The organism is Bdellovibrio sp. NC01 (genome assembly GCF_006874625.1).
GTDB lineage: Bacteria > Bdellovibrionota > Bdellovibrionia > Bdellovibrionales > Bdellovibrionaceae > Bdellovibrio.
Genome location: NZ_CP030034.1, coordinates 3792798 through 3850468, shown reverse-complemented (window position 1 = coordinate 3850468; position 57671 = coordinate 3792798). Strand labels below are relative to the sequence as shown.

The window sequence follows — 57671 nt, the reverse complement described above, 5'->3', positions numbered from 1 at the left end:
TTTGCAGGAGCACGACGTTTAGGAGCTTCTTTTTCTTCGCCTTTAGCTTCTTTAGCAACGTCTGATTGTTTATCAGTCATTGTGCGAAGTTTTTGTTCCCAAGTTTTAGCGCCTTCAATGTAAGCGTCTGCAACTAGGTTAGCGAACAATTTGATAGAACGGATAGCATCGTCGTTACCTGGAATTGGGAAATCGATAGACTCTGGATCAGAGTTTGTATCAGCGATACCAACAACAGTCATACCCAAGCGTTTTGCTTCAGCAACTGCGATGTGTTCTTTTGGAAGGTCTACTACGAACATAACAGAAGGCATTTCTTTCATGTCGCGGATACCGTTCAAGAACTCAGACAAACGAAGGTATTCTTTTTCGATTTTTGCGCGTTCTTTTTTAGTAAGGTAGTTGAATTCGCCTTTTTCTTTCATTTGATCAACTTTGCGAAGACGATCGATAGATGATTTGATCGTTTCGAAGTTAGTCATCATGCCACCCAACCAACGTTTAGTAACATAGTACTGACCGCATTTTGCAGCAGCTTCTTGAACAGGCTCGATAGCTTGTTTTTTAGTACCTACGAAGATCATACGGCCGCCGTTAGCAGCGATTTCTTTTACGTAGTCAGCAGCTTTGTTAGCGCGAACAACAGTCTTTTGAAGGTCGATAATATGGATACCGCCTCTAGCTGTGTAAACGTAAGGTTTCATTTTTGGGTTCCAACGCTGTGTTTGATGTCCGAAGTGGACGCCAGCGTCTAGCATTTCTTTCATGGTAACTTGTGCCATGGTAGTACTTCCTTTCTGGTTATTCCTCCTCTTGTGCAGAGCCAGCTTCTTTTTTTCGCCGGAAGACTCCCTTTTTCAGTACTTGGGAGACCAGTTAGTGCTCAAGAGTGTGTTATTGTTGGACTCACGGGATATCATAGCCCCCACCGCAGAGCAAGAACTCTTTGGAACGTCTCGTCCTGACTGGATTTCATTACATCAGGCCCTATAATATTAAATATTGTTTATATATTCCGCGTCATGCACGATACTGGTTCATATAAACAAAAATTACCTCTATTTGGGACGTAGTCGGAAGGGTAAATATGCTTCGTGTTTCGGCAGATGTCCTGCCTGAGGTTCGCGCGATCTTTGATCGGCTGTCTCAGGAAATAGGCAGAAGAGTAGATAGAGCCTTTGGAATTCTCATGGGAATTCAATGGTTTGGCGCTATTCTTGTGGCCTGGTTGGTGAGCCCCAGAACTTGGATTGAAAGTTCGGGTTCTAGTATTTCCTCCTTATTATTGTCGTTTGTGTTGGGCGGATTGTTCGCGGTTCCGTCCATTGCTGCGATTTTCTTAGCTCCCGGCGAGCGGGTCACTCGTTACATCATCGCGACCTCGCAGGTTCTGTTTTCGGTCTTATTGATTCATTTAAGTGGCGGTCGCATCGAAACCCATTTTCATATTTTTGTATCGCTGGCCTTTTTGGCTTTCTATATGGATATGGGAGTTCTGTGGTACGCGGGCACGCTGGTGATTATCGATCACATGCTACGTGGGCAGTTTTACCCGTTGTCGGTGTATGGTCAGTTGGGAGCTTACGGCTGGCGTTGGCTTGAGCACGGCGGCTGGGTGCTGTTTGAAAACTTCATCTTGTGCATGGGTATTTTTCGCATCCGCCAAGAGTTGTGGGGAATGGCTTCATCGAAACACGATCTGATACTTGCCAAAGAAGAAGCACAACGAGCCTCAGTCATGAAATCGCACTTCTTGTCGAACATGAGCCATGAAATCAGAACGCCTTTAAACAGCATCATCGGTTTTGCAGACTTACTTTCCGAATCCAATCTTGAAGGCGAGCATCGCGAATTCGCTTCCACCATTCATCGTTGTTCTGAATCTTTGCTTGTTCTGATCAATGACATCTTGGATTTTTCAAAAATTGAAAACGGTCTTTTGCAAATCGATCGTCACAAATTCGATGTTCATCAACTTCACAAAGACATCCATCATATGTTCAACATGAGCTGCCGCGAAAAAGGTTTGGCTTTGCAAATCAAAGTCGGCGAAAACGTGCCCAACGAAGCGGTGGGGGATTCACATCGTTTGAAACAAATTTTGGTGAATCTTGTTGGCAATGCCATCAAGTTTACAGAACGCGGAAGTGTCTCTGTGTCTGTGGAAAAAGATGCGGATAACGAGCGTTCGTACAAATGGCGCGTGACTGACACCGGAATTGGTATTGCTCCGGAAAATCAGAAGAAATTATTTAAATCATTTTCGCAAGAACATGCATCAACGTCGCGCAAATATGGCGGCACGGGTTTGGGTCTTGTGATTTCGAAAAACTTGATTGAGCTGATGGGCGGGAATATCGCTGTCGACAGTAAAGAGGGCGAAGGAACAACGTTTTCCTTCACCCTTAAACTTGATGAATTATAAAGAAGCTTCTTCGAATGAAGGAGCTGCAGTTTCTTCTGCAGAAACTGTTTCTGGGATTTCAACGTCTTCGACTTTGAAGCCTAAAGATGCCACTGTCATTTCTGCTTGAAGCAAAGCACCCACTAGGTTTTTTTGCTCGTTCACAGTTGATGAAGCGATCCACAAGTTTTCAAGGCTTGGGATAGTCATGTTAGCACTCAATTTGATGTCGCCATTGCCTGCGATGATTGGTGAAACGAAGATACGTTCCAACTTCACATCATCCAAAGCTTCTGGATAAGCGCGTTTGATTTGACGTTTGATTTTCTTCAAAGTCAGACCCACAACTTCGCTGTCATCCATAACTTCTGACTCAATAAATGTGATCCATTGTGAAGCTTGAAGAGTTTGTCCTTCAACTTCTACAGCCGGCATAAATTGACCAGCGCATGGACCGATTTCGTCTTGAGTTGTGCCATTTAATACGTGCATCGCTGTCGATTCAGTCACTGCTTTTGAGTGACAGATATCCAAACACAAAGCTGTCCAGTAAGTATTTTTACCAAGCTTCGAACGCGCACGAACTGAAATAGCATCTTCAGGAAGAAGGAGTGCAAGGTCCTTCACTGTGCCCGCAAAGATGAAGTTGTGAGCGTGAAGAGTTTTAGAGCCATTGATTGTGATCGAAGTCACTTTGTCGCCTTCTTGATGAAACTTCGTTACGTAAGAACGAGGCAAGAAGTCGCCAGTGAATTTTTGCATCAACATTTGAATCCATTGGTGTGGCTCTACCGCAAGGTCGATACGTTTTGAAGAAGTGAAGTAGTTCAACTCTTCATAGAACGCTGGTGGATTTTCACCAAAGCCCAAGAAAGTTTTAAAGCCACCTGCTTCGTAAGTGATAGGTGCTTCTTCAGAAACATCAGCAACGATTTTCGTCGCTAAGAGATTTTCCATGAATTTCATCGCTTTTTCAGAAAGAACAGAATCAGGTACGAAGCGAAGACCGTTGTTGATAGGACCGGTTGGGAAATTGATTTGCTTATTCACGCCGCCGGCGAAATCAGCACCGTCAAGCAAAGCGATATTGCTTGTTTCACGGCTAAGTGCCGCCGCAATGCTAAGTCCTGTAAGTCCGCTTCCAATAATTGCATAGTCGTAGATATGTTGAGCCATGCAAATACAATCCCGAAAAGGTCGAGTCTTTGCAAGCCTCAAACATGGGAAAACTTAGCTAACGCATTTAATCATAAGACGGAGAATCGCTCGCACTGCGGGTTTGAGCCACGGTTGCTTATCGAGTAAGCAAGCAATCGCAGGGGAGTGCTTATAATAAAGGGCGATAAAGCGACGTCCCCAAGAGGTGTTTCTTAGAGTGAAATCTCTGAATACGCGCAACTCTTGAACTTCGAGTGACTGCGGACCGAAAGCAGACGTTGCGATAAAACAACGTGGTCTTTCTTTGTCAGACATCTTCAAGAATTGTTTTACGATATTTGGATTTCTTGCCGTTTTCGCAAATGACTCTGCTTTTTTAATGATGTCTGGATAAATTGGCGTGAACTGAATGAACATGGCCAATTGTTTTGCAGCATTAAGCATACGATCTTGATATTTTTCATTCGTATCGTAAATGCGTAGCAAGTCCCAGTAAACCGAGGCGACCACAGTCAGTTCTGTGGTACGAGCTGATTCTTTGAAAGCTTCAGGACGAAGTTTTTCACCCTTCTTCACTTCAAAAACGATATCCAAGATTTTCAGATATTTTTCGTAAGAAATTGCGGCATCGGAATAAAGTTTAGAGCCCATCGACATGCGCGCTTTTTTAATAAGCTGCACGCGACTTTTCCAAAGTTGCAAACGATGTTGTTCACGTGCGCGTTCTTGCGCCATCAACACACCACCGCTGCTTGTGGCAACGGTTCTGCGCAAATCAGAAATACAACCCGCACAAACTTGCGGTGGCAAATTTGTTTCTCCTGCTGCCTGAAGTTTTGAAACCAAGTCAGGATCAAGAGGGTGCAGTTCTGTAACTTGTATTCCGCAGCGCGGGCATTGGATCATTTAAACCTCAAGAGTAGATTCTAACTGAGGCTTAGTTGTTAAAGCAAATTCATTGGATCAATGTCGACCAATATTTTTACTCCCGAAGGAACCCACTCCTGATCTCCAAGGAGCTGCCTCGCAAATGGATTCACAATACTGTTCTGATTTGTCTTCAACAAAAGATGATATCTAAACTGGCCACGCAACTTCGCTAGAGGGGCCTCAGCAGGTCCTAAGACTTCCATAGACGCATATTGCGGGAATTTTTCCTTCAAACTCTGCGCTCTTCTTGCCAAAAGTCGTGCGGTTTCTTCAACTTTCCCAAGATGAGTCCCTTGAATTCTCATACCCACAAGTTTACCTACCGGTGGATAGTTGAGGGCTCCTCGGATCATGAGTTCATTATTTGCGAATCCTTCATAGTCATGATTGCGTGCGAAAGTGATACTCTCATGTTCCGTATTGAAAGTTTGAATGATGACGTAGCCCGGACTTTCGCCTTCTTTTACGTGACGTCCACTGCGTCCACTCATCTGTGTGATCAGTTGGAAACTTCTTTCGGTTGCACGGAAATCAGGGAGATTGAAGCCGACATCAGCCAAAACTAAACCGACAAGTTTGAGTTTTGGAAAATCCAAACCCTTCGCAATCATCTGTGTTCCAACGAGAATATCAATCTCGCCTGTTTCCATATTGCTGATCAGTTCTTCAAGATCGGCGCGACTTTGAATTTCATCGCGGTCCGCACGTGCGATTTTTTTACCTGGAAAAAGACGAGTCAGATCGTTTTCAAGAAGCTCGGTTCCTAAACCGATCGCTTCCATTTCGCCTTCTTTGCAGTCAGGACATTTCGTTTTGAACTGTTCGTGATAGTCACAGTAGTGACAGATTAAATGCGAACCTGCATGTAATGTGAGTGAAATATCGCAGTTCGGGCATTCGCGCGTGTGACCACAAGCAGGACACACCACCATCTGCGCAACACCACGACGATTCAAGAATAAAGCGGCTTGATCGCCTTGATCTAACACCTCATGCATTTTTTCAAAAAGCTCGGGACTTAACCAGAATGGCAGGTGCGAATATTTTTGCACCATCATTTTCTGCTTATCATCGTCGGCCTTTTGCTGACGTAAATCGATTACTTCAATCGTAGGCAATGCACGTCCAGCCACACGATTTTTCAACGTGTGCAGGTGATATTTTCCTTCTTGTGCATTCTTCCAAGTTTCTAAGCTCGGAGTGGCAGAGCCAAGAACGACAGGACAATTCATCATTTTACCAAGCATCACAGCGGCGTCGCGGCCGTTGTATTTTAATTTTTCATCTTGCTTGAAACTTGGTTCGTGTTCTTCGTCGACGATGATTAAACCTAAATCCTCAATCGGGCAGAACAAAGCTGAACGTGCGCCAATCAAAATAGATTTTTTGCCATCGACAATGTCCCACCATTGATTCGTGCGTTCACGATCTGTCAATTGCGAGTGAGTGGCTGCGATTTTATCGCCAAAACGACGCGCGAATCGTTGCACTAATTGTGGTGTCAAAGAGATTTCGGGAACTAGAACTAATCCGCGTTTGCCTTCTTTTAAAACTTTATCCAGCAAGCGCAAATAAACTTCGGTCTTACCAGAGCCCGTCACACCAAAAAGCAAATGCGTAGAAAAGCCTTCGTGTTTCGAAATGTCTTCAAAACATTTTTGTTGTTCGGGTGTCAGATCTAACTGCGTGTCGGCTTCAAGTTGCGGAATAACCGGCGCACGTTTGCTTGCACGCGTTTTTTCCTGCTTTTTCAAAGGAGGAAACGCCGATTGCACCACTTGACCAACGGGGTGAAGATAATACGACGCCAGCCACTCAAGCCATTTTACAAATGGCTCGGGCAGGGGGCGATATTCTTCATCAATCGAATCAATACTTTTGATTTGAAATTCAGGAAGTGTCTCGGTCGGGCCTAAAGCTAAGCCCTTTACTTTTCTTTTTCCTAGAGGCGCATTAACTAACTGGCCTCGCTGTAATGGTTCAGAGAAGCTGTAAGTGAGAGCCTCTGGAAGGGGAGCATCGACTGCAACCTTCCACAGCTTTTCACTCATCTGTACCTCGAGTAGAACTCAATAACTGCGTCTTTAGCAGGAAGTTTTTCAATGCCAGACAAGTTCAAATTGCTGTCGATTGAAGACGGTTGGAATAAGTTTGCAGCCGTATTGGGGCGAGCTGAAACACTGATTAGACGAATATTCACAGTGTTGTTGCCCCAGCGAACCGTGCGTGCACGAGGATAATACAAACCTTTTGCGAATTGATTGTAGTTATCCGCCGTCATTTCAACTTGGCTTGGCAAACGAACTTTGCGAACCACGAATTGATCTTGCTCGATCCAGATTCCAGGGTTGTTTGCATCTTGACCCACTGGAGTCGCGATACCCAAAGCATAATTTGGTACGCCACCTGTGCGTGAATAGCGAACCCATGATTCTGGTTCGTATTTAATTTCTGCAGCCGTTTTCGGCATTGGTTTTTTATTGAACGCTGTCGTTGGAATCATTTTATAGTGAGCAAGGCTTGTCGCAAAAACTTCAGGGCTTCTGAAGTTCAAAAACTTTTCAAGGAAGTCGTCAGAAATACGATCTGCTTTTTTAGAATTGCCGATCATGCTGTGACGTTGACCACCAGCGTACACAAATTGAATTTTGAAAGTGTTCTGAAGATCTTTACCGCCAGTCACAGTCAAACGCATTGTGCGATCACTATCGATCAACCAAGTTTCTTTCAAGTGAAGTGTGTCTTCACCATTTGCAAATTGCACTTCTTGTTCAATTGCATAAATACCAGAGCCCGCATTTTCAGACGTTTTTTGCAGGATCGTTCTTGTCGGCATGATGTAAGCGGATGCGACTACGGGTAAAAGTCCCAAAGCTGCAATTGCCATCCACATTTTTTTCATACGGGCCTCTTATTCTGTCAAAGTTCTAGAAAGTCTTAACTAGGTCGTGAAGGTAACTCTTTAATTCTTTACTTAATTCAGGATTCTTCAAGGCTAGTTCGATGTTTGCCTGCAAATATCCAAGCTTGTCACCCGCATCGTAACGATCCGAAGTGAATGTCATGGCATTTAGACCGCGTTGTTCACACAAAATCTTCATGCTGTCAGTCAGTTGGATCTCACCGTTCAAAGTCGGTTTCGCGTTTTGCAGGATATCCATGATCGCATTGTCGAAGACATAACGACCTGGCAGGGCCCAACGGCTTTTCGTTTGTTCTGGTTTAGGTTTTTCAATCAACGAATTCACTTTGAAGAAGCCAGAGTTATTTTCTTCGACTTCCGCGATACCGTATTTTGAAACGTCTTTATCGCCAACTTTCATCACCGAAATAGTTGAAACGCCAGTTTGTTCGAACGATTTTACCAAACGTTCAGTGACGTTCGGTTCGCCGTTTGCTTCCATCGTAATTTCGTCACCCAAAAGAACTGCAAAGGGCTCTTTACCGATGATCGGAAGACCGCACAGAACTGCATGTCCTAAACCCAAAGCTTGTTTTTGGCGAATACTGATGATGTTGGCTTTGTCGCGAATTCTTGTTACGCGTTCCAATAGCTTTTCTTTGCCATCTTTCGCAAGTTTGTCTTCAAGTTCGTAAGAAGTATCGAAAAAGTCTTCAATCGCGTGTTTGCCACGGCCAGCGATAAGGACGATGTCCTCGATTCCTGCTTTAACGGCCTCTTCCACCACGTAAAGAATGATTGGCGCGTCTACGATAGTCAGCATTTCCTTGGGAACCGTTTTAGTTGCCGGAAGAAATCTTGTACCTAAACCCGCTGCTGGAATGATGGCTTTTTTTACTTTTTGCATCCCTTATTTTTCTCAAACGTTTCATTCTAAGACAAGCCATAATGAGCGTTGTCTTAACTTGAGAAATCACTTGTGTTTTATCAACTAAACTCCGATGAGTCTGATAGTCTATAGTTCGGGGGAATTGTCCATGAAAGTACGTTTGAATAAAGCGACGTGGCGTGCGTTTGGAGGCATCATCGCTTCTGGCGTTCTTGTCGTGTCGTTTCAAAACTGCGGTAAGGCGGGTTTTGACTCATCACTAGATGATGAGATCAGCTCTGCAGCGGTCGATGCGGCGCTTTCAGCTAAATACGGTTCCGCAACCGGAGCCAAAGTAGCTGCTATTCCATTCGCCTTCGACGCGACGGTCGATACGATCACTTACAACTCATGTGCTGAATCTTCACTGACAGGTCAGGAAGCGTTTTTCTCGTTAAAAGCAGGCGCTTACTCGACGGGCGGCATTAAGTTGAATGATGCGTTCTTCACTTACGTGGATAATCCAGACAATTTCAAGCCAAACTATCCAGCAACTACAATCAGCAAAGAGCAATACGCGAATTTCTTAGCGGACTCGCCAGCGAATAAAGACGCTGTTGCGAACTTGGCAATTCGTTCGAAAACAAATTTATTGAATGTGTACTCGTCTTCAACTTCAGTAACTTTGGGTACGGATGTTGTTGGTTTAGCTAGTACTTTGACTGATTCGTTGATCATGACAAGTTTGAACACGGCGAAAGCTGCTCCGTATATCAGCTATTTCCCATTCTCTCCAGATGCGCGAGTTGTTGAAGCGACGATGAAATTCAATACGGATCAAGGTATCGCGCAAGGCTTTAGAAACGTTCTTGCGAATGACGGCGCTCTTGTTCTTTCTTATTTAAACAGTTCTTCAGATCCAAATGTGATTCGTGGTCCAAGCTCAACGTCACCGATGAAAACGGCTTACGGTCGCGCATATAAACTTGGTTTTGGTCAACCAGCGAATCGTTCTGCGGAAGCTTCGCGTATTTTGCCAGCGAATCAATTGCAAGGTATTACAGAGACGGATCTTTCAACAGGCTCAGTTTCAGGAAGTTGGAACTGTACTCGCCAGTATTTAGTTGTGCGTGCGCAAGATGCTGCGACTTATTGTCCAGCGGTGAACTATGCGACTTTAACTGGCAGTTACCTGGCTGAACTTGAAGTTGTTCGTCGCCAAATTCGCGCGGATCTATGGGATGTAAATCCAATCTTGAAGTGCGTGGTGCCTAAAGGTGGCGTGTCTTGTTATAACGAAGATCTTGTGAATGGTGCCGCTTCAGGCGTGAACTATTATACGACTTCAAATAATCCAGGCAGCACTGCTGGTACGCCAGAAGCTGTTTATGGTGAGTGTTTTAACTCGCTTCTTTCAGCGGGTGCCTATATGACGTCAACGATTCCAACGAAACGTTGCGGTAACTATATCAGCATTTGCACGCGTAACTAGTTTTTAGCTACGCGAGCTTCAAGCTGCTCTTCCATGTGATACGGATAAGCTTTGATGTAATTTAAAGGGTCGACCATTCGGCCCTTTGTTTTTACTGCGAAATGCAAATGCGCGCGAGTGCAGTAACCTGTACAACCAACCTCTGCGATCTTTTCACCGGCATTTACTTTCAGACCCTGACGAATCTTTTTATCAATCTTATAAAGATGATCGTAAGCTGTTTCCATTCCGTTCGAGTGAAGCAGAACGATGTAATTTCCTGCCGCGTGGTTATTGCCGTAACGAACTACAACACCTTTACGAGCAGCTAACACCGGTTCACCTTTTGGCAATTCAAAATCAACTCCCAAGTGAGGTTGTCTGCGACCCGTGATCGGATGCAGGCGATTCGGTTGGAAGGTGCTTGCGATTTTTAAGTAATTCACTGGTGCATACAAAGGTCTTTTTTCTAGCAAATCATCACTATTAAAGAAGACGCCACCGTCTGGATTTTTCACGAAACGTTTGCGCACGTCACGGCCGTCAATTTCCAACGACGTTTGCATAATTTCGCCGTACTTAATGAAGTGACCGCTTTCATATTTCTTTTGCACCGTGAACCAATAGTTTGCGCCACGTTTTAGATCCCGAGCCGATCTGATATCAAACGCATAGGCATCAGTGAAACGACTTGCGACGAAGTTGCTGTCGATTTTCGCAAGGATGCTTCCCAAAATAGAGCCGTGAATGCGACCGTCAATTCGTTCAAGAGTGATTTTGTAGTTTGGAATGTAGGGGAATGCGCTGACTTTGCCGCCTTTTTTCAAAATACGGAAAGCTGCTGCTGTTTGCGAGTCGAAAACACGCAATTCAGTTTCACCTGCATCACGGCGCACTAAATATTTTGTATCGAGAGTCAGGAAAAGTTGGCGTAGGCCTGCATGCGAACTCAAAACTACTTCGCGCTCGCGACCCGTGAAACCATTTTTCGCTAGAATTCCGATCAATGTATCGCCAGAACGAATAGGTTTTGCAGCAAAGTTGTTGTTTGCCGCCTGGACCGATTGGTAGGATGTCAGTGCTAAAAGAAATGCACACAGCTGTCGTACAACGAGGTGAATCATCATGCTCCGTCCTTTGAGCTTAATTAAACTTCCTGTTTTTTTACTTGTTTATCTTAGCCTGAACGTGGCTTCGGCCCAAGTTTATAACTCCTCCATCTCTGCCGCGAGCGGTGGAACTGGCCGTGGGTCTATAGAGCCTGGCGATGCCCTTTTGTTAAATTCCGCGACTTTGCCACATCTCAAAGGTCGTTTTCTTTTCACTTCTTTTGCGAAGGACGAATTTGCAGCGAGCTTAAGCGATAACACCACTGAAAGTGTTGTGCCTGCGGGGCTGTCTTACGTACAAAAAAAATCGACAAGCAGTTTTGGTGATTTGAAACAGCAAGACATCGCGGTGACGTTAGCTGACTTCGTGGTTGAAAAATTCTCGATGGGTTTAACGGGCCACTACACTGAACAAAAAATCCCGAACGCATCGTATTCGCAAACCAACGTGGATTTGGGCTTCCTGTACACGCCGTTTTCAAATCTGGGGATTGGGCTTGTGGGGTACAACCTTTTGGGCGAGCAGGACAATATCCCGAAAGAGTTTCGTGAAAAAACCTCTGTGGGGGCGGGATTTAACTTTATCTACCAAAATTCCATCCGTTTCCGTGTCGATGCGACTTCAGAGTCCTTTTATGGGGTCGGATTGGAGACTTATTTGAATAAATTTATCATCACGCGCTTCGGTTATTCGAACGATACCGACGATTCTAGGCAGCTTTTGACCGCCGGAGTTGGTTTTAATGGCCCTAGATTCCAAATAAACTACGCCTATCAGGGAAATACTGAAAAGTCTGGAGATTATAGGCATTCGGTTGACTTGGTGATTCCGTTTTGATAACTAACTCGTTCTGTCAATAATAAGAGGTGAACAATGGCTTCTAAAACAAAAAAAACTGAGTACATTCGCGAAAAGAAAAAATCTACTAGCGGTAAAAAACGTAAAGCTGCTCTTCGCACAAAAGGCTCTACAAAATCTGCTAAAGCTCTTTTCAAAGACTAGTTCTTTAGTAAATTTAAGTATTTAGATAATAAAAAAGCCTTTGGTCAAATGGCCAAAGGCTTTTCCTTTTTGTCTTTTTCGAATTCTTAGCGAGCTTATTCCAGCTCGTCGATGCCCTGGTCGATGCCCTAACGGAGTCTTTTGCTCTTTTCGAGCATCAACTACTTATATTTAAAAAAAGAAAACCCACCACCTCTTCGAATTTTATCGAAAAGGTAGCAGGCTAAGATAGATCCCACTAGGTGGATCGCCAAGACGCTAAGAAGAGTGATGACTTCTGATTCTGGCAAGCAGAACTAGCACGCCATTCCGCTGTTGTATTCAAGTTCGCAATCCATGATTTGCGCATCCATATCCAATGTCGTTTTAGAATCTAGCTGCATGTAGCCTTTAAACACGCCCTGGAATTTCGCTTTACCATTTGAATCGCTGCACTCGTCATTGGCCTTTTGCAAATCCCATTTCACTGGGTTGCCATCCATATCGAAAGCTTGAACAGTTTGCGGAATCGCTTTCACCGTGAAGTTGCTGTATTGCGGATCACGTACACCCGCAGTGACATAGATAATGCCCATCGGTGAATCGTGGATTGTTTCACCAAACGTGTTCTCTTCATCTTCAGGGCGGAAATTGTATGTCTTGCCTTGGTAAGTGACATCCATCAACGGTGCCATCCAACCAGTGCTGTTGAAGCGGTGAAGTCTAAATGCTGTGACGCCATTTTTCGCAGTACAAGTCAGAGTGTTTGTGCCCGGGTGAGCGAAAGCTGCTGGAGCCAGAAAAAGAGTTGTTACTAACATCGAAAAGAATGCTGAAAGTTTCATATAAATCTCCGTGGGTTTGGTTATTAACTTGAAGCTTTTCTATGCGACGCAATTCGTTATGTAAATTAGATGTATTATATGATATCTATCTAAAAATTAGATGTAAGGACGAGGGCAGATATGGAACTTAATTATCTACGCGTATTCTTTGAGGTTGCGAAAGACGGTCGTTTCACCGACGCCGCGAAGCGCTTGAATATCAGCCAATCCGCACTCAGCCGCTCTGTGGCCCTTCTTGAAGAAAACACAGGGGTGAAGCTGTTTAATCGTTCTAAACAGGGCGTGCAGTTAACTCCCACGGGTCAGGAAGTCTTCCGTCAGTGCGAGCAGCTTTTTCAGACTGTGCGCAAAATCAATGAAATTTGTAATGGCGAGCAAGAGGTCTGCGAAGGTCCTCTGCGACTGGCGACGACCGATCACATTATGAATTATTTAATTCTGCAGCAGTTGCAGAGCTTCCGAAAAGATTTTCCCTTAGTTGTACCTGTGATTTCGATTGGTACGCCGGATGAAATTATTAATTCTGTTTTAGCTGATGAGTATGAATTTGGTTTGTTGTTTGCGAAAGTATTAACTCCGCAAATTAATTACGAAGCTCTTCATGAAGAGCCGATGGCCTTAGTTGTTCAGCCTGAAGTTTGGCAAGAATGCAAAGGCGTAAACCAAGCCGCAACGATTAAGAAGGTCTTGAGTAAAGTTGGATATATCTCTTCCGTAGGGGCGATCGGGCAGAAGCGTGCTTCGCGTGTTTTATTAGAACTCTTCGGTGAAATGCCACGCGTGGGGATCGAAGTCAGTGGGCAAGAAGAACAAAAACGCATCTGCCTGTCGGGTGGCGGTATCGCTTATCTATCACGCTTCATGGTGGATAAAGAAATCAAGAGCGGCCAACTGCACGAGATCAATGTTGAAGAGCCGCATGTATTTAAATTGTGGTTAGCTACGAAGAAGGGAAAAACACTGAGCATGCCTGCAAGAAGATTCTTGGATCGATTGCGTGCTCAGTGGAATTAGAAAGTGAATTTAGTTTTGGCTAACGCTTGTTCTTAAACGGCCGCCATCTTGTTGAACGCCGCCTTTAAGGTCCCAACGGAATGGAAGCTCAACCCAACCTTCTTGCCCTGGGTAGAAGCGCCATCTTTTCAACGCTTCCAAAGTTTTTGAATCCAAGTTTTGGTAACCTGTCGATTTCATCTGACGGAATTTTGTGACATGACCGTCTTTCGTTACCCACGCAACGAATGCAACTTCACCTTGGTCACCACGACGACGTTCTTCGCGATCGTATTGTGGACGAGGGTTGCCAGGCATTTGACGAAGTTGATCAAGGCTACGAACACCTTTTGGATTTCCCGCAACTTGCGTACCGACATCAGAAGAACCGTTATTGCCAGCACCCGCACCAGTTCCGCGGCCATGACCATTACCTGAACCACCTAAGCCAGATTTAGCTTTCGCTGCATTAGCGGCTGCAAGACGAGCGGCGTTTTCACGAGCCTCTTGATCAGCGGCTGCTCGTGCTGCCGCCGCAGCAGAAGCACGCTCAGATGCAATTGCTGAAGCGATGGCTTTCGCATTGTTCTTTCTCATGTCCTGTTGAAGAGCTGCGAAGCGAGCGGCATCTTCTTTATTTTTGTCTTCAATTGATTTCAATTCATCATCTTGTTCGGCTGCAAGTGCATTGGCCATTGCATCCATATCAGCTTTTTCTTGCGCAATCGCTTTTTTGTGAGAGCGATCGATATTTGCAAAGTCCTCATTGAAATCTTCATTCATATCTGAACGAACAGGATTTTTTGCCAACTCGCCTTCATCCAAAGATGGAGCATCGATATCGTCAATCGACATCGGCACAGCTTTAATTTGAGTTTTTGGAGCGATACTACGTGCAGAGGCTTTTGCGCCTGCGATTTTAGCTTTTGGAGATTTTGCGACAGCCGCTTTTGCCGCTTTCGCCATTTTTGGATGTTTCGCGGTCTTCGCGGCAACAAGAACGTCACCCGGGCCACCGGCTTCAGCTGCAGCTACGGCTGGTTTCGCTGGTGCTGCGGGAGCTGGTTTTTCCTCTACGACAGGAGTACCACCTTGAGTCGGTGGAACCTTCGCACCACGAGCTTGCAAACGGGGAGCAGGAGTGTCTTCGATTTCAATAGTGATTGTTTCTGTTTTAGCTTGTTCAACTAAAGGAACGCTCATCACGGCAATACCAAGAATAGCTGCTGCGTGCAGAGCCATCGACATTGTCATGAACTTTGAAGTTTTGCTTTGTTCAGGTTCACTGTGAGCCATCGCCCAGGCTTGATAATCCAAAGCGTTTGAACTTTTTGAAGACTGCACTGCAGGGGCCGCCACGGGAGCTGCTTGTGTTTGAGATTTCTCTGCTTCAATGAAATTCATTGAAGGCATCTCAAACAAACTTAATTGGTTTTGGTCGTGATCATTATCACTTTTTACGTCGAAACCCATAGATACTCCTCTGGCAACAAGGGAAGCATTATCAATTCCCGGGCCATAGCGAGCCCTGACCTGCTTTGAGCTTGCAGGTCAGGCGTGGGTAATAAATTCAGGGGTGTATCGGCGCTGGTCAGCCTATTCTGGAAGGAGTCCTTCAGGCATTGAACCGTTGGCAATTGCCGTTGCGATCTTCAAATTCTCTGGCGAACCGACGATTTTAATAACTTCACTCATAGGGAGTGGTTCAGGCTGAGTGATTTTTTGCTTTTTGAACTCAAGGATCTTTTGGTGATTGGCTTCAAGAGTCGCTTTATCCAAACTGCCTTGTGCGGTTGCGCCCAAGATCGCATCAATTGCCTGTGGCGGCACTTCAGGTTCATTGCAATACAGAAGAAGTTCGGCACCCGCTTGCAGCGCGCGCACTGGGATTTCTTCGACGCCAAAGTGACTTGCCATCGCTTTCATTCCCAAATCGTCTGTAATCACCAGACCGCGATAACGACACTCTTCACGAATAATTTTTTTGATGAAGATTTCTGACAGAGTCACTGGCCAATCGGGATCGATTTTTGGGAACTTGATATGCGAAGTCATCACCATATCAACACGTGATTTAAAAGTTTTCTTAAACGGGATAAGTTCCAAACTTTCAAGTCTGTCGATATCTAGATTTTCAACAGGCAAATCGTAATGGCTATCAACGATCGTGTTGCCATGACCGGGGAAATGTTTTGCACAAGTGATGATGTCAGATTTGATGTAACCACGAACAAGTGCGGAAGCATGGCGAGCTACTTTTTCTGGATCGTCGCTGATACTGCGATCACCGATAACTGTATTTGCTGTGTTTGTGAAAACATCCACGCACGGTGCGAAGTCCAAATTAATTCCCACGGCTTTTAATTCTTGGCCCATGCGATTCGCAAAATGGAAAGAAGCTGTCGGAGCATCAAGATCGCCAAGTTTGCGCAGTGGTGGCCACACTGTGAATGGAGGTTTCAAGCGATGAACGCGACCGCCCTCCATATCAATTCCGATAAATAGTGGAGCTTTGTCTTCTTGTTTGTGACGAAGCGATTGGATCTCTTCACAAAGATCATGAACTTGTTTTGGATCGGCAACGTTTCTTCCGAAAAGGCAGATACCACCAATGTTATTTTCAACAATAAATTTCTTTTCGTCGGCAGTGAGTGCATGTCCTGAAATACCAATAAACATGTGCTGGCCGATGATTGATTTCATGCTCATGAGAGAATCCTTTACTGTCCGCTTTTATCTGGCTGAGCTTTGATGTTAATGCCTTCACCTTGAGGAACACCCATTTGTTTTCCTGGTGTTGGCGTCGTGCTTTTTGTTTTCAAATTTTGTGCGACGATATTTTGAGTTCCCGCAGGCACTCCGCCGAACAAAGTTTTTAAGATCGTACTGCTAAAAGGTAGATTTGCCGTTGCATCGCTGGGAGTTCCGACAAGTTCTGTGGAGATTCCTTGAGCCATTGCGTTTGTGCCAAGAACTTCCCCACGTTCATTCACGTAGCTTAGGAATTTAAGATCTTTGAAGGTGTTTAAGATCTTGAATGCCTTAAAGCCGTTGAAGTTTTCTTCTTTACCAACAAGGGCTTGGCCTTTGTAAATAGCGGCATCTTCTTCAGCAATTGCTTGGTATTCGTATTTTGTTTCTGATCTTAAGCCTTCTTTACTTTTCAACATCAAGTACACCAAGAATGTTGATAAGAATGTGCCTTTAGGAATTTTCTTTTCGATGCGCTGGATTTTACCGTTCGTTTTCATGAGGGCATTAAGATTGCCACCTTTGAATTTCGCGTCGATGGTTTTGACTTCCTTACCTGCTAAACTCGTGTACTCGTAAGAAATGGGCGCAAGTTCGCTATCGGCGACGGCTTTAAGACTTTCTGTTGTCTCTGTCGCGCCTTTGCCGGTTTTTAAAATATATGTTGAAAGGAATTGCTTCTTTTTAGAGTCAAATTCGTAGCGGCTGATCACATAGCCAATATGTTGGTCACCCGAAATAATTTTCGAATAACCTTCAAAGAGGACGTCCGCGTGAGAACTCAGCGGCAATAATACGAGAGCTAGAAAGACTGCGATGAACTTACGGACCATTGTCGAGTTCCTTCCTTAGAACTATGGCTAAAAGTCTGTCATCTCACTATAGAACAAGTCAAAGTTTTCGAGGTCGAGTTATTGCCTCTAAGCCCTCGATAAGAGACAATGTTTAAACGCAAATGTTAAAGAACCACAACAGTACTTTTTTATTCAAGCTTCGAGATCGCAAAGGCCAAGTCGCCTTGTTCGTTGCTTTGATTTTTCAGGTGCTGTTTTTGTTTTTTGCGATGGTCATCAACGTCGGCTTGCTAGTTCACCACAAAATCAATCTCCAAAACTCCGTCGACCTTGCCGCATATTATGGTGCCGCGAAACAAGCAGAGGATCTAAACGCTATCGGACACATGAATTATCAAATTCGCCAAAGCTGGAAACTGCTAGCGTGGCGTTATCGTATGTTGGGTAGTGCGGGGGAATCAATTTATCACCCTTATTTAAAAAGTACCGCTCAGTTAAGAACTGCTTTAGCGGTCGAGGGCGTATCATCATCCGGTCCTATGGTTAATATGCAAGATGCGCCGGCGTTTTGCATTACCTACATTCCATTTCAACCGATGCCTAAAGACGAAAACACCTGTAAGTTCATGGCCGAGCAATCATCCATTAGTTTGTTCCGTGCTCCGAAAGTATTTGGTTTCTTGTCCATCACGCGCACAATGAAATCAGTCAGTGATATGTTGATCAGTAAAGCTCTTGAGCGCTGTAGAGATTTCGGATCTTTCAATTATTTGATGCTTGGGAAGTTCGTTGTCGCATTTAAAACTGACCAACGTGATCGCATGCTTGTTATTAATGAACTTGCAAAAGCAATGAGCGCGAACGAAGAAGATTTTTATGACCTTGATGGTGAATCGGTTAAGGTCGGCATGCAGAATACATTTCAGAACAATTTAACAGTTCCAAATCGCAGAGCGGTAAACAGCTTCAAGACTTATAACTCTCTGGGCAGTGCTGCTTGTGGGAAAACTACAGATAAAGATCGCCCTGTTAAGTGGCTTAGTCCTATCAAAATTTATCCAGGATTTTCATACATCGACACTGTATGTCAGGGTAATTCAAACGGTGGCGCCATCGATACAGTGGCTAAAGAACTTGCGGGCGATCCAAATAGTTTACCTGCGCATTATACTCAAACGGCTTTTGTTAGTGGCATAGAAGAGTTAGCACAGAGTATTGGGTATCTTTCAAATCTCAACGATACATTTAACTTCTCAATGGGTGTCGAGAAAAATCCTTGGTGCGTAGGATATGTTGGCGCGTCGGCGGAAACTCAACCTGCTATTCCTTTTTCTCCTTTTGGAAAAGTGACTTTGAAAGCTCGAGCTTTCTTTAAACCTTTTGGCGGAAGAATCGGTCCTTGGTATCGCAACAGTTGGAGTTTCAGACAAACTGACAACCAATATTCTGATGGCTCAACAATCGTAGATCCAATGTTGCCTCCTCGTCCTACAGATCCTGGCGCAGTTGCGGGTACAGTTACTGATCCAAATAATATGAAAACACGCGCCGCAAATTATAGTCGCTATGTTGGTGATCCCTACGGCTTGAAGTCGGCTCAAATGATTGGTTATTATGGACAGGCAATTTACGAAACTTCACCTGTGTGGCGCTCTAGTCGTTATCAAGCGATTTATAATGATCCGAACGCTGGTGTATCTAAGTCGTCTCCAAATTTTGCGGACTGGGATGCACTACCTTACAAGTTTGCTGATTCTGGCGGATCCGGTGATCAAATGGCGTGGGATTCTATTTCTAACATGCCTACAGAGATGCGTAAGTTAGAACTTTCGGCGATCGTGCCCAATACGTTCGACAACGCTTATTATTCAATCGAACCAGATTTCTATCATAATTATTATGACAGAATGAAAAAAGGTTTCATTTCTAAAGTAGGTTCTGCCGTTGCGAATCAGTTTAGACCTGATCTTGGCTATCACAGAGGCTACAAAGCTGGCGCGATCAATTTAGAAGAATACTCTGTGAAAGATCAGATGGCCGAAGTGGCGCAAATTCCTGACTCCAATCTTCCGGTAAAATCATTGTTTACTTTCACTCTTGATGATTGGAAGCATTTGCTTACGGGCTGGAGTGATAAAAATCTTATGGATTACTCTTTGAATCCAAACACGTTTGGCAAATGTGATACCGAACCTGTTGCGGGCGTACCGAATCCTGGGAATTGCGTTGTTGGTGGTTCAACTGGTTTTGGTGTGAAGATGATTTCTTCTGATTGGCTAAACTCTAAAGAGCTTAAATTGGGTGGCGAAGGAACAAGTGCGGGTCGCTTGCTCAACCCTCCACCTGAAGATTTTTAATTCGTCTTATTTTGATACACTTCCACAATTCCTCAAGATTGTCTGACTTTTGTCCGAAAAGTTAGGGTATAGGGGAATCTTCTTATGAAAAAGTTTGGTGTGTTACTCACTATATTTGTGTGCGTGACTGCATTAAATTCCGTCGTGTTTGCTGATCCGACAGCAAATGATTCAGCTACCAAAGGTGATACTCCAGCGTCTACTGCTGGAGGATCTGCTATTAAAGACCCTACGAGTCCTGAGGGTTATACACAAGATGCACAGAACTTGGTTGCAGCTGTAAAAGCGATTGAGACGGCAGCTAAGGCTGTAGTGGATGGAAAGGTAGATGAGTTGCCAGTAATCGAAAAGTTATCGAGTGCAGCCTCATATTACGGAAACTTACATGGTACGTGTGTAAAGACCCAAGCGACTGCTAAGTGGCTATGTCGTGAAGAAACAAGCCCTGATTTACAAAATACATTGAATAAAATTAACCCCTTGATGGCGTTGTTTAATACTGTAGCAGTAAAAGACGCTTGTGATACTTTTGGTAAAGTAATGACCATGGCTCAGGCGGGTCTCACTGCTTATACTGCAGCATGTTCAGCAGCAAGAGCGTCTTGTGAAAGTTCTTGTTCAACGGTCTTTAATAATATCAAACAAATTAATGATCTGGCTTCGAAGATGACTGGTGCATGTGAAGATATTCAAGCAGGTGCATGCTCAAATTATAAGAATACGTTCACAACAAATATAAAAACAATTGTCCAGGTTGCCTCTAAAGAAACTAACGAAAAAGAAGCTACTCTACCAAAATCAATAGCTTCGAAAAATAAAGCATGTACTTATACGTATGGTGATATGTTAGTTTCGGCGGGCACTGGTATCTTGTCTGTTGTGCGTAGCTTGAATCAAGCGCAACAGTGTGGTGATGAGACAAACGGTAGCTCGACTGCGGCGAATACTCCGACAGCGGATACTGCTGAAAAATGTTCGAAGCCAGAAAATGCTCAGTTGCCTGAATGCTTGTGTATAGCAAACCCACGTTTGCCGGGTTGTGCGAATGGTCTGCAAAAGGCTGGAGAGAACTCTACAATTGGAACTATGTCAGCTCTTTCTTCGCCAAATGCAAATTCAGCGAACAAAAATGGATTAAGTGGTGCAGACCTTTCTGGCGGCGCTGCCGCTGGTGATGAAAGAAAAGTAGCTAGTGATTCATCTGGTAGTGGTGCTCCAGGTGCGCCAATGGGCGGTGGTGCTGGTTTAGGTGGTAGTGGTGGCGGAGGTTCCGGCACTGGTGCTCCGACTGGTGATGCGAATGGAAAAAAAGGTCTTGATGCAAACATTCTTGGTGGCGCTTCCGGCGGTGGTGGCGGTGGAGGAAGTTGGGGTATGAGCGGTGGCTCGGGCTCTTCTGATTCCAAACTTCGTGGTTACTTGCCAGGTGGTGCGCAAGATCCAAATAAAATGGCTGGCCAAGGCAATTGGACAAAAGAAGTTACGGGCCAAGGCGGTAAATCGAACTGGGAAAAAGTTCGTGACCGTTATCGTGATAACAATACAACTTTGCTAAATAACTAAAAGGCGGGACTGATGTATAAATTATTTCTTTCAAGCCTATGTGCATTTAGTTTGGTGTTTGCACCAGCAATCGGCCTTGCAACGCAAGTGTCTTCAGTGCCCACAACTAAAAATACCGGTAGTGCTGGTGTTGAGAATGGTACAACTCCTACAGGGACTTCAGCGCAGCCAAGCGTGAAAGACGGTTCCGATCAATCTGGAAGTGGTAATAGCAAAGCTTCAGCGATCAATAAGCTTACTGGTGGTATTCAAGTAGTTACCGGCGGTATGATGATTAGATCTGGAATTGCTCAGAATGCTTCATGTGAGTGCGGGGCAGGAACACCACAAATTATGATGGGTACAATGCTAGTGGGAATGGGGTTAACCAATATTGCGCAGGGTGGTGACCATAGTGGTGCTGCAGGGTCTGCGGGCGTGACAGGTTTTCAAACTGACGGTTTTGGTGGTTTGAGCGGAACTGGTTCAGGCACTGAAAATCCTTACGAGACATTAACTTCAAAGGATCCGACGTATACAAAAGTTCCTGACACATTGAAGAGCATTGAAAAGCAAGGGGTTTACGACCCTAAAATGGGTACCTTCAAAGTTGGCGATAAAACCTACAAAGCATCAGACTTTTCTTCACAAGCTGCGATGGCTGCGGCGGGCTTCCCATCAGGTATGATCGCTGGTGCGATGGATGCAATGTCAGAGGCAGAGAAAAAAGCTTACGCAAAAGTCGACAAAATTAAAATCGGTGCAGCGACTGCAGCTAACGGTTACGAAGAAGGTGGCGGCGGCGGTGGAGCTGGTTTTGATAATGGCGCTTCCGGTGGTGATGGTTCCAGCGATTACGCAGGGGCAGGTGCTGGCGGTAGAGCCGGTGCTGGTAAGTTCGGTCTTGATCGCGATCCTTCAAGTCTTGCGGGTATGTCGAAAAACTATAATGGCGAACCGATTGGTGTTGCCGCTGACAGTATCTTCTTGATGATGAGTCGACGCTACAAAGTGAAAGAAAGCCAAGAGTCATTCTTTAGTCCTGGCGACATCGCACTTCAAAAATAAGTTCTAAATACAAAGCGGGTCACGAACCCGCTTTTTTCATTAAAAAGATTAACCAACAATCAAATTCCCGTTAGACTAATACGCGTAATAGCGAAAAGGAATTTGCATCATGAAGTTGGGTCTTGAAGTTTTACTAAGCGACAGCAAAAAATTAAAAGCACTTAAAGGCAAAAAAGTTGGATTGATTTGTCATCCAGCGAGTGTCGATGAAAACTTGCAACACAGCCTGGATTTACTTTCAAAAAAAATCAAGTTGTCATGCGCCTTCGGTCCACAACATGGTGTTCGTGGCGACAAACAAGACAATATGATCGAAAGCCCAAACTTCGTTGATCCTGTTCATCAAATTCCAATTTTCAGTTTGTATGGTGAAGTTCGCAGACCGACTGCAGAGATGATGTCCCACTTCGACGTCGTTCTTTTCGATTTGCAAGACCTTGGCTGCCGTATCTACACTTTCATCACAACATTGCTTTACGTGATGGAAGAATGCGCAAAGTTAAATAAAAAAATCATCATTCTTGATAGACCCAATCCAGCGGGCCGCGTGATCGAAGGCTTCCGTATGCGTGAAGGTTGGGAGTCATTTGTTGGTGCCGCACCAATTCCAATGCGCCATGGTTTAACTGTGGGCGAGCTAGCGCTGTACTTCAAAGATCACTACAAATTAAATCTTGATTTAGAAGTTGTGAAAATGAAGGGCTATGCTCCGAATAAAGCTCCTGGCTATGGCTGGGATATGAAGCGCCCGTGGGTGAATCCTTCACCAAATGCAGCGTCGCTAAATATGGCCAGAGCATATCCAGGCACAGTATTGATTGAAGGCACAACTCTTTCAGAAGGTCGCGGTACGACTCGTGCGCTAGAAATCATTGGCGCTTCCGATATCGACTTCGCAAAAGTTTTGAAAGAGATGAAAAAGAAAGCTCCGCAATGGCACAAAGGCGTTGTGTTGCGTGAATGTTTCTTTGAACCGACTTTCCACAAGCACGTTGGAAAATTGTGCCACGGTTTCCAATTCCACACGGACAGTATCGCTTACAAACACGAACAGTTTAAACCGTTCCGTTTAGTGGCGTTGATGTTAAAAGTTATCAGAGAGCTTTACCCGAACTATCCAATCTATCGCGATTTTGCTTATGAGTACGTGAAAGATAAATTGGCGTTCAACGTGATTAACGGTGGACCAGAATTAAAAGATTGGATCGAAAACAAAAATGCAAAGCCTGCCGATTTAGACAAAGCTTTGCTTAAAGATGAAAAGTCTTGGGATAAAGAACGTAAGAAATATCTGCTTTATAAATAATTAAAGCAGCAAAGTGTTTTCGGCCTCAGTTCCTGGGGCCACAGACACACCTTCACCGACAATCACATTCTTAAGCTTACATTCCTTCGGCAAGCGACTGCCTTCCGCGAAACAAACGAAGCCTTCAAATTTAGAATTATTATCGATGCGTGCATCATTAGAAAAATGCAGGTGAGCTCCCGCAAAATCTTGGGTGATCATCTTGCCATTTGCATAACGTTGAAACGCACGTTCCAAAGCCGCTTTTTCAGAAGATGGTTCAGAAGACATCAAATATCCCAAACACTTTTCTGAAGCCTCTAAGAAGTCTTTGATATTGCCAGTTTCAAACCAGGAGCATTCAAAAGGACATACCTGTACAAGCTCACCTTGTGCGATTCCAGCAGCCACGCCGTCATACAGAATGTTAGAAGCGCCCGTTGACGGAATATATTGGAAAATACGTTCTGAAAGAATTTGTACACCGATGAAGTGCCAAGCTTTATCTGTATTGGGGATCGCAGTCTTACCAAAACCACGAACTTTATTTTCCTTCGAATCGACCCACACACCACCGAATTGAGTACCCACGCCTGGATGATCCATCACCATCAAAGTGGCTAGTGCACCTGAAGCTTTGTGCTGGGCGATAGCTTTTTTAAGGACATCAGCATCTTTCGGCAGGATCACTTCATCCGAATTCATCATGATAAAGTCGCCGCCACCGTGAAAGTGCTGACGAGCTTTGCCTAAGCCACCGCCATTACCAAGAATTTCGCCGACCTCGTCAGAAAAAATAAGTTCCTTGGCGCCATGGGGAATTTTGTGGAAAAGACAGTGGATTTTTTCAGGAAGATGAAACGTATTAACAACAAGCTTATCAATTGCAATGTCGTTTAAAAAACTCAAAGAGTGTGAAGCCAGTGGCAAATTCAAAAATGGAATAGCAGGCTTCGGCAATTGATGAGTGTAAGGGCGAAGGCGCGTGCCTTCACCCGCTGCAAGCAGCATCAGATTCATAGAGTTTCGTACTTTCTTTCAAGAGCGCCAGAGTCAATCAACACATCCGCGAACATTTTGTATTCTGGGAATTCGTTGATGGCTTTCATTACGCGACGAAGAGTCCCTGAAAGATATTTCAGGTAACGTTTATCTTGGCGTAAGTGATAGAAGCTGGCGAAACTGCCGCACGCTTTGAAGCATCGTTGAATAGATTGCAATTCATAGATGCGATCGAAGTGTTCACGCGAAAAATCTTTCGGCAAATACTGCTTTGATTGATCCAGGTAATAATCGATCAAAGTTTTCGCCATACTATCGTTCATATCGACGTAAGAATCGCGCATCAAGCTGACAAGGTCATACTGAATCGGACCCAAACGTGCATCTTGGAAATCGATGACAGTCATCTGATCCAATTTGATCATCAAGTTGCGAGAATGATAATCGCGATGAGCAATGCGCTTTGGCTCGTTATGAAGTTTCGTGCACACATCCAAGAAGATGTCAGAAATTTCTTTATTGGTTTTGTCGTTGAACGGGAATTTTAAAACGCCGGAAAGAAGATTGTCTTTGCCGTAGTTCATTTCCCACAAGAATTTTTCAGTATCGAATTGGATTTTGAAAGCCGTGCATTCTGATTTATCCAAAGTGGCAGGGTGATGGATCTTAACGATTTCATCAACGGCCATTTTATAAAACTCCATCGAGTTTTCTTGCGTTTGGCTTTCCCAAAATTTGCGTTCTAACGTTAAATCACCAAGATCTTCAAGAAGGACCAAGCCTTCTTCAGGTGACATTGCAACGACATGCGGAACGTGCACGCCATTTTTAGCGAAGTGATTTAGGACACTCAAGAATGGATAGTTATTCGGATCAAAAGGTTCCCAGCGCATCAAGACCCAAGAATGTTGGTCAAGAACCACGCGGTAGTAGCGGCGATTGGAAGCATCCCCGGCTAGAGAGAAGACTTTGTATGCGTCCGAGTTAATAGAACGATTTAAAAATGGAACTAAGTATTCATCATGAGTGACCATAAGAAAAATTCTCACAGACACTCATGAGATTATCAAGAGTTATGCGTTTTCCGGGGCATCTTTCATGAAGAACAATTCAAGAACTTCCTTCAGGCCTTGTGTCGATAAAGGCGCACGGTCTACCTCGAAACAGTTCACAGAAAGCTCGTCACGTAAGTTTGCACCTAAGGCTTCAACTTGTTGTAACTCGTCCGCTTTAAGATTCGTGCTTGTGATAACCAATGGCTCGTCTGAAAGATGATCTTCAGAAAGATAATCCATCAAAAGCTCTTGCTCAGCGGCATTCAAAGACTCAACGTTTTCGATAAAGATTGTCATTGCACCAAGTTTGCAAATATCGAATGAAGAGTGCAGTTGACCTTTAATGTCGTTGAATGGAACGAAAGCCCAACGGCCTGTCATTTCATGCAGCTGCAAAGCTACTTTTTTATTAGTAGTTTCTGAACGACCTTCCAAGTGAATAAGGTGGGAAATAAGATCCAAACCTCGACTTTGGGCTGTATCGTTGTCTTCTTTTAAAAGCTCATCGATGGAAGGCATTTCTTCTGCGAACAAATGCACGTTTTCTAAATTCAAATTTGCTTTAGAAATCTCCATCAAATTGGATTCACGTTGATCAAGGTACCATTTGTACATCGCAGGTTCTAAAACCATGCGAATTAATTGTGTGACCCCTTGGCGTTTTTCTTGATTAAGGTCATCAGCAGAAGGAACAACGGCCGTCCCCAAATACGAGCCGTTGACCTTGATTGGAACGTGCAAGTCACGCCCCCGCGTGAATGCATCTTCATCTGATTGAAGCTCCGACAGATCCATCAATTGACGAATCTGCAAACCCTTCCCATAGCGGCTAGCTAAAATTTGCTTCAAGCGATTTACGAATGAGCTGTCCAATGTTGAGTTCTGCATATAACCACGTACCCCTTACTCACAGACCCTAATATACAAAGGCAGTGCCAACAGATTGCAGTTCGGAAATTGCTATTAGATATTCAGTACTTAAGCTAACAGCATGTCTACAAAAGTAGCATTTAAAGAGGGGTCTAAAACTCATCAATTTTAGTTCGATAAGGTAATTTCTTTAGGGCAGGGACACAGAGGGGCACGGGCTACCAAAAAGAAAAGAGGGACTGTTGTGCAGCCCCTCTTTTGTGTGAGTCATTTATTTATCGTTCGGACTAGCGAGCGATTTTACGTTTATCAAGACCGTATTTTTCAACTTTCATGATAAGACCGGCGCGGCTGATGCCAAGCTCTTTCGCAAGTTTAGATTTATTCCAACCTGTGCGACGAAGACCTTCGCGGATCATTTCGCGTTCTAGATCTTCCAAAGCATCTTTCAACTTACCTTGCAAACGAGAGCCTTGAACTTTGTTTTTTTCGCCAGCTTCCAAAACTTTTGGAGAAAGAAGTTCTGCCATTAGTTTTGTTTCGTCGCCAGAAAGAACGCAAAGTCTTTCGATTTCATTTTGCAATTCACGCACGTTACCTGGCCATGGATAGTCGTACAACTTCTCCAAAGCACGTTTCGTCAATTGACGTTTTGGACCACCTTGTTGTTCGTGGATTTTGTTCAAGAAGAAATCCGTCAAGAACGGGATGTCTTCTTTTCTTTCACGAAGAGGTGGAACGCGGATGTTGATAACGTTTAAGCGATAGTACAAGTCTTCACGGAATGTACCTTGCTCAACCATTTCTTTTAAGTTTCTGTTTGTCGCCGCAACGATACGAACGTCAACTTTTCTAGATTCAGTTGCGCCCACTGGCATGAAAGTACCTTCTTGCAATACGCGAAGAAGCTTAACTTGCATTTGTGGAGACGTATCACCGATCTCATCCAGGAAGAATGTACCTTTATCTGCCATTTCGAAAAGACCTTTTTTGTCTTTCAAAGCGCCAGTAAATGAACCTTTGATGTGACCGAACAATTCTGATTCTAACAAGTTGTCATTGAATGCAGAACAGTTTTGGATGATGAAAGGTTTGTCTTTACGGTTTGAATTGTAGTGGATCGATTTCGCGATCAACTCTTTACCAGTACCGTTTTCACCTTGTACTAGAACCGTTGAATCTGCACCTTTGATTTTATCAAGCAAAGCGTACAATGATTGCATTGGTTTAGATTTACCGATCATGTTGTCGTATTTAAATCTGTTGCCCAATTCTTTATTCAATTCTTTGATGCGATCTTCACGAGAAGAAATCTCTAGGTGAAGAGTCACGATCTCTTGTGCAACTAGTTCGCAAAGTTCTGCGAAGTGAGTGCGTTCGTGATCATCAAGGAATTTCAATTTGCCCAAGCATTTTTCGATCACTTCGCCTGACATGCCGAAGGCTGCCAAACGATCGCGGATCTCTTGCAAACGAGAAGTGAAGTTAGCGTCGCGGAAGAAACCCATTGCGACAACTGTACCTACACAGTCATTTTCGATCATGATTGGGAATACACCAACGTCAAAACCAACCATGTCCCACTTGCGTAGAGTGTAGCGATTTTGTGAAGTGCGAAGATCGTCTAGTGATTTACCAACTAGTTCTGCGATGCTTGCTTGACCTGCTTCTTTATTTACAAGAGCAGCGATAGCTGGATTGTTGAAGCCCGCTTTATCAGAGTCATAGCCTTTAAGCATTCCACGCTCGTCAGTGAAAACAACGTCGATGTTCCACCAAGCGCTAAGGATATGTTTGAGTTTCTTGATCACATGTATATGTTCAAACTCATCCCAATTAATCATAGTTCCATCCCTTCAGTCTTTGACCGTAAAAAAGTGTCGATACTTTTATCGTCAAGAAAGTAGACAAACTTTAGGCGAAGCTGTCTAAAAAGCATGCAAGACTGGACTATGAGGATCAGCTGGAAATTAAAGCCAGAAGGGCGTCTCAGGGTGAGACGGCCCATGTATAAAGACTAGCTAGCTATGTTGAAGAGTATGGAAACGGTGATATTCGCCTTCGTTAGTCAGTAGCTCGTGATGGCTACCGATCTCTACGATTTCGCCACCTTTAAGGACAACGATCTTATCGGCTTTTTGGATCGTAGAAAGACGATGCGCAATCACAAGCGCTGTACGACCTTCCATCAAATGATCCAAACCTTTTTGTACTTCGATCTCGCTTGCCGTATCCAAAGCGCTTGTCGCTTCATCTAGGATCAATAGCGGAGCATCCTTAAACATCGCACGAGCAATACTCACACGCTGTTTTTCACCACCAGACAACAAGTTACCGCGATCACCCACACGGCTTTGGTAGCCTTGAGGCATCTTCATGATAAAGTCGTTAGCGTTTGCAAGAGTCGCCATTTTTGGAACGTCTTTTTTATCACGAGACAAGTTACCAGCGCCGATATTGTTTTCAATCGTATCGCTGAATAAGAACACGTCTTGAGTCACAAGCGCGATATTACGGCGAAGATCGCCCAATTCGATATCGCGAATGTTCACGTCGTCGAATAAGATTTCGCCTGAAGTCGCATCAAAAAAGCGTTCAAGCAAGTTTACGATTGTCGATTTACCGCTTCCGCTGGCGCCCACAAGAGCAACCATTTCGCCACGTTTGATTTCAAGATCAACGTTTTTCAAAATCATCTCGCGACCGTAAGAGAACGAAACATTTTTGTACGTGATCTTTTTCCAGTCTTTCGGGAATGGTTTGTTGATTGTGCTTAATGGAACTTCGTTGGGATCATCCAAAACATGGAATACACGTTTAGCAACGGCCACAACGGATTGAATGCGCACGTAAGACTCTTGGAATTTTTTAATCGGAGCATTCAACATCAAAAGAGATGCAATGAAACCAACGAACGTACCTGGAGTTGCACGACCTTGTTTTACTTCCCAAGTTTCATAAAGAAGAACCGCCATGACGATACCAGAAGCCAGGATCTCTGTAACTGGGCCCATGATTTCAGTACGCGCGTGAACGATTTTACGAGTTTCCAAATACTCTTTTGATTCATTCACCAAGCGGTCAGCCATTACTTTTTCAAGATTGAAGGACTGAATGATACGAACGCCGTCGATACTTTCTTTGATCGTCGACGTCATCTTTTGCAAGTACGCCTGACCAATCGGTGTGTACTTACGAAGACTGCGTGATGTTGATTTCAAGAAAGTTCCAATGATTGGTACCAACACTAAAGTAGCCAGAGTCAGCTTCCAGTCGATGATCAATAAGTTACCCAGCAAGAAGATGAATAACAACGGATGCAGGAAAATATCCGCAACCATACGCAGACCATCTTGGATCGCGCCGATGTCATTCAAGATCAAGCTAATCAAACCGCCAGAGCCCGTTTGATAAGTGTTATGGAACGACAAATTCAATTTCATGAATTTCTGTTGCAACTTTTGACGAAGACTTTGAGTGATGCTTTCTGCAACGAAGTTCATCAAGTAGATATGGAAGTAACGAGCGATACCCGCGATGATCGCAAGCAACATAGCCCAAGGAACCAAAGCTACAACTTGATCGAACTCAGCCTTAGCCAAATTGTCGAACAAAGGTTTAATCAACAATGCCATTCGTGCAGACGCTGCTGCGTGAATGATCCCAGCGATGGCCACGATGAGAATAAGTTTCTTGTGTGGTTTTGCTTCGCTAAGAATTCTTTTAATTTCTACCATTATTTCTGACTTTCCACGTAACGCTTCAGGTATTGTCCCGTCAGGCTTTTCTTAGCCTTCATGACTTCTTCTGGGGAACCCTCAGCGACGATTGTTCCGCCTTTTTTACCTGCTTCAGGACCCAGGTCAATGACATAATCAGACCCACGAATGACGTCAAGATTGTGCTCGACGACGACCACAGAACCGCCAGTTTCAATGAGTTTGTTTAGAACCTTCATAAGCAGCTCTACCTCGCGGAAATGCAGCCCTGTTGTAGGCTCATCCAGGATGTAAAGCGTCGCTTTTTGTTGAACTTGCGAGAGCTCTTTTGCAATTTTTAGACGCTGAGATTCACCACCGCTCAAAGAGTTGGCAGGTTGGCCCAGAGTTAAATAATCAAGACCCACTTCTTTCAAAACGCTTAAAGGCTTACGGATATTAGGATGGGCCACGAAGAAATTCATAGCCTCGCTTACAGTCATTGAAAGAATCTCGTGAACGTTTTTGCCTTTATATTGGATCTCTAAAATTTCGGGACGATATTTTTTGCCGTCGCAAACGTCACATGGAATAACGACGTTATCCATGAACATCATGTCGATTTCCTCGTAACCGGTGCCTTTACAAGCAGGGCAACGACCACCATCAACGTTCAAGCTGAAAGTACCCGGAGTATAACCACGCGATTGCGCTTCCGGTGTGCCCGACATGATCGTACGAATCGCATCGAAGGCTTTTAAGTAAGTGATCGGCGAACTTCTTGCTGATTTACCAATCGGTGATTGGTCGATCAACAAAACGTTTTTCACATGCTCAACACCTTCAAGAGCTGCATAGTCTTGTGCAGGCATGTATTCAATATCCAAGGCGCGTGCAAGTGCTGGATAAAGAGTTTTTGAAATCAAAGTCGACTTACCAGATCCACTGACGCCCGTAACTGTGACAAGACGATTCAACGGAAACACAACATCAAGATTTTTAAGATTGTGTCCCTTTGCCCCTTTCAACGTCAGTTTCACTTTGTAGGATTCAACATCCACAGGACGAATTTGACGAAGAGGAGCTTTTTCACCCTTATTCGGTAACAAATAAGGAACAGTATTCGAGTTATCAAATTTATAGAAATCACTCGTCGTTCCCGAATAAACGACTTGTCCACCAAGATATCCAGAGCCCGGGCCCATTTCGATGATGTGCTCGCTGGCTTTGATCACATCATGATCGTGTTCAACGATAACAAGTGTGTTTCCAAGTTCCTTTAAATCTTTAAGGATGGAAATCAATCGATCGTTGTCGCGCGGATGAAGACCCACAGTCGGTTCATCCAAAACGTAAAGAGCTTGTGACAGGCCCATACCAAGTTGATTTGCAAGAATCAAACGTTGGTATTCCCCACCAGAAAGAGTTCTGGTTTCACGACCCAGTGACAAGTAATGAACTCCCACACGCATCAAAAACTCTAAGCGCGCACGAATTTGTTTTAGAACTTCGCCGGCAACTTCTTTTTGATACTGAGTTGTTTCCAACTCTTGGAAGAATTTATTAAGGTCTTCAATTGTCATGTTCGACAATTGATTGATGTTCGAATTTGAAATTAAAACGTGATTGGCTTCATTGCGCAGACGTGCGCCTTTACAAGTAGGGCACACGAAGGGACTTCTGAAGCGCGCGATGAATACGCGCACGTGCATTTTGTATTTGATCTGATCTAGATATTCAAACAGACCACGCACACCGAAGAATTCTTTGTTCCCATTCCAAATAGCTTCGCGGTGATCTTTAGGAAGATCTTTCCACGGAGTATGCACATCGATTTTCGCCTTCTTACAATAAGCAAGAAGTTGCTTTTTTTCGTGGGCAGCACTTGGCATCCAGAAAGGACTTAAAGCCCCTTGCGCCAAACTCATTGTGGGATTTGGAACAACTTTTTCTTCGTCGATATCCAAGATATTGCCGAAGCCTTTACAAGTTGGGCACGCACCCATGGGCGAATTAAAACTGAAAAGTTTTGAACTCAGTGGCGGGGGAGTATAACCGCACATAGGACAAGAAGCTTCTTCGCTGACCTGCAGACGTTGACCATCAGTTGTCAAAACTGTGGCTTTGCGAGTGATCAAGTTCGTATTGTACTTGATACTTGCTTCGTAAGCTTGAGTCATGGAATCAGCGATACGACCGCGTTCATCTTCATTGAAGCTCATACGGTCGATAACAAGATAAAAGCTTTCCTTCGGCAGACCTTTTTTAATCGCAGCAGGATCGCCGATTTCGACGATCGTGCCCATTTCTTCTAACGTCACCATTGTGCCAGAGTTCACTGGAACAACAGGAGTTGGAATTTCTGCCTCTAAAATTTCTTTTTTACCAGTCTTCTTGTTGGCCTTTTGGGCGGCAGTTTTTTTAGTCGCTTTGGTTGTGTTCTTAACCGGTTCACTCACTTTAGGAATGTAAATACGCAAGTAACCATCTTGCAGTAACAGCGAGTGAAGTTTTTTGCCTTCAGCGACACGACCATCTTCAGTGATCTCTACAAGAATGTAGCCACGTTTTCCTGAAAAGCCTTTGATCACTTTATCAGTGGCTTCAGTGACGCTTTCTTTTTCAGTAGGGCAGTGATGGGTCGGGCAGTAGGACTTGCCGATTTTTTCATACAACAAGCGAAGATAATCAATGATCTCTGTCGTTGTGCCGACAGTTGATCGTGAACTCTTCACTGTGTTTTTTTGTTCGATTGAAATAGCAGGCGGAATGTTGCTGATACCTTCGATATCAGGCTTTGGTGCTTTATTCAAAAATTGTCGTGCATAGTTCGACATACTTTCGATGAAGCGGCGCTGGCCTTCGGCAAAAAGAGTCTCGAAAGCCAGAGAAGATTTCCCTGAACCACTCGGGCCGCAAATCACTGTCATTTTGCCGACAGGAATTTTGACCTCGATGTTCTTAAGATTGTTTTGTTTCACCCCCCAGAGGTGAATATCCTTCATTCCGATAAATCCTGTTTGTAGAAGTCCGTTGCTTCTTCTGATTTGCCAGAAGCGGCAGTGGGCTCAGTTCCTTCGACGAAAGCTTGGCGAAGAATGTTTTTTGTCGATGCGTTCGCAAGCTTGCCTGTATCGCTGTCGATATTAGCAAACACAATACCGTCTGGTACTGGGAAAGTCATCTGAGGAAGTCCGTCGTGAGCTGCTTTCATGTAATCTACCCAGATTGGCAACGCAGAGCGACCACCAACCTCGCCTTTACCTAGACTTTTCTCTTTGTCAAATCCCACCCATACACCAGTTGCGATTTGTGGAGTGTAGCCGATGAACCAAGCATCGAAATAATTATTCGTCGTACCAGTTTTACCTGCGACTTCACGCCCCAACGCGCGAGCTCTTGCGCCGGTACCTTTTTTATCTTCAACAACGCCACGAAGCAAAGATGTCATCACGTACGCCGTCGTTGGTTTGATCAATTGCTCTGGATCATCAAAGAAAATGTTTTGAGCAAGCGCCGCTTTTTTTGGTTCTTTCTTTTTGTACTCTTCAAGCTTTGCTGGATCTTTCGCAATTGCTAAGTACTCCTTACGACGGTTTTCAAAATCATCGTCATAAGGTTTCATTTCTTTTTCGATGCGTGCATCCAAAGAAATCGTTTCCATCAAAGTTTTACCGTTTTTGTCTTCCACTTTATGGATCAACAACGGACGAGTGCGTTTACCCAGACGACCTAGTTCTGAAAACGCTTTCGTCATCTCGTACAATGTCACAGAGCTTGAACCCAACACCAATGTGAAGTCAGGATTCAGCGGGCTGTAAATACCCAAACGACGTGCATATTCTGTCGCCCAAGGTACGCCAACGTCTTCGATCACTTTTACCGCAGGAATATTCAACGATTGCGCAAGAGCATTGCGAACGATGATATCGCCACCAAAACTTTTCGAGTGATTCGACGGCTTCCACACTTTTGGATCGCCTTGACCTTCTTCATCACCGCCGGAATTATTGCCGCCTTCTTCGTAAACAAGTGGAGCATCCATGATCGGAGTCGAAGGGTTGTAGCCTTTATCTAAAGCGGAAGTATAAACGATCGACTTAAATGAAGATCCCGTTTGGCGAGGAGCTTGGATCGCGCGGTTGAATTCACTTTTTCCAAAGTTCGTACCACCAACAAGAGCCAACACGTCTTCAGTTTGTTGATCGAATGAAATCAACGCACCTTCAACCATGGGTTCTTGATCTAATTCCAAATCAACATACTTCGAAAAATCCGGAAGTTTCAAAGCCGGAGCATTTTTCTTTTTGCTATTCGCGATCACACGAGAAGGGGAGAATTTATCACCCACAACTTTTACTAGAATCACGTCGCCTTTTTTCAAAGCATCCGAAGGCTTTTTGATCACCGCCAAATCATAGCGTTTATCCGTGTCAGGTTTTCTTGCCCACGTCATTGTATCGAAATCGATCAAACCTTGAGTATCAGGCAATTGGACATAGACCAAACCTGCCGCATCGTCAGTCGCAGTCACGACACCTTGAACCGAGTCTTGGAGTTTAATAAAGCTTGGCAGAAGCGGATGTTCTTTCGCCGCCTTTTCATCTTTCTTAGGAACAAGATCTGCGAATTTACCATCAGGCAAGATGATGCGCTCGGGAGTTGAATCGCCAATCAACTTTTGACGATCTTCTTTCAAGAATTTTTCGATATCACCATCACCGATGTTTTTCAATGGACCACGGTAACCTTGGCGTTTATCCAAACCTTTAAGACCCGCCATCACGGAATCTTGCGCAGCCAATTGTTTATTCAGATCAAGGCTTGTGTAGATTTTTAAGCCTTTATCTAAAACCATGTCTTCGCCCAATTGAGCGACCAGTAATTGACGAACAGTTTCTAGGAAGAACGGAGCGTACTCTTCGTAGTTTTCACGAACGTAAACTTTAACGGGTTCTTTCACAGCTCTTTCAGCTTCTTCTTTTTTGATGAAACCAACATCGGCCATACGGTGAAGAACGTATGTTTGACGTTCTTTCGCGCGCAATGGATTACGAACAGGGCTGTAAGCACTTGGTGCTTGAGGAAGACCCGCAAGGATTGCCATTTCAGACAAAGTTAATTTCGAAACCGGTTTGCGATAGTAAGTTTGCGCAGCTTGCTCAACACCATACGCACCTTGACCGAAATAAATTTGATTCAAGTAAAGATAAAGGATGTCTTCTTTGCTTAAGTTTTTTTCCATCTCGAGTGCCAGCAAGATGTCGCGCAATTTACGCGTCAGAGTTTTTTCTGAAGACAAAAGCAATGTTTTAGCAACCTGTTGCGTGATCGTCGATCCCCCTTGAACAGAGCGACCCGCACGAAGATTGGCTAAAGCAGCACGGAAGATAGCTTGTGGATTGATCCCTTTATGTTGGAAGAACTGATCGTCTTCTGCAGCAAGGAATGCATGCACAAGATCTTTTGGAATCTTGTTGTAAGGAACTAAAGTGCGGCGTTCACGAAAGAACTCACCGATCTTTTTACCGTTACGATCGTAAACCTGACTTACAAGAAGTGGTTCATAATCTTTCACTGTGATGAGTTGTGGAAGGCTTGACTTAACAGACTGATATGCCAGGAATAATCCGAAGATACCAATAAGGCCAAGAGCAGCTATGAACAGGATGATTTTCTTAAGCACTGAGGGGGCTCCTTTAACAAGCCCCCATTCTAGCAGTGTGAGTGTAGCGGGTCTAGGGACACTGGTCCGAAGACGAGCTTAATTTACACCCTTTGAGTCAGATCTTGAAGACGAAGACGAACCACCGCAGTTATCTTTCACGCTTTGTTTCGCAAGCTCGACAGCTTCTTGGAGTGAGCCTAACTCACTTCCAACTTGCTTAGCAGTTTTAGTCGAGTCTTCACTTGGAGCTGGACCTAACATCGCAAGCTCGTTATTCAAGCGGTTCAGTTTCGCCGTCAAACTTTGGTTTTTAGCTTCTAGAGTTTGCAAGTTTGTTTGCATTTTTTGTTGCGCCGCTAACATTTTCGTTTGCGTCGTTTGCATCAACTTCACAACCTTTTGCGTTGCTTGGTCTTGTTCTGTCTGTGCGTCAGCTTGGATTTCAGATAATTGAGAGCTTGCGGAGTTGATCGAGTTTTGCAACTCACCAATAGAAGCTTCGTTATCTTGGATAGCCTTAGCAATTTGGTCTTGTTCTTGTTTTTTAGACTTATTCAATGCATTACGTTGTTGTTCAAATGCATCCATACAGTCGTTATAAGTGTTGATCAAGTCCTGCTTTTTTTGTTTTGCTTTAGCGATGTAGTTGGCGCTGTTTGAAGACGCAACGGCATCGTAAGATTTTTTAGCGTCCGTAACGGCTTTCATACAAGCGCGTTTACCAGAAGCATCCGTCATCGCAATCAATTTCAACGCCTGATCTTGTTGAGAAGAAATCATCTGGCCACGCAAATTCAAAGTATCTGAGCTTTTTTTGCGAAGCTCTTCCTTCATTTGATTTTGATTGTTTTGGAAGTCAGCAAGAGTTTTACGGTTCTTCTCTTTCATTTCCAATTTCAATTTATCCAAATCTTCTTGAGATTTATTAACCTCATCTTGAAGATCCTGGATTTGTTTATTGAATTCGTCTTGAATTTTGGCTTTATCATCATTTAGATCAGCCAACTCTTTTTGTGTCGAATCGATGTCTTTTGTAAGACTGTCTTTTCTATTGAAATAAGTCTTACCAGTCATTTGCGGGCAACCACCGTTAGCGCCACCCAAAGCTGACACTAAAGTACCGTATTGATTACCAAGTGCTGTCATAACTTGGCCAGCACTTTGGAATGTTGATGAACCTGTTACTGACGAACACTCATCAACCTTGTCAGAGCAATCAGAACCTAACGAGGCTTCACTGCAAACTTTCGCCATGTCTTTATTAGCAGTAGCTAAGTCTTTGCGAGCGTCAGCGCATGCTCGTTTAGTATCTTGCGCGATAGATGCAGCTTTATTTGCGGCAGCACATTTTCGTGCTTCCTCTGATCCTTGCGTATAGACCGTACAATCTTCATATGCCGCTTGAGAAGTTAACGGAATAAAAGAAGCCAAACCCACTAACAAAATGCCGAGTGTTTTGACAGTCGTCTTATTTTTAAAGCTCGAAATGTGATTCATTTGAACTTCCCCCTGATGCTAAATGATAGTGCAAATGCAGTACCATTTATCGGCACTTGTGACGGGAAAGTTTACGTATCAAGATGAGACAAGTGAGCTAGAGTGTTCCAGCTCACTATTAAAACAGATTAGACGTTCATCGAAGATGAAGGACTACGATCTGAAGAAAGTGTAGAGGCTTGAAGACTTCCGCAGTGCGAGCATTTTCTAGCTTTTAATGGGATCTGAGAAAGACACTCGGGGCACTCTTTCATTTCTGGGGCTTTCGCTTCTTCTTTGCGAGCCACTTTGTTGACAGCTTTAATCAACATAAAGATTGCGAATGCCACGATCAAAAAATCGATGATCGCATTTATGAATAAGCCGTAGTTTAAAGTCGCTGCACCGGCTTTTTTTGCGGCTTCAAGTGTATCATAAGTTTGACCATTTAAAGCGACGAACAAGTTTGAAAAATCAACTTTGCCCAAAGCCAAACTGATCACCGGCATCAAGACATCAGACACGAATGAAGAAACAATTTTAGTGAAGGCGGCACCAATGATGATACCGACAGCCAGATCTAAAACGTTGCCTCTCATAATGAAGGTTTTAAATTCCTTAAACATAGTCAGCATCCTTTCCTAAAACTTCGCTACAAGGTTCATTGTAGTCGTAGTTGTTGTATTCTTGCCATCCGCTGGCGGAGCATTTTGATATTGTAATAGGTAACCGATCTTCAACGAGAAGATGGAGTTTAACATAACATTCATCGAAGCTTCCGAATTAATGAAATATCCATTGGCATCAGAGAAGTTCGGAAGATATTCAAGCCAGTATTTGAATGACAAAGTTTTGTCCCATTGCTTGTTCACCTCAGAATACAAACGACCTAAGTTGTCGTAAAACGGAGTGCCAATCGTAGGTTGCGTTTTTTGGTAACGGTAACCGGCCTCCACAATCCAATTCAAATCGTCTTTTTTAATCAAAAAATATTTTACACCGACGTCAGTGGCATCTCTTTGTAAATAGCCGGCGAAGATATCGCTTTCGACTCTTTGTGCGATGAAGACGCTGAACATTTCAGCTAATTCGCGATCGTAACGAAGGCTTCCGTACCAGTTGCGCGCACTTTCAGTGCCGTTTGCTTCAGCACGAATGTAAGAACCCGCCAGCGTGAAGATGTTCTTTTCGTGAGTGTAAACGGTCTTCAATTTCGCGGCATAACTTTCAGAATCAGAATTGCCAGTGACAAGGATCGCACCGGCTTCGGCTTCACCAGTCCAAGGTGGCGGTTCTTTAGTCGCAGAAACCGGATCTTGCGCGAAAGCCGTTGTTGCAAGAAGCGGAATTAAGGCGAGTGCTGACAGAATGAGATGTTTCATTAATTACTCCTTAAATGTTCTTAAGTTTGGTCCAGAAAAATTGAATGAGTCAAATGACGGCGTGTAGAAAATTGATGAGATTTGTGTGAATTCTTGATAGATTCGTTGTGAGGTTTGTTGGGATGCAAAAAGGTTTTAATTCAGATATCACAGTTCGCGGTCAGAAATATCATGTGCAGACAGAAGATTGGGGCATGCAAAACCCATTTTTGGTCAGCCGTATTTTCTGCAATGGTGCTGTGATGAAAACGATTAAAATTCCTCACGAACAAGTTTTAAAATCGGGCTCGACGCATAAAGAAGACGCGATCAGACATGCTCTTCATCGTCAGCATTCTACGATTATCGATACTCTTATGGCCGGTGGAATGCCGTAACGGCGTAAAATAATAAAAACCTCGACTGAAGGCGAGTATTCAAGCAACCACATCTTTCATAAGATGAAGGAATGATTGAATTCTCCCACGTATATAAGACTTATCCCGGTGCGATCCACGCACTTAAGAATATTGATTTGCGAATCGACAAGGGCGAATTTGTTTTTCTTACGGGCCCCAGTGGCGCAGGTAAGACGACGTTATTCAAAATGATTTCAGCTTATGACGTGGCAACTTCTGGCGATGTGAATGTCGCAGGATATGATTTATCAGAGATCAAAGACGGACAAATTCCTTTCTTCCGCCGCAAGATCGGTGTGATCTTTCAAGATTTCAAACTTCTAAAAAACAAAACGATCTTTGAAAACGTTGCATTGCCTTTGCAAATTCGCGGCGACAAACCTCACGCGATTGCTCGTCGTGTGGCAGAAGTGCTTGAGCAAGTTGGACTTGCTCACAAACATGATCAATATCCTGAATTTGTATCTGGTGGTGAGCAACAAAGAACCGCGATTGCAAGAGCCATCGTGCACCAGCCCGGCGTATTGATTGCCGATGAGCCGACAGGAAATTTAGATCCAAGATTGAGTGAAGAAATTATGGATTTACTTGAGCGCGTGTGTGCTCAAGGAACGACTGTGTTTATTGCAACCCATGATCACGATATGGTGAAACGTCGTAAGAAAAGAACTCTAGAACTTCGCGACGGCATGATTGTGGGGGACACTAAATAATGAAAGCTCCACAAAAAAACTTCGCACTTAAAGTTTCTACACTGGTCGTGGTGACGGCTTGTTTTGCGGTGATTTGTGCCTCGTTGCTTATTTCTCAAAACTTCAAAAATATTCTGACAATGTGGGGCGAAGACGTGCAAATGACCGTCTATCTTTCCCAAGACATTTCAGAAAAAGGCCGTCAGGAATTGCAAGCCTTCCTGAAAGACACGGGTAAAGTGGGCGACATCTCTTTCGTGAATCAGGAAAAAGCACTGGGTGACTTTAGAACACAGCTTGCAAGCTATGCTCCGGATTTAAGTCATGACGAAGAATTGCTAAAGCTGATTCCCGCTAGTCTGCAAGTAAGTCTGGCAAAGTCAGTTGCAACTCAAGATCAAATGTCGGTTCTTCAAGATTTGGCTTCGCAATTAAAACAAAAAGAAGGCGTTGATGACGTCAGCTTCGGTCAAGATTGGGTTGAGAAATACGGAGCACTCGTTTCCGCAATTGAAATCACAATGCAATTACTTGGCATCGTCGTTCTTGCGGCATCATTGTTCGTAATGTCGAATGCGATTCGTGCTTCCGTGCAAGCTCGCCGCGACGAAATCGTGATCATGGAAATGATCGGTGCAACAAGCTCAATGATTCGTAAGCCGTTCTTAAAAGAAGGTGCCTTGTTGGGTGTGCTTTCTTCGACAGCCGCAGTGGTCGTTTGCTTCATTGCGTATGTTGGTTTTAAAAATCTATTAGTAGCCAAATTAAGCTTCCTACAACTTGGACAACACCTGGCGTTTGTCGGTCCTGCTTGGATTGTGACGATGATCGTGGGTGGTACAGCATTAGGCGCTTTGGGTTCATACTTATGTGTTCGCCGTATTAATGACGGTTGGGCTGCGACTCAGAGGTCATAATTAAAAAGTTCCGCGTCGCCCTTTCGGGTCTTTTCTTAGCGTTTTCATTCACTGCACATGCGGCGGCGCCCGTGGGCATGGACACGCTGACTAAAGACTTTGAAGAAAACAAAAAAAAGATCGAAGAAGCCGAGATCAAACAGCGTCAGGTTCTTTCCGGTCTTTTTGAAATCAATAAGAAGATTAAAAAAACGGTGACCGAGCGGGGAGCTCTTTCACAACAACGTGCGATCATTGAAGTGACGATCAAAAATCTTTCGCAGAAAGTGGAAGATCTTGAGGGTAAATCAAAGTCACAACGTGCTCTTCTTGCGGAACGTTTAAGAGCAATCTACAAACTGGGCGGCCCGTCGATTGCGCGCTATATTTTTTCTTCCGACAGTTCGTCGTCATTGGATCGTAATCTGAAAATCCTTGGCATCGTTGCTGAACGAGACATGGAATTGATCAAGAATTACAGACTAGACCTTAAAGAGATGCAGAGTAAAAAGCGAGCTCTTGCAGTTCGTTTAGAAAGTCTTAAGTCAGTCGAAGCAAAAATTTCGACACAAGAAAAAAAGCTGATTGCAGAACAAGCTTTGAAGAACAAACTTCTTGATGGTATCCGCAAATCAAAACTATTCGCTTTGAAGCAGATTAACGGCCTTCGCGAGAAATCAATGCAATATAATATTGATGACGCCGGCGTCTTCGATTTGCTCTTCAAGCCCTCATTCGGTGATCAAAAAGGAGAACTGACTCCACCTATCGCTGGGGTCGTGACTCGTAAATTTGGACTTATGAAAGGCCAGGATCACCCGTACACTTTATCGAACAAAGGCATTTTTATTTCTGCAGCTCATGGCAGTCCGATCAAATCCGTCTTTGAAGGAAAAGTTTCTTTTGTTGGAGACATTCCTGGATTTGGCAAGACGTTGATCGTCGATCACGGCGATCACTACTACACCGTGTACGGCCATGCTGAAGATGTGAAAGTGAATGTTGGGGATGAAATTACTCAGTCGCAAATTATTGCGAACGCCGGAGTTTCCTCTGCCGATAATCCTTCTGGAATTTATTTTGAAATTAGACATTTTTCCGAACCCTACGACCCTCAGCTGTGGATGAAAGGACTTTAACTCGATGCAATCACTGAAACGCTACTGGAAAACCTATGTCTTAGGATTTATTTTAATCCTGACAATCTTCATCATGGCAGAAACAGGTTTCCAAGTTAAAGCCTTCGCCCAAGAGCGCTACGCTGATCTTCAAAACTTCAGTAAGGTTCTGAATCTAATTCAACAGTACTACGTTGAAGAAACTGATACGAAAAAATTGATCTATGGTGCGATCAAAGGGATGTTGCGTGAATTGGATCCGCACACGAACTTCATGCCACCAGATATTTTCAAAGACTTTGAATCAGAAACAAGCGGTGAATTCGGCGGTCTTGGTATCGAGATCTCGATTCAAAATGGTGTTTTGACTATTATCTCTCCAATTGAAGATGCTCCAGCTTGGGAAGCGGGAATCAAAGCGGGCGATAAAGTTGTCGGCATTGACGGTACCAGCACAAAAGGCATGAGCCTTGTTGAAGCTTCACAACTGATGCGCGGTAAAAAAGGCAGCAAAATTGTTTTAAGAGTTGTGCGTGAAGGCGAAGATAAAACTCGCGACATCACAATCACTCGTGGATCTGTAAAAATCAAATCGGTTAAGTACACTGACATGGGCGATGGTTTTGCTTACATCAAAATCACAAGCTTCATTGAAAACACAGCGAAAGATTTAGAAAAAGCATTGGAAACTCACGCGAAAAATAACAAAGGCAAAATTGCCGGTGTTCTTATCGACATGAGAAGAAATCCAGGCGGTCTTCTTGATCAAGCGATCAAAGTCAGCGACATGTTCTTGAAAGAAGGAACTATCGTCAGCACGATCGGCCGTAACAAAGCTGAAAAAGAAGTCGCAGTGGCTTCGCATAAAGGTAAGTACACAGATGTTCCGTTGGTGTTGCTAGTGAACGAATACACGGCATCGGCTTCAGAAATTGTTTCGGGTGCACTACAAGATAACAAACGTGCTCTTGTAACAGGGCAAAGAACTTTCGGTAAGGGTTCCGTACAATCAGTTATTAAATTGGGTGATGGCAGCGGTTTGAAACTGACTGTGGCTCGTTACTACACTCCAAGTGGTATCTCGATCCAAGCTGAAGGTATCCATCCTGATATTGAAATTGAAGATGTGGATCCAGATGCATTTGCGAAATCTGTTTTGAAATCGCAAACAACTCGTGAAGGCGATATCGCGGGTCACTTGAAAAATGATAAAGAAAAAGCCGCTGAAAAGCTGGATGTGAAAAAAGGTGCTGAAGAAGGTGCTTTGGCTTGGTGGAAAGATTTAGGATCGAAAATAGACGAAAAGTTGTCGCCTCGTGACAAACTGTTGAAGTCAGATTACCAAGCATATCAAGCATTTAGCTACTTGAAGGCATGGAACACAATGAAGGGTTTGACGCGCTAGTTATTGCCCTTCCTAAATAGGTCTCCTACTCTAGCCGCGTAACTTTAGGGCAAGTGAGGGGGCCTTTTATGTTAAAAGCAGTCTCTATATTATTGCTACTGGGGGCCATCGCGAATGCCGCTGATACAACAGATTCTGTTGCAGCCGGCTTCGCATCTGGAAATACGTTCCAAGCTTCGGCAATCGAAGGAAATGTTATTATGACCTGCGAAGGTTTCAATGGCACTTCCGAAGCGACGTACACATGCCGTGATGTCGTTCTTGATCCATCTCCATATGATTATTTCGTAGGTCCACAAGATGTGCGTGCAACTCAGGTTGAGTTGAAAGCGGAACATCAAGATGGTTCATCACGCATTAAAATGGCGAACTACGACGGCAAAACTGGCAAGAGCGCGACGACTTTCAACCTGTGGATTTCATCGTTGTTTCAAAAACCACTTCTTGAAACAGGAACTAACAAAGTTCATTACTCTGTTTACGACAATCGTGTATCGCCAATGCAAGAGTATGCGAGTGGTGATTTCACTGTGACTGTAAAACGCGGCAATCCTCGTCGTTGTCCAACAACACAATATCGCTCAACAGATGTGAACGATTGCAACTCGCAATATTCAATCTGCCAACGTTACTTCGAACAGTTTAACAACTGCCGCTAGCTTCAATCATCATTTCGGGTCTATGATTCCTCTATAAAGAGGAGTCTGCCCATGAAGTTTCATCTTAGTCTTCTGTTAATCGCATCCTTTTTAACTGCGTGTGCTTCAAAGCCGGTCGAGAAACCTGCGCTACGCGGTTATGATGCTGAACTGACGAATTACCAATATCCATTTCCTGTGAAGTACTATTCATTCCGTGCGCAAGAGCAGGATTTGAAAATGGCGTATATGGATATGTCGCGCATGGGTGACGCGGGCAAAGTTATTGTTCTTCTTCACGGTAAAAACTTTTCTGGTGAGTATTACGAAGATCTTGCGCATCGTTTGATGACGATTGGTTATCGCGTGATCATGATTGATCAAATCGGTTTTGGTAAATCGACGAAACCAAAAAACTTTCAATACACATTTCAAGCTTTGGCGCTTTATACGAACAACCTGTTGGATAGTATCGGTGTAAAGAACTATCAACTTTTGGGACATTCAATGGGCGGTATGCTCGCAACAAGAATGGCCTTGATGTATCCAGAGAAAATTTCAAAATTGTTTTTGATCGATCCCATCGGTCTTGAAGATTGGAAAACGATGACGGCGTATCACAGCATCGATCAGTACTACCAAGCCGAACTTAATAGCAATCCCGAGCGCGTGAAAAAGTATCAGCTTGAAAGCTATTACGATAATAACTGGAAACCCGAATACGATCGTTACATCAAAGCGATGACGGGCTGGATGGAAGGGCCTGATTATCCGTTGATCGCGTGGAATGCGGCTCTAACTTATGACATGGTTTTCACTCAGCCGGTGTTTTATGAATTCAAACTTTTGAAAATGCCGACAGTTCTTGTGGTTGGTACGCGTGATAAGACGGCACTTGGTAAAGCGTGGGCCCCTGAAGGCGTAAAAGAAAAAATGGGAAATTATCCGCAGATGGGTAAGACCGTTGCGAAGATGATTCCAAAAAGTAAACTGATCACACTGAAAGGTTTAGGACATCTTCCTTTCATCGAGGCCCCAGACATGTTCTGGAAAAACCTCGAGAAAGAATTACAGTAATTATTTTCGTGACAGGCGCTCTATCATTTTAAATAGGGCGCTCATTTGTTTGCCGTCTTTGGCGACATAGTTTTGACCGGTAAAACCAAACCAATCCCAGCATGCATATGGATTCGTGCCCATCACTTTATCTGATTGCGGATAAAGAATGATGATGTGATTGCTTTCGGCCCATTCATTAAAGCCCGACAGAGTGGCAAATTTATCTTGGATATAATCGGGACTCATCTGACAGCCGTGAAGTGCGACGTGCAATTTACAGCGTTCACCTTGCGCACAAGCTTCAGGAACATAAACCCAACCTTCACGATAAAGGGGAGTCCCATTGTCGCCAAATTCACGTTGCTCAAACTTTGTAAGATGTGATGAGACGAAAGAGCCGCGCGCCGCTAACGTTCCGTACATCTGCTTTAAAATTTCACCAGCACCGTCGTAGTTACAATTTAAAATCCACGGTAACATCGCAAACTGGCACGGATTGCCCGAATTCAAAGTCGGAAAGCCGTGTGCAGAGTTGATGTTATTCACGAACTGAATATTCGCCTTGTTCGCAAAAGCTGCGTAAAAATCCTGAAGCTTATCGCTATTCACTGGATTGATAATGGAATCCTTCGGACTCGCATAGATATAGATTTTTTGTTTTTGCAAATTTGCAAGCGCATCGATGGCACCAGCTTTTTCAAGCTCGCGTGCTTTAGCGATTTGATTTTCTGGATTGATGCCTTGAGGACGTCCCATGCATTCGCCTTGCGCTTTTTGCGAATCGCCTTGGGCGCACCAGTAAATTCCGCCAGCGACACTTGCCGCACCCGAAATCGTCTTCGAGTAAGCAACCTGCATTTGTACGGCCATGTAAGCACCCGAAGAAACGCCCGAGATCGTAATCCCAGCAGGATCTATATTATAAGATCCCAACGTCGCTGCCATCGAGACAGAAGAAATGAATAATGAAAGACACGTCTTAGAAATAAGTTTGAATGTTTTCATACGCTCACGCTATGAAGCGAACGTGGGAAAGGCAACTGGTTATTGCAGAGATACAATTACTCTAATACACAAAAGGCCCACCAAGTGGTGAGCCTTTCGATATTTTTCTTTTAAAAGTGCGAACTAGTTTTGTTCGTCTTTGAAAGTTCCAGCTGGAACTTCTTTAACTTTTACTGTCTTGCTCAAGAACTCGATCACTTTTTCTTCAGTGATTTGGTAAGTAAGACGACTAGCTTGTTCTGGACGACCGTAGAATTCTTTAATACGAGATTCTTCGATACCAGTTTGTTGAGCGTACTCAGCGAACTTTTTATCAAGATCTTCTTTTTTCGCGAAAAGATCATGTTTCTTAGCAATAGCATCTACTAGGAATGACGATTGGATCATTTCAGTAGCTGTTTTTGCGAAGTCAGCATCCCATTTTTCAACGTAAGAAGCGAAATCAGCTTCGCCCATGCCTTGTTCAGACATACGACGTTTAAAGTCTTCGATCAAAGAAGCTTTTTGCTCTTTCAACAATGAAGGAGGAACTTCAACTGGGTTTTCTTTAACAAGAGTTTTCAACATGCGATTTTTGAAACCGTCTTCAACGCGTTTCTTTTCGCCTTGTTCAAGATCTTCTTGGATTGTTTTTTTCAAGTCGTGCAAAGTGTCTGGGCCACCCAAAGTTTTTACAAACTCTTCAGTCAACTCAGGCAAAACTTTTACTTTGATTTCTTTCAAAGTCACTTTGAACTCAACTGGTTTACCAGCAAGATCAGCAGAGTGGTATGGATCTGGGAATTTCAAAGAGATCGTTTTTGTTTCGCCTTTTTTCATGCCAACAACGCCGTCTTCGAAACCTTCGATGAATTGTTTAGCGCCAAGCTCAAGGTGGTGGTTTGTGCCCGCACCGTTTTCAAGCTCTTTACCGCCAACGTAACCAACGAAATCGATAACTGCAGTGTCACCAACTTTAGCTGCGCGATCTTCTTTTGCATCTTCGAAAGTTGCGCGAGAAGCACGGATGTTTTCAAGAACTTGCTCAACTTTAGCTGGATCCAAATCGATTTTTTCTTTTTCTACTTCAAGACCTTCGTATTTTTTCAATGCGATTTCAGGACGGATGTCGAAAGCTGCAGAGAAAGAGAAGTCTTTGTCTTCTGACGGATCAGCAAATTCAAATTCTGGATAGCTGATTGGCTCAAGCTTGTGCTCTTCCAAAGCTTGTGCGTAGTGTTTTTGCACCAAATCTTGAACGACGTCTTGCTTTACGCGATCGCCATAGATGCTTTTGATTGTGTTCAAAGGAGCTTTACCTTTACGGAAGCCTTTGATTTCCACATCTCTTTGAATGCCAGTGAACACTTTTTGGAATGATGACTGAACTACAGCCGCTGGGATTTCGATGTTCAATTTTCTGGAAAGGTTCGAAACCTTTTCTACATTTGATTTCATGTTATAACTCCTAACATTTCAGGGACACGATAAGCGTGTTAAAAACCGATGGATATTAGAAGATGCCTGTCCTAATAGCACCAAATAATGCCATGCGTAATGCCTATATTTACCGGCTCAGCGACACTTAAGGAACTATGAAGCAAGAGATTCACTTTGTGACGGGAAAAGGTGGCGTGGGCAAGTCGGTCGTGGCCGCTGCGCTCGCCCTCAAACTCAGTCAAGCTGGGAAAAAGGTGCTTCTTGTTGAATTAGGCGATCAGAGCTTTTTTCGCGATTTCTTCTCTTTATCTCAAGTCGGTTTTCAACCGGTGTCGATTCGGCAGAATCTGTCGATAGCTTTATGGTCTGGCGACACTTGTTTGCGTGAATATGCTGGTTATTTAATCAAAGTGGAAAGTCTGGCGAAGTTATTTTTCGATAATGCCGTGATGAGAGCGTTCATTAACGTGGCACCCGCACTTCCCGAGTTAGCCATCTTAGGAAAAATCACAAGTGGCCCGCGTAAACATGGACCCCCACTGCCATTTGATTGCATCGTCGTAGATGCCTTCGCAACGGGACACTTCAAGGCACTGCTTGAAGCACCGAAAGGCATGGCGCAAGCGGTGCAGTTTGGTCCCATGGGTGAGCAATCGCGCAGCATCGACAAAGTGATTCGTGATAAATCCATGTGCCATTATCACATCGTGACGTTACCTGAAGAGCTTCCTTTGAAAGAAGCCGCAGAACTTTCGCAAGATTTGAAAGACGAATTTGATATCAATGCTGAAATTATTTTGAACAAGATTTTGCCTGTGCCTATCTCTGTGGAAAAAGTAACAGAGTATACAAAGCAGGAAGATTCTGACATGAAAGACTTTGCGATCTACTTGCAACATCATATGCAACGCCAAACAGAGATGCTTGCGGAAGCTGAAAAGGTCACAACAAACTTACGTTCAATTCCATTGTTCTTTGAAGCAGATCCATGGAAGTTGACAAGCTTGATGGCGGAGAAACTGTAGATGGCAGCAGAACTTTTTAAGAACACAAAAGTTTTAGTCTGCGTCGGCAGCGGGGGAGTGGGCAAAACCACTGTTGCTGCCTCTTTAGCAGTGCTTGCAGCCAAAGAAGGTAAAAGAGTTTTAGTCTTAACGATCGATCCCGCAAAGCGTTTAGCACAAACTTTGGGAATCGAAGGCACGAAAGACATCACCAAAGTTCCGGGACAAAATTTCGCGGGCGAACTTTATGCATCCGTCATCGATCACAAAAAAACTTTTGACGATTTCGTTTCCAGAGCCGCACAGAAATCCGAAGCCGCAAAGAAGATTTTTGAAAACAGTTTGTACAAACAGCTTTCAACAAACTTAAGTGGTTCCCAAGAATTCACATCGCTTGAAAAGCTATATACGGCTTATGAGTCGGGTCAGTTCGATCTGATTATCTTAGATACGCCGCCAACGAAACACGCGATTGATTTCCTCAATGCACCTCAAAAGCTTTCCGCTTTGTTTAGTGAAGGTGTTGCGAAATGGTTCCGCGATCCAGAAGGTAAAAAGTCAGGATTCTTTGGACATTTGCTGCAAACAGGAACTCGTCAGGTTTTGAAAGTTTTAGAGAACTTAACGGGTTCCCAATTCATTCGTGAACTAGGCGATTTCTTTATGAATATCGAACAGTGGCAAGGCAAACTTTTAAACCGTACGGTGGAAGTTCATCGAATGCTGGTCAGCCCCACGACGAAGTTCGTTTTGGTGACAAGTTTCGATCAAGCCAAACTGAAAGAAGCAGAGTATTTTTCTCGAGAAATAAAAAAAGGTGGTTACCACCTTGACACTGTCATATTGAATCGCATCTTTCCTACCTGGCTAGACTTGAAAGCAGAAAAAAAGGGCGGTCCAGATCAAGCGTTGGTCGACTTGTATGAACAAATGAAGTCCTTCTACAATCATAGGGACACATTGTATCAACAATTCGAATCAAGAATGGAAAAAGAGGCGCAAGTTTTGCGCATTCCAGATTTGGTTCAAGATATTTCTGATCTTTCAGGGCTCGAGTCGTTGAGCGAATTGATTAGCGAAAGGGAACAGCAAAAATGAATTGGAAAGTTCTAGGACTTTGTCTTCCCTTAACTATGACGGCCTGTAGTAGCTTGCGCATGCAGCATGATACGCAGTCCGTAGAATCTCCGATGTCCTCGCAAAAGTTCGCTGAAGAAAATGAAATTAATAATGCCGAGCGATTGCTTTCACTGGGTCGCTACGAAGAAGCTCGCCTTGCTTTCCGTTCTTTCCAATCATCTTATCCGCAATCAAATTTTTTCGAATCATCACGTTTGGGCGAAGCTCATGCTCTTGAAGGCTTGGGTCGTTGGGATGAGGCGACTAAAATTGATCGTGACGTTTATCTGAAAACTTCAAAAGACCATCCTGAAATCGCGGCACTTGCTTTGTATCGAATGTCATTCGCGTACGAAGCAACGGGTGACGATCTAAAAACCACAGCTGCGTTGCTAGACGCACAACGCTTAGGCAAATATCTTCCTGCGGAAGTGGCTGAAGCTGAAATTCCCGCACGCCTTGCAAGCATTTACGGAAAATTAGGTCGCGATAAAGAGGCAATGAATTATCTGAACCAAGCGGAAAAAGGCATCAACCGCATTCGCTTAGAGAAAAAAGAAGTCGGCATAGGTTGGCTGGCAAAGACGTACTATCAAATGGGCAGCATTTCTACGAATCAACTTTCCGCAGATAATTTTGAACAATCTGCGGAAGGCTTCAGAATGGTGCAAATCTACTTAATCAAGTCGATGCAACAAAATGATCCCGCATGGTCCGCACGCGCTTTAGAACAGGGTCAGGCGACGTACCAATCGTTTTTAAATTTGGCAGAAACTCAAGCAGAGCGTAAAACGCAGATTGAATTTGCGGGGACGATCACTGATCTGTTAGACCAAGCAGAGCTATTTAAGCCTTTGCAGGGACAGAAACCGAATCAATTTGAAGAAAGTTTCTTTTCATTCTTGCAGAACTTAAGAAAAAGAACTGAAGACTTATTGTACCAATCCAAAGAAACAATGTCCCTGACTGAAGAATCGCAAAGATTCAACAGTGTGAAAAGACCGGGACGGGTGAAGGCAGATTCCCTGTTACCTGAAGAGGAAGGTTTGAAAAAACCAATTCCAACTCCTCCGAAAATTGTTCCGACCGAAGATCCGAATCTGTAAGGAGAAAGAAATGGCGAAGCTCACACTTCACAAACAAACCATCGCCAACATGACTGAAATCTGTAACTGGTTTTCACAAAAGACCGCGACATTGTCGTATCCGATTTATTCAAGTTACGACATTCGCGATTCCGGTTACAAAGTAACGAACGTCGACGCGAATATTTTCCCGGCTGGTTTTAACAACATCTGCCCGACAGACAAAGAAACATCTGCAGGCTTGATGAGTAAATATATCAAAAGCCACTATGGCGCTGTTAAAAACATCCTGCTTGTCACTGAAGAACACACGAACAATGCGTTCTATTGGGAAAACGTTTACACAATTAAGTCATTGATTGAGTCATCTGGCGCGAACGTGAAAATTGCAATTCCGCGCGAATTGGCTGAGCCGATGAAAGTAACAAGTGCAGCCGGTCGTGAATTGGAAGTGCATTCAGCGCTGACGAATGGTCCGTTGATGAAGGAATTCAAACCAGACCTCATCATCAGCAACAATGACTTTTCAGAACAATACGAAGAGTGGTCAAAAACTGTGACGGATTTCCCAATGAATCCTCCACATGAGTTGGGCTGGTATCAAAGAAAGAAAAGCACATACTTCAAATATTACAATCAACTTGTCGAAGAGTTTTCTGCGATCGCTCAGATCGATCCCTTCCTTCTAAGAGTCGAAACCGAGCTTTTTGAAAACTTCGATATCGGCGATGAAAATTCACGTGCCGCCCTGGCTGAGCGAGTTGATGCGATGATTGCGCGCCTAAAAGAAGACTATAAAAAGCGCGGCATCGAACAAGAGCCCTTCGTATTCGTAAAAAACAATGCGGGTACATACGGTCTGGCAGTTATTCGTGTGGGCTCGGGTGCGGAAGTAAAAGAATGGTCTTATAAATCACGTAAGAAAATGAAAGCGGCCAAAGGCGGTCGTGACGTTGAAGAAGTGATCATCCAAGAAGGTATTCCTTCAATTGTACAAGCAGATGGCGCAAGCGCAGAGCCCTGCATTTACATGATCGGTTGCGAGCTTGCTGGTGGTTTCCTACGCACGCATTCAGAGAAAAGCTCTACGGATAGTTTGAACAGCCCCGGCGCAGTTTATAAGCGTTTGTGTGTGTCTGATTTGGCGTTGGATGCGAAAGGCTGCCCGCAAGAAAACGTTTATGGTTGGACAGCGAAGTTGGGATTGCTTGCGATTGCGCACGAAGCGAAAGAGCTAGGTGCGCGTTTCAATGGATATGTGCAAACGCCTTGTGGCGGTTAAGCACGAAATCTTAATAACAAGCAGGTACGTGCGTGGCGCGGCCTGCTTGATCAATGGATACAGTCAAAGTTTGTTGCAAATGGTTTGGCAGGAATGAAATCGCACCGTCACTTGGACGTTTGCAAGGGCTGCCACCTAAACCGATCTCTACCAAATTCATCTTTTCATCGAAGCGGAACAAAGTATTTTGACGTGTCGGAAACAATTCCGGATAGCTTGGACTTTGGAAGACATTGCTACCATAAGTGATTTCAATATTACGAGTCGCAGGTGCGCCTGCAACTAGAGTTGGCATTTCACCTGCACCAAACATCCAGCGTGTGCCAGTCACTTCAAATTTTGCATCGTTGTGCGAGTATTCGAATTCAGGCAACGCGCAAGAGAACGTTGGAACAAACGCAGGATCCGCATCAAATGACAGCAATTCACCTTTTGCATTCAAAGTGATCTTACCAAGATTTGGCGTCACATCTTTTTCCATGCAAGAGTAAGTGAAATAAGGTCTGTTGATCATTTGGAAAGCGAATAGATTTGCTTGCACAATGTTTTGGTCATTATCAAAGCCAACAATCGCACTAATCCACTCACCATTTGCGTTTGTCGAACCCAAGAACAACATCAAACCGTTATACTGGAAGTGACCGATGTGCAGATCTTGAAGACGAGCCACATAGTCTTGTACAGTGTTGATACCCGGAAGATTCGCGTGAATGAAAGCATTAAAATAACGAATGCGTTCAGAGCTAAATTCTTGCGACGGAGTTGAAATGAATTCGCGATAGATCAATTCGTGCACGATCAATGCGGCTTTGTTGTCAGCGTCCAAGCTGTTCCAAAGCTTTTTGTTGATCAAGTATCTGAACTTGTTCACCACAGAAGGTTGTTGTTGCACGATTGTTTGATCCAAAGAGCAAGAATCTGGAATCAACACTAAGCCTAAATCCGGAGTGCGTGCGAAGCTGCCATCAACGAATTGCGCTTCTTGCAAAAATCCATTCAACCAAGTTTGCAAAGTCGAAGCACGTTGTGGATCTTTTGCCGCCAAACGTCCGATCAGCGCAGAAGCTTTAGCAACTTCATTGTCACCTTCAGCTGCTACTGTTGTTAAACCAAAGCGAGTCGTCGCTTCATACAAATCCAAAACTTGTGGTGCTTGTCCCTGGCACGAAAGAACGAAGCCGCCATTACCGCGGTCATACCAAGTATTAGCAAACGAAGTAGTAGAAAATAAAAGAACAAAGCCAAATAAGAACTTCATCATTTTGTTACCTTCGAAACCGGGAAGAGTTGAATATTTAAATTGTAAACGTCAGTTTTTGGTCCTTGGGAAAGAAGGTCAGCCATCTTTCTGCGGAACTTACGAATGATACCTTTAGCCTCAGAAATCTTTTTGCGGTTGATTGCAAAAGTGATCGAAGTCACGTCACGTAGGTGCATGGGTACGTTGTCGATTTGATCTACAACTTGCTGCAAAGATTGTTTGTGTGAACGACGCAAAGATTCTGAAGGAACGTTGTGAGTTGTCTCAAGCTGGCGGCGAGTCGCCACAAGTTTTTTATTCTTGAATTCAACCAAGCCCAAACGCAAAAGACGATCAACCGCGGCTTGTGCAACTTCAACGGGGATATTCAAACGTTCGGCGATCCATTCCGGATTTGACTGGAATGATTTAACGCTTAGAAGGGCCATGATACCGAAGTGGTACCAATCGCAAATCACAGAAAATTCATCATCACGAAGCTGGCTTTCAGACAGCAAAGTTTTTTTGCTGCTTTTATCAAGATCGATCAAAGTTTTAAGATGATCCAAATCTGAAGAACCCAGTGAAAGATTTTTCGTGATTTGTTTTGCTACTGCCATCGTCATTACGCGACGACCGTTCAAATAGTCGCTAAGACGGCTTGCAGGAATACCCAAATTCTTTGCGAACTGAGAGTTCGTCAAAGCGGGCGACAAAGTCTTTTGTCTTTGAAATTCATTAAGCAAAAATTCTGAGGATTTATACATAAGTACCTTCTACACTGATTCTAGAGTAGGCAGTCAAAGGCTTAGTCGTGAACGTACAAGATGCTTCGATAGACAGACGGATAATTACCAAAAAACCTTGGTAATATTACGCATAAGCAAGGTCTTCTGGAAAAATATACACGGCCCACTATGGGCTTCTGTCTAACATTTAGGCGGCTGATTATCAATGAATTGGGGTTAAACCCCCTCTATTACCGTCGCCGTAGAGTAATTTACAAGGCCCATGAATTGCTAACTTTAGTAAGTGCATTCGCTCTGTGCTCCCGAATGACCGGGAGTCCATATTGGAGGTCGTATGAAGAAAGCCTTATTAACTTTGATCGCTGGATTGATGGTTCAGGCAACGGCTCATGCTGAAATCAGCAAAGAAATTTTCTCATGCGCTTACTATGGTGGATGTGTTCACGCGGTTCTTCGCGTAACGGGCATTGACCGTATTTTAGAAAACATCCAAGCAAATAAAAATGCACAAAAGATTCTTGCAGCGACTGACGATGCGTTGTTCTTCAAACAACACGTTGTATCTGCTCAAGGTGGCGAGCTTGCGATGGATATTTATAAAACAGTTGTGATTAAAGTTTCCGCTGACGATAAGTTAACAGAAATGCAAATGGTCGATCACGGATCATATTCGGTCTATGAAGACGTTGCGCTTACAGTGGATGCTTCACAACCAGTTGTTTTGGAAGGCAACCGTGCTTTAAGAATCAAGATCAATGGTCGTTCGTTAATTTCTAAAGACTTGCAGCTTGCACATCAGGCGACACAGAACCTGATTTTCTCTGACAAATTATCAGTAAAAAATGGAAATAAAACCGCTTACCAATCTGCTACTGATGCCGTTGTATTAAATGAGCTCGACATCATGTTTGCAGAATTCAAATCTCGCAAATAGTAGATCGGGGTTTACCAAACCCCGTTTGTTATTTGCAATCTACACTTCCCCTCACATTTAAAATCCGTATTCTTTGGTTGTTCAGGCAGGAGGCCTTTTAATGTCAACGAATGCGACAGAAGTTTTAGACGACTCACAAGTACAGGCAAGAGCAGATATGCGTGCCTATCTGGAAACCATGATCCAAAAGATCGTGCGCAATCCAGCAGGAGTCCGTGTTGAGTTTTTCAGAGGAGATAAGACAACGGTTTATGTTGTCGTGGTAGCACCGGAAGATTTGGGTCTGCTGTTAGGTAAGAAGGGTGCAACCATTGAAGCGATTCGTGTGATTCTTAAAGCTCAGATGGCTCGTTTCGGAATGCGCGCTGTCGTTCAGCTGGATCAACAACTTGAAGCGTACTGCGCGCGAGGATCTGCGCAAGACTAGCGTTTAAATTTCATGAACCACTTGGTCACGGCCTCCGGAGCCTTATCTAGCCATTCGTGACCAGCGTGGGGATCAATGACGACCGCAGTTTTAACTCCGTTATCTTTCAGCTTCTCGTAATATTTTTTCATAGTAGAGATCGGAACGATGTAGTCATTGTCGCCGTGAAGAAACATCGTCGGTGGGTGATCTACGGGTAATTCAGGAATGTCGCACAAAGGACCTCCGCAGCTTGCGTAAGAACCGGATTCGATCGCTAATGCTTTAAACATTCCCGGAAAAGAAACAGCCATACGACTGGTGTTGTAACCACCGCTAGAAATTCCTGTGGCAAAAAGTTTGTTCATGTTCAGTGGACCGAACTCGCCTGCTGACATTGAATTGAAAAGTGCATGCAAGAACACGTCGTCTTCAGAACCTTCCCATGTCACGCCAATTAAATTTGTTTCCCACGCAAGATTTGAAATAGCATTTGGTGCAACAACTGCGAAACCATGATCAAGCAGACTTTGGATCAAACGAATTTCATTAAAGCCACCAAATGGCATCCCTTGACTACGTTCAAATTCGACAGAAAAGAAACTTCCTTGAAAGATTACAACTGTTGGCCAACCATCTTGAGGCATCGGACCTTCAGGGAGTGAATACTTCACATCGCGAGTAAGAAGTGCGCCTTTAATTTCTTTTTCTTGAAATGGACAAGCGATGTGTTTCACGATGATGCCACCAGATTCACACATTGATTTCTTCGCCGCTTGTGCAAACGAAGTTAGTAAGATGATCGAAATTAAAGTTGCTAGTTTCATGATTCCCTCACCGCGCAGTCATAGCGGTCATGGAAATAAGGTGTAACGAGCCTTCCTGCGGATTGCAAATTAAAGGGTGTCCCGCACCCTTAACTCGGAACACTTACCGACAAAGTATGAAAACTCTGCCCGGTGCATTTTCGGCTAGGCCTAAGACCGGCACTGTTGTCGTATGACGCGAAAATAGAGGAGAGGTCGAGAAAGCATGTTATTCTGCTTTAAAGAGGGAAACGTATGCAAAGATTTGCAGGAGTATTTGGACTTTTTGTCGTCTGCTTTGCCGTGGGTTATTCATACCTTCGCTACACAACAGACAGCTTTTCTATCAACCGTGACCCAGCGGCGATTCGTACAAACTTCGACTTTTCAAATCTAACAGGTGATTCGCTTCATGAAGCGGTTAAACAACGCCTGGTTGCTGGCTTTGAAATGAAAAGAAGTGCTGACGGCATGGGTTTGGGCTTAGGTCATTTCGTGTTCCGCGATGACGCTGGTGAAAAGAAATTGGCGTGCCAAGAATTCGGTAAAGTCACAATGACGTTTGAAGCTGAAGGCGTTTCTGTAGGTGGCGATAAACCCACTATGGAAATTGAAGGTCGCTGCGAATATTCCAATGACATGACGAAGATCAATCCGCTTTATCTTCCAGTTGCAAAAATCTTGAATGAAAAACCTGGCGACGGGGAGTTTAACTTTAACGAAGGTCACGCGGTGACTGTGCGTTTTGCGAATCTTCCTGAAGACTGGCCAAGAACATGGTTGTTAAAGTCAGTGAAACTTAACAACGAACAAAAGAATAAATCAGTGACTGTAGAAAGCGATGAAGTGGCTCGCTACATGGGGCATCCGCTGGTTCTGACGTTCTAATTTAAAATTTAAAGCTTTAAAGTAAAAAACCCCAGTGATGAACTGGGGTTTTTTTATTTAGAACGATTGAATTTCGTAATTCAATTAGATGTGTGCTTTCGCCACTTCTACGAATGTACGGATCATCGCGCCTGAAGCACCTTTTTTAGGAGCGTAAGGCAAACGATTGCCAACAGCCCAACCAGTGCCTGCGATGTCGAAATGCGCCCAAGGGATGCCTTCGCCAACGAATTGCTCAAGGAATGCAGCTGCAGTTGCAGAACCCGCACCTTTACCAGAAGAGATGTTAGAAAGATCTGCGAAAGTACCTTTCATGTCTTTTACATGGAAGTCTGTCAAAGGCATGTTCCATACCCACTCACCAGACTCAACCGCGGCTTTTTCGATTTTGTTTTTCAAAGAAGCGTTGCGAGTGAAGTAACCAGTGTGTGTGTTACCCAAAGCGATAACCATTGCACCTGTCAAAGTTGCAGCGTCACAGATCATTTGTGGTTCAAGTTCAGTTGCGTATGACAAAGCATCAGCCAAGATCAAACGACCTTCAGCATCTGTGTTGTTCACTTCGAAAGTTTTACCGTTACGTGCAGTGTGTACGTCGCCTGGTTTAGTCGCTGAACCGTTCACAAGGTTTTCAGTAGAAGCAACAAGACCTACAGCGTTCACTTTCAATTTCAATTGAGCGATCGCAAGCAATGTACCGATAACGTTCGCGCCACCGCACATGTCGTACTTCATTTCTTCCATGTTCGCTGAAGGCTTAATGCTGATACCACCGCAGTCGAAAGTAAGACCTTTACCTACGAAGCAAACTGGTTTTTTAGAAGCTGCTGCGCCTTTGTATTCCATGATGATGAAGCGTGGCTCTTGATCAGAACCCTGAGAAACGCCAAGAAGACCGCCCATGCGCTCTTTTTTAAT

50 protein-coding genes (2 of these 50 cut by a window edge) are annotated in these 57671 nt (G+C 44.0%); 23 read left to right on the top strand and 27 right to left on the bottom strand.

Going from position 1 to position 57671, the window contains the following annotated elements:
* Positions 1-782, bottom strand: partial view of a 30S ribosomal protein S2 gene (gene rpsB, locus DOE51_RS18445; RefSeq protein WP_142697990.1) — the 5' portion only. It extends 145 nt beyond the left edge of the window; only the first 782 of its 927 coding nucleotides appear in the window; the start codon lies at positions 780-782; its stop codon lies beyond the left edge, outside the window.
* Positions 783-1189: 407 nt separating this feature from the next.
* Here rpsB and DOE51_RS18440 point away from each other — a divergent pair, with 407 nt between their 5' ends.
* Positions 1190-2425, top strand: a complete 1236-nt coding sequence (locus tag DOE51_RS18440; RefSeq protein WP_246845186.1) for an ATP-binding protein — start codon at positions 1190-1192, stop codon at positions 2423-2425.
* Here the strand turns inward: DOE51_RS18440 and DOE51_RS18435 are convergent.
* From DOE51_RS18435 to galU, 5 genes are read right to left on the bottom strand one after another with little or no spacing between them, the layout of a single operon-like run.
* Positions 2420-3580 carry an FAD-dependent oxidoreductase gene (locus tag DOE51_RS18435; RefSeq protein WP_142697988.1) on the bottom strand — a complete coding sequence of 387 codons (1161 nt, stop codon included), beginning with the start codon at positions 3578-3580 and terminating at the stop codon, positions 2420-2422. The two genes, DOE51_RS18440 and DOE51_RS18435, sit on opposite strands and share 6 nt — an antisense overlap.
* Before the next feature lie 54 nt (positions 3581-3634).
* A complete protein-coding gene (locus DOE51_RS18430; RefSeq protein WP_142697987.1) occupies positions 3635-4468 on the bottom strand; it encodes a CFI-box-CTERM domain-containing protein in 834 nt (277 codons plus the stop codon).
* 38 nt (positions 4469-4506) lie between these two features.
* Positions 4507-6543 (bottom strand): primosomal protein N', encoded by a 2037-nt coding sequence (gene priA, locus DOE51_RS18425; protein ID WP_142697986.1) that lies wholly within the window; start codon positions 6541-6543, stop codon positions 4507-4509.
* A complete protein-coding gene (locus tag DOE51_RS18420; protein ID WP_142697985.1) occupies positions 6540-7394 on the bottom strand; it encodes a hypothetical protein in 855 nt (284 codons plus the stop codon). The genes priA and DOE51_RS18420 overlap by 4 nt, the downstream gene beginning before the upstream one ends.
* 25 nt (positions 7395-7419) lie before the next feature.
* Complete coding sequence (gene galU / locus DOE51_RS18415) at positions 7420-8301, bottom strand: UTP--glucose-1-phosphate uridylyltransferase GalU (protein WP_142697984.1); 882 nt, start codon at positions 8299-8301, stop codon at positions 7420-7422.
* Between the two features lie 130 nt (positions 8302-8431).
* On the opposite strand from galU, the gene DOE51_RS18410 reads away from it, so the two are divergent.
* Entirely contained in the window at positions 8432-9754 is a 1323-nt protein-coding gene (locus tag DOE51_RS18410) for a hypothetical protein (RefSeq protein ID WP_246845185.1), read from the top strand.
* On the opposite strand, the gene DOE51_RS18405 is transcribed toward DOE51_RS18410, so the two are convergent.
* A complete protein-coding gene (locus DOE51_RS18405; RefSeq protein WP_142697982.1) occupies positions 9751-10860 on the bottom strand; it encodes a M23 family metallopeptidase in 1110 nt (369 codons plus the stop codon). The two genes, DOE51_RS18410 and DOE51_RS18405, sit on opposite strands and share 4 nt — an antisense overlap.
* Here DOE51_RS18405 and DOE51_RS18400 point away from each other — a divergent pair.
* Together DOE51_RS18400 and DOE51_RS19385 are read left to right on the top strand one after the other, a co-directional pair.
* Positions 10859-11680: a hypothetical protein gene (locus DOE51_RS18400; protein WP_246845184.1), complete on the top strand. Its 822-nt coding sequence runs from the start codon at positions 10859-10861 to the stop codon at positions 11678-11680. The two genes, DOE51_RS18405 and DOE51_RS18400, sit on opposite strands and share 2 nt — an antisense overlap.
* 36 nt (positions 11681-11716) lie before the next feature.
* Positions 11717-11845: a hypothetical protein gene (locus tag DOE51_RS19385; RefSeq protein ID WP_256373172.1), complete on the top strand. Its 129-nt coding sequence runs from the start codon at positions 11717-11719 to the stop codon at positions 11843-11845.
* A 296-nt stretch (positions 11846-12141) separates the two neighbouring features.
* Here DOE51_RS19385 and DOE51_RS18395 read toward each other — a convergent pair whose 3' ends face one another.
* Positions 12142-12669 carry a hypothetical protein gene (locus tag DOE51_RS18395; RefSeq protein ID WP_142697980.1) on the bottom strand — a complete coding sequence of 176 codons (528 nt, stop codon included), beginning with the start codon at positions 12667-12669 and terminating at the stop codon, positions 12142-12144.
* A 120-nt stretch (positions 12670-12789) separates the two neighbouring features.
* Here DOE51_RS18395 and DOE51_RS18390 point away from each other — a divergent pair, with 120 nt between their 5' ends.
* Positions 12790-13683 carry a LysR family transcriptional regulator gene (locus DOE51_RS18390; RefSeq protein ID WP_142697979.1) on the top strand — a complete coding sequence of 298 codons (894 nt, stop codon included), beginning with the start codon at positions 12790-12792 and terminating at the stop codon, positions 13681-13683.
* 9 nt (positions 13684-13692) lie between these two features.
* Here the strand turns inward: DOE51_RS18390 and DOE51_RS18385 are convergent, their stop codons facing one another.
* The 3 genes from DOE51_RS18385 to DOE51_RS18375 form a co-directional block, all read right to left on the bottom strand.
* Positions 13693-15135: an energy transducer TonB gene (locus tag DOE51_RS18385; protein ID WP_142697978.1), complete on the bottom strand. Its 1443-nt coding sequence runs from the start codon at positions 15133-15135 to the stop codon at positions 13693-13695.
* Positions 15136-15258: 123 nt separating this feature from the next.
* Positions 15259-16371 carry a beta-N-acetylhexosaminidase gene (gene nagZ, locus DOE51_RS18380; RefSeq protein WP_142697977.1) on the bottom strand — a complete coding sequence of 371 codons (1113 nt, stop codon included), beginning with the start codon at positions 16369-16371 and terminating at the stop codon, positions 15259-15261.
* Positions 16372-16382: 11 nt separating this feature from the next.
* Positions 16383-17246: a hypothetical protein gene (locus DOE51_RS18375; protein WP_142697976.1), complete on the bottom strand. Its 864-nt coding sequence runs from the start codon at positions 17244-17246 to the stop codon at positions 16383-16385.
* Between the two features lie 122 nt (positions 17247-17368).
* Between DOE51_RS18375 and DOE51_RS18370 the strand changes: the two genes are divergently transcribed.
* The 4 genes from DOE51_RS18370 (at position 17369) to DOE51_RS18355 (ending at position 23480) form a co-directional block, all read left to right on the top strand.
* Complete coding sequence (locus DOE51_RS18370; RefSeq protein WP_142697975.1) at positions 17369-19564, top strand: TadE/TadG family type IV pilus assembly protein; 2196 nt, start codon at positions 17369-17371, stop codon at positions 19562-19564.
* Positions 19565-19648: 84 nt separating this feature from the next.
* Positions 19649-21127: a hypothetical protein gene (locus DOE51_RS18365; RefSeq protein WP_142697974.1), complete on the top strand. Its 1479-nt coding sequence runs from the start codon at positions 19649-19651 to the stop codon at positions 21125-21127.
* Between the two features lie 12 nt (positions 21128-21139).
* Complete coding sequence (locus DOE51_RS18360; protein WP_142697973.1) at positions 21140-22174, top strand: hypothetical protein; 1035 nt, start codon at positions 21140-21142, stop codon at positions 22172-22174.
* Between the two features lie 109 nt (positions 22175-22283).
* The gene (locus DOE51_RS18355; protein WP_142697972.1) at positions 22284-23480 is read left to right on the top strand and encodes an exo-beta-N-acetylmuramidase NamZ domain-containing protein; all 1197 of its coding nucleotides are present in this window, start codon (positions 22284-22286) and stop codon (positions 23478-23480) included.
* Here DOE51_RS18355 and DOE51_RS18350 read toward each other — a convergent pair whose 3' ends face one another.
* The 10 genes from DOE51_RS18350 to DOE51_RS18305 form a co-directional block, all read right to left on the bottom strand.
* Positions 23481-24479, bottom strand: coding sequence for a sugar phosphate nucleotidyltransferase (locus DOE51_RS18350; RefSeq protein WP_142697971.1), 999 nt, complete (start codon positions 24477-24479; stop codon positions 23481-23483). It abuts the gene before it with no gap.
* Complete coding sequence (locus DOE51_RS18345; RefSeq protein WP_246845183.1) at positions 24476-25510, bottom strand: aminoglycoside phosphotransferase family protein; 1035 nt, start codon at positions 25508-25510, stop codon at positions 24476-24478. Before DOE51_RS18345 ends, DOE51_RS18350 begins: the two co-directional genes overlap by 4 nt.
* A 24-nt stretch (positions 25511-25534) precedes the next feature.
* Complete coding sequence (locus DOE51_RS18340) at positions 25535-26404, bottom strand: hypothetical protein (RefSeq protein WP_142697970.1); 870 nt, start codon at positions 26402-26404, stop codon at positions 25535-25537.
* Between the two features lie 269 nt (positions 26405-26673).
* On the bottom strand, positions 26674-28230 hold the full coding sequence (locus DOE51_RS18335; RefSeq protein WP_142697969.1) for a sigma 54-interacting transcriptional regulator: 1557 nt from the start codon (positions 28228-28230) through the stop codon (positions 26674-26676).
* A gap of 177 nt (positions 28231-28407) precedes the next feature.
* Positions 28408-30123, bottom strand: coding sequence for an ABC transporter ATP-binding protein (locus DOE51_RS18330; RefSeq protein ID WP_246845182.1), 1716 nt, complete (start codon positions 30121-30123; stop codon positions 28408-28410).
* Positions 30123-33065, bottom strand: coding sequence for an excinuclease ABC subunit UvrA (uvrA, locus tag DOE51_RS18325; RefSeq protein WP_246845181.1), 2943 nt, complete (start codon positions 33063-33065; stop codon positions 30123-30125). The genes DOE51_RS18330 and uvrA overlap by 1 nt, the downstream gene beginning before the upstream one ends.
* Before the next feature lie 20 nt (positions 33066-33085).
* Complete coding sequence (locus tag DOE51_RS18320; protein ID WP_142697966.1) at positions 33086-35770, bottom strand: penicillin-binding protein 1A; 2685 nt, start codon at positions 35768-35770, stop codon at positions 33086-33088.
* Between the two features lie 78 nt (positions 35771-35848).
* Positions 35849-37249, bottom strand: a complete 1401-nt coding sequence (locus tag DOE51_RS18315; RefSeq protein ID WP_142697965.1) for a hypothetical protein — start codon at positions 37247-37249, stop codon at positions 35849-35851.
* Positions 37250-37377: 128 nt separating this feature from the next.
* Positions 37378-37854 carry a large conductance mechanosensitive channel protein MscL gene (gene mscL / locus DOE51_RS18310; RefSeq protein WP_142697964.1) on the bottom strand — a complete coding sequence of 159 codons (477 nt, stop codon included), beginning with the start codon at positions 37852-37854 and terminating at the stop codon, positions 37378-37380.
* A gap of 15 nt (positions 37855-37869) precedes the next feature.
* Positions 37870-38610, bottom strand: coding sequence for a YdiY family protein (locus DOE51_RS18305; RefSeq protein WP_142697963.1), 741 nt, complete (start codon positions 38608-38610; stop codon positions 37870-37872).
* Between the two features lie 122 nt (positions 38611-38732).
* Here DOE51_RS18305 and DOE51_RS18300 point away from each other — a divergent pair, with 122 nt between their 5' ends.
* The 7 genes from DOE51_RS18300 to DOE51_RS18270 all read left to right on the top strand — a co-directional run bounded on the left by DOE51_RS18300 (position 38733) and on the right by DOE51_RS18270 (position 44834).
* Entirely contained in the window at positions 38733-38987 is a 255-nt protein-coding gene (locus tag DOE51_RS18300; protein WP_142697962.1) for a hypothetical protein, read from the top strand.
* A 71-nt stretch (positions 38988-39058) separates the two neighbouring features.
* Positions 39059-39721 carry a cell division ATP-binding protein FtsE gene (ftsE, locus tag DOE51_RS18295; RefSeq protein ID WP_142697961.1) on the top strand — a complete coding sequence of 221 codons (663 nt, stop codon included), beginning with the start codon at positions 39059-39061 and terminating at the stop codon, positions 39719-39721.
* A complete protein-coding gene (locus DOE51_RS18290; protein ID WP_142697960.1) occupies positions 39721-40617 on the top strand; it encodes an ABC transporter permease in 897 nt (298 codons plus the stop codon). The genes ftsE and DOE51_RS18290 overlap by 1 nt, the downstream gene beginning before the upstream one ends.
* 77 nt (positions 40618-40694) lie before the next feature.
* Complete coding sequence (locus DOE51_RS18285) at positions 40695-41735, top strand: murein hydrolase activator EnvC (protein ID WP_142697959.1); 1041 nt, start codon at positions 40695-40697, stop codon at positions 41733-41735.
* A gap of 4 nt (positions 41736-41739) precedes the next feature.
* On the top strand, positions 41740-43119 hold the full coding sequence (locus DOE51_RS18280; RefSeq protein ID WP_142697958.1) for a S41 family peptidase: 1380 nt from the start codon (positions 41740-41742) through the stop codon (positions 43117-43119).
* A 68-nt stretch (positions 43120-43187) separates the two neighbouring features.
* Positions 43188-43778 carry a hypothetical protein gene (locus DOE51_RS18275; RefSeq protein WP_142697957.1) on the top strand — a complete coding sequence of 197 codons (591 nt, stop codon included), beginning with the start codon at positions 43188-43190 and terminating at the stop codon, positions 43776-43778.
* Between the two features lie 51 nt (positions 43779-43829).
* Positions 43830-44834, top strand: coding sequence for an alpha/beta fold hydrolase (locus DOE51_RS18270; protein ID WP_142697956.1), 1005 nt, complete (start codon positions 43830-43832; stop codon positions 44832-44834).
* Here the strand turns inward: DOE51_RS18270 and DOE51_RS18265 are convergent, their stop codons facing one another.
* Together DOE51_RS18265 and tig are read right to left on the bottom strand one after the other, a co-directional pair.
* Positions 44835-45821 carry a PHB depolymerase family esterase gene (locus DOE51_RS18265; RefSeq protein ID WP_246845180.1) on the bottom strand — a complete coding sequence of 329 codons (987 nt, stop codon included), beginning with the start codon at positions 45819-45821 and terminating at the stop codon, positions 44835-44837.
* A 123-nt stretch (positions 45822-45944) separates the two neighbouring features.
* Positions 45945-47258: a trigger factor gene (gene tig / locus DOE51_RS18260; RefSeq protein ID WP_142697955.1), complete on the bottom strand. Its 1314-nt coding sequence runs from the start codon at positions 47256-47258 to the stop codon at positions 45945-45947.
* A gap of 137 nt (positions 47259-47395) precedes the next feature.
* Here tig and DOE51_RS18255 point away from each other — a divergent pair, with 137 nt between their 5' ends.
* From DOE51_RS18255 to gshA, 4 genes are read left to right on the top strand one after another with little or no spacing between them, the layout of a single operon-like run.
* A complete protein-coding gene (locus DOE51_RS18255; protein WP_142697954.1) occupies positions 47396-48265 on the top strand; it encodes an ArsA-related P-loop ATPase in 870 nt (289 codons plus the stop codon).
* Positions 48266-49342, top strand: coding sequence for an ArsA-related P-loop ATPase (locus tag DOE51_RS18250; RefSeq protein ID WP_142697953.1), 1077 nt, complete (start codon positions 48266-48268; stop codon positions 49340-49342).
* A gap of 59 nt (positions 49343-49401) precedes the next feature.
* Positions 49402-50469: a hypothetical protein gene (locus tag DOE51_RS18245; protein WP_246845179.1), complete on the top strand. Its 1068-nt coding sequence runs from the start codon at positions 49402-49404 to the stop codon at positions 50467-50469.
* Between the two features lie 10 nt (positions 50470-50479).
* Positions 50480-51730 (top strand): glutamate--cysteine ligase, encoded by a 1251-nt coding sequence (gshA, locus tag DOE51_RS18240; protein WP_142697951.1) that lies wholly within the window; start codon positions 50480-50482, stop codon positions 51728-51730.
* 10 nt (positions 51731-51740) lie between these two features.
* Here gshA and DOE51_RS18235 read toward each other — a convergent pair whose 3' ends face one another.
* Together DOE51_RS18235 and DOE51_RS18230 are read right to left on the bottom strand one after the other, a co-directional pair.
* Complete coding sequence (locus DOE51_RS18235) at positions 51741-52991, bottom strand: hypothetical protein (RefSeq protein WP_142697950.1); 1251 nt, start codon at positions 52989-52991, stop codon at positions 51741-51743.
* Positions 52988-53737 (bottom strand): TIGR02147 family protein, encoded by a 750-nt coding sequence (locus DOE51_RS18230; RefSeq protein WP_142697949.1) that lies wholly within the window; start codon positions 53735-53737, stop codon positions 52988-52990. Before DOE51_RS18230 ends, DOE51_RS18235 begins: the two co-directional genes overlap by 4 nt.
* Before the next feature lie 316 nt (positions 53738-54053).
* Here DOE51_RS18230 and DOE51_RS18225 point away from each other — a divergent pair, with 316 nt between their 5' ends.
* Positions 54054-54653 (top strand): hypothetical protein, encoded by a 600-nt coding sequence (locus DOE51_RS18225; RefSeq protein WP_142697948.1) that lies wholly within the window; start codon positions 54054-54056, stop codon positions 54651-54653.
* A 100-nt stretch (positions 54654-54753) separates the two neighbouring features.
* Positions 54754-55080 carry a KH domain-containing protein gene (locus DOE51_RS18220; protein WP_142697947.1) on the top strand — a complete coding sequence of 109 codons (327 nt, stop codon included), beginning with the start codon at positions 54754-54756 and terminating at the stop codon, positions 55078-55080.
* Here DOE51_RS18220 and DOE51_RS18215 read toward each other — a convergent pair.
* A complete protein-coding gene (locus tag DOE51_RS18215) occupies positions 55077-55886 on the bottom strand; it encodes a prolyl oligopeptidase family serine peptidase (RefSeq protein ID WP_142697946.1) in 810 nt (269 codons plus the stop codon). The two genes, DOE51_RS18220 and DOE51_RS18215, sit on opposite strands and share 4 nt — an antisense overlap.
* Before the next feature lie 234 nt (positions 55887-56120).
* On the opposite strand from DOE51_RS18215, the gene DOE51_RS18210 reads away from it, so the two are divergent.
* Positions 56121-56753, top strand: a complete 633-nt coding sequence (locus DOE51_RS18210; protein ID WP_142697945.1) for a hypothetical protein — start codon at positions 56121-56123, stop codon at positions 56751-56753.
* 84 nt (positions 56754-56837) lie between these two features.
* Here the strand turns inward: DOE51_RS18210 and DOE51_RS18205 are convergent, their stop codons facing one another.
* Positions 56838-57671, bottom strand: the 3' portion of a protein-coding gene (locus DOE51_RS18205; protein ID WP_142697944.1) for a leucyl aminopeptidase. It continues 675 nt past the right edge of the window; 834 of the gene's 1509 nt are visible here — the last part of the coding sequence; its start codon lies off the right edge, out of view — the gene reads right to left on this strand; it ends in the stop codon at positions 56838-56840.

Coding starts and splice junctions, on each gene's coding strand:
- ftsE (WP_142697961.1), top strand. CDS start 39,059: ATGATTGAATTCTCCCACGTATATAAGACTTATCCCGGTGCGATCCAC.
- tig (WP_142697955.1), bottom strand. CDS start 47,258: ATGAAATCAAATGTAGAAAAGGTTTCGAACCTTTCCAGAAAATTGAAC.
- DOE51_RS18285 (WP_142697959.1), top strand. CDS start 40,695: ATGGACACGCTGACTAAAGACTTTGAAGAAAACAAAAAAAAGATCGAA.
- DOE51_RS18300 (WP_142697962.1), top strand. CDS start 38,733: ATGCAAAAAGGTTTTAATTCAGATATCACAGTTCGCGGTCAGAAATAT.
- DOE51_RS18365 (WP_142697974.1), top strand. CDS start 19,649: ATGAAAAAGTTTGGTGTGTTACTCACTATATTTGTGTGCGTGACTGCA.
- priA (WP_142697986.1), bottom strand. CDS start 6,543: ATGAGTGAAAAGCTGTGGAAGGTTGCAGTCGATGCTCCCCTTCCAGAG.
- gshA (WP_142697951.1), top strand. CDS start 50,480: ATGGCGAAGCTCACACTTCACAAACAAACCATCGCCAACATGACTGAA.
- DOE51_RS18275 (WP_142697957.1), top strand. CDS start 43,188: ATGTTAAAAGCAGTCTCTATATTATTGCTACTGGGGGCCATCGCGAAT.
- DOE51_RS18315 (WP_142697965.1), bottom strand. CDS start 37,249: ATGAATCACATTTCGAGCTTTAAAAATAAGACGACTGTCAAAACACTC.
- nagZ (WP_142697977.1), bottom strand. CDS start 16,371: ATGAGCATGAAATCAATCATCGGCCAGCACATGTTTATTGGTATTTCA.
- DOE51_RS18280 (WP_142697958.1), top strand. CDS start 41,740: ATGCAATCACTGAAACGCTACTGGAAAACCTATGTCTTAGGATTTATT.
- galU (WP_142697984.1), bottom strand. CDS start 8,301: ATGCAAAAAGTAAAAAAAGCCATCATTCCAGCAGCGGGTTTAGGTACA.
- DOE51_RS18335 (WP_142697969.1), bottom strand. CDS start 28,230: ATGATTAATTGGGATGAGTTTGAACATATACATGTGATCAAGAAACTC.
- DOE51_RS18430 (WP_142697987.1), bottom strand. CDS start 4,468: ATGATCCAATGCCCGCGCTGCGGAATACAAGTTACAGAACTGCACCCT.
- DOE51_RS18290 (WP_142697960.1), top strand. CDS start 39,721: ATGAAAGCTCCACAAAAAAACTTCGCACTTAAAGTTTCTACACTGGTC.
- DOE51_RS18305 (WP_142697963.1), bottom strand. CDS start 38,610: ATGAAACATCTCATTCTGTCAGCACTCGCCTTAATTCCGCTTCTTGCA.
- DOE51_RS18250 (WP_142697953.1), top strand. CDS start 48,266: ATGGCAGCAGAACTTTTTAAGAACACAAAAGTTTTAGTCTGCGTCGGC.
- DOE51_RS18405 (WP_142697982.1), bottom strand. CDS start 10,860: ATGATGATTCACCTCGTTGTACGACAGCTGTGTGCATTTCTTTTAGCA.
- DOE51_RS18355 (WP_142697972.1), top strand. CDS start 22,284: ATGAAGTTGGGTCTTGAAGTTTTACTAAGCGACAGCAAAAAATTAAAA.
- DOE51_RS18395 (WP_142697980.1), bottom strand. CDS start 12,669: ATGAAACTTTCAGCATTCTTTTCGATGTTAGTAACAACTCTTTTTCTG.
- DOE51_RS18385 (WP_142697978.1), bottom strand. CDS start 15,135: ATGGGTTTCGACGTAAAAAGTGATAATGATCACGACCAAAACCAATTA.
- DOE51_RS18265 (WP_246845180.1), bottom strand. CDS start 45,821: ATGAAAACATTCAAACTTATTTCTAAGACGTGTCTTTCATTATTCATT.
- DOE51_RS18230 (WP_142697949.1), bottom strand. CDS start 53,737: ATGTATAAATCCTCAGAATTTTTGCTTAATGAATTTCAAAGACAAAAG.
- DOE51_RS18330 (WP_246845182.1), bottom strand. CDS start 30,123: ATGGTAGAAATTAAAAGAATTCTTAGCGAAGCAAAACCACACAAGAAA.
- DOE51_RS18420 (WP_142697985.1), bottom strand. CDS start 7,394: ATGAAAAAAATGTGGATGGCAATTGCAGCTTTGGGACTTTTACCCGTA.
- DOE51_RS18435 (WP_142697988.1), bottom strand. CDS start 3,580: ATGGCTCAACATATCTACGACTATGCAATTATTGGAAGCGGACTTACA.
- DOE51_RS18410 (WP_246845185.1), top strand. CDS start 8,432: ATGAAAGTACGTTTGAATAAAGCGACGTGGCGTGCGTTTGGAGGCATC.
- DOE51_RS18375 (WP_142697976.1), bottom strand. CDS start 17,246: ATGGTCCGTAAGTTCATCGCAGTCTTTCTAGCTCTCGTATTATTGCCG.
- DOE51_RS18360 (WP_142697973.1), top strand. CDS start 21,140: ATGTATAAATTATTTCTTTCAAGCCTATGTGCATTTAGTTTGGTGTTT.
- DOE51_RS18235 (WP_142697950.1), bottom strand. CDS start 52,991: ATGATGAAGTTCTTATTTGGCTTTGTTCTTTTATTTTCTACTACTTCG.
- DOE51_RS18255 (WP_142697954.1), top strand. CDS start 47,396: ATGAAGCAAGAGATTCACTTTGTGACGGGAAAAGGTGGCGTGGGCAAG.
- DOE51_RS18225 (WP_142697948.1), top strand. CDS start 54,054: ATGAAGAAAGCCTTATTAACTTTGATCGCTGGATTGATGGTTCAGGCA.
- DOE51_RS18440 (WP_246845186.1), top strand. CDS start 1,190: ATGGGAATTCAATGGTTTGGCGCTATTCTTGTGGCCTGGTTGGTGAGC.
- DOE51_RS18390 (WP_142697979.1), top strand. CDS start 12,790: ATGGAACTTAATTATCTACGCGTATTCTTTGAGGTTGCGAAAGACGGT.
- DOE51_RS18215 (WP_142697946.1), bottom strand. CDS start 55,886: ATGAAACTAGCAACTTTAATTTCGATCATCTTACTAACTTCGTTTGCA.
- DOE51_RS18400 (WP_246845184.1), top strand. CDS start 10,859: ATGCTCCGTCCTTTGAGCTTAATTAAACTTCCTGTTTTTTTACTTGTT.
- DOE51_RS19385 (WP_256373172.1), top strand. CDS start 11,717: ATGGCTTCTAAAACAAAAAAAACTGAGTACATTCGCGAAAAGAAAAAA.
- DOE51_RS18350 (WP_142697971.1), bottom strand. CDS start 24,479: ATGAATCTGATGCTGCTTGCAGCGGGTGAAGGCACGCGCCTTCGCCCT.
- DOE51_RS18245 (WP_246845179.1), top strand. CDS start 49,402: ATGCAGCATGATACGCAGTCCGTAGAATCTCCGATGTCCTCGCAAAAG.
- mscL (WP_142697964.1), bottom strand. CDS start 37,854: ATGTTTAAGGAATTTAAAACCTTCATTATGAGAGGCAACGTTTTAGAT.
- DOE51_RS18340 (WP_142697970.1), bottom strand. CDS start 26,404: ATGCAGAACTCAACATTGGACAGCTCATTCGTAAATCGCTTGAAGCAA.
- DOE51_RS18220 (WP_142697947.1), top strand. CDS start 54,754: ATGTCAACGAATGCGACAGAAGTTTTAGACGACTCACAAGTACAGGCA.
- DOE51_RS18370 (WP_142697975.1), top strand. CDS start 17,369: ATGTTAAAGAACCACAACAGTACTTTTTTATTCAAGCTTCGAGATCGC.
- DOE51_RS18210 (WP_142697945.1), top strand. CDS start 56,121: ATGCAAAGATTTGCAGGAGTATTTGGACTTTTTGTCGTCTGCTTTGCC.
- DOE51_RS18270 (WP_142697956.1), top strand. CDS start 43,830: ATGAAGTTTCATCTTAGTCTTCTGTTAATCGCATCCTTTTTAACTGCG.